This is a genomic window from Pseudomonas sp. NFACC41-3, from assembly GCF_900109505.1.
GTDB classification, from domain to species: domain Bacteria; phylum Pseudomonadota; class Gammaproteobacteria; order Pseudomonadales; family Pseudomonadaceae; genus Aquipseudomonas; species Aquipseudomonas chlororaphis.
Window position 1 is genome coordinate 453,269 of the sequence record NZ_FOAE01000002.1, and the last position, 56,143, is coordinate 509,411.

Below are 56,143 nucleotides of genomic sequence, written 5' to 3' on the forward strand. Positions count from 1 at the left end.
TGGTTGGCGATCTCCACGCTGTCCTGGCTATGGCGCTGGCTGTTGCTCATGGTGCTGACCGACTCGCGGGCGCCGACCTGCAGCTCCTCGATCATGGTCTGCACCTGTTGCGCCGATTCCTGGGTGCGGTGGGCCAGGTTGCGCACCTCGTCGGCAACCACGGCGAAGCCGCGCCCGGCCTCGCCTGCCCGCGCCGCCTCGATGGCCGCGTTGAGGGCCAGCAGGTTGGTCTGCTGGGAGATGCTGGTGATGACTTCGAGGATCTGCCCGATGTTCACGGTCTTGCTGTTGAGGGTTTCGATGTTGCTGCTGGAGGCGCTGATCATGTCCGACAGCTGGTTCATCGCCAGGATGCTGCGGTCCACCACTTGCTGGCCGTCCTCGGCCAGGCTGCGCGCGTCGCTGGCCTGCTGCGAAGCCTGGGCGGCGTTGCGGGCGATTTCCTGGGCGGCGGCGCCGAGCTGATTGATCGCCGCGGCCACGCTGTTGGTGCGGCTGGCCTGCTCGTCGGAGTTGAGCATCGACGAATTGGAGGCGCTGACCACGCGCAGGGCGACTTCGTTGACGTGCTCGGTGGCCGACGAGACTTCGCGGATCGAACCGTGGATGCGCTCCACGAAGCGGTTGAACGCGGTGCCGAGGATGCCGAATTCATCTTGGTTCTGGATGGTCAGGCGGCGAGTCAGGTCGCCTTCGCCGTCGGCGATGTCCTGCATGGCGCGGGTCATGACATGCAGGGGTTGCATCAGCACTCGGATCAGCATGCCGAGCAGGGCGATAATGATGGCCACGGCGATGACGGTGGCGATGATGGCCGAAGCGCGGAACTCGCTGAGCATCGAGAACGCCTTGTCCTTGTCCACGGACAGGCCGATGTACCAGTTCACCGACGGCAGGCCCTTGATCGGGGTGAAGGTGACGATGCGGGTCTTGCCCTCGACTTCGATTTCGCTGAAATCGCCACTGATGCGTGGCGTGTTCTGCGGGTAGGCCTCGCTCAGGCTCTTCATCACCAGCGCCTTGTCCGGGTGCACCAGGATCTTGCCGTCGGCGCTGACCAGGAAGGCATAACCCATGCCGTCGAAATCCAGGGCGTTGAGGGTTTCGATCAGGGTTTGCAGGCTCAAGTCGCCGCCCACCACGCCGATGCTTTGCCCGCCGTTACGCGAGGCGGTGGCGACGGAAATGATCAACTGGCCGGTGGCTGCATCTATATAGGGTTCGGTGAGGGTCGAGCCGCTGCTGCTTTCGGCACCCTTGTACCAGGGGCGAACGCGCGGATCGAAGCCGTCGGGCATCTTCGCGTCCGGGCGGATGGTGAAGCTGCCGCTGGCATCGCCCAGGTAGGAGGCCATGAAGGTCGAGGTCAGGGCCTTCTGTTCGAGCAGGCTGGCCACCTTGGTCGATTGCGGGTCGATCGCCAGGTTTTGCGCCAGGTTTTCGATCAGCAGGATGCGCCCGGTGAGCCAGGTCTGGATGTTGCTGGCGGTCACATCGCCCATTTCATGCAGGTAATTGTCCAGGTCTTCGCGGATCGCATTGCGCTGTAAATAGTCGTTGTACAGCGTGAAGGAAGCGAAGGCGGCAATAACGATGAGGGCGGCGGCAAGCAGGATTTTATGGCTGAAGCGCAGGTTTTTGTTCATGGCTTGTGGTGTCCGCTAGGTCTTAATGTCACGAGCGTGCTCTTATAAAAGCGCGCAAAATGGGCGGGGTTGAAAGTAAGTTGATATTTCCACCTCTCCTTGGGGAATTATCTGAACTATTTTTCAGTCTTTTCTGATCTATCGGCCGGTCAAGGCTAAAGATTAACCATGGGTGACAAAATGCCGGATTCATCGCAACTCGTTATCGGTGCCGACCTCGCGGGGCAACCGATTGCCCAGGCCATGCGCCTGGCAAATCGTCACGGGCTGGTGGCAGGCGCTACCGGGACAGGGAAAACCGTCACCTTGCAGCGACTGGCGGAAGCGTTCAGCGATGCCGGTGTCGCGGTGTTCGCCGCGGACATCAAGGGTGACCTGTGTGGCTTGGGCGCCGCGGGCAATCCCCAGGGCAAGGTCGCCGAACGTATTGCCGGGATGCCGTGGCTGAACCACAAGCCCCAGGCTTATCCGGTCACGTTGTGGGACATTCACGGGCAGTCCGGGCACCCGCTGCGCACTACCCTGAGTGAAATGGGCCCGCTGCTGCTGGGCAGCCTGCTGGAGCTGACCGACAGCCAGCAATCGGCGTTGTACGCGGCATTCAAGGTGGCCGACCGCGAAGGGTTGTTGCTGCTCGACCTGAAAGACCTCAAGGCGTTGCTCAACCACCTCAAGGACAACCCGCAGTTGCTGGGGGATGACGCGGCGCTGATGACCACCGGCTCCAGCCAGGCCTTGTTGCGGCGCCTGGCGACTCTGGAACAGCAGGGCGCCGAGGCCCTGTTCGGCGAGCCGGCCCTGCAACTGGAAGACATCCTGCAACCGGCCAGTGACGGGCGCGGGCGGATCCACCTGCTCGACGCCAGCCGCTTGGTGCACGAGGCGCCCAAGGTCTATGCGACCTTCCTGTTGTGGCTGCTGGCCGAGCTGTTCGAGCAACTGCCGGAGCGCGGCGATGCGGAAAAGCCTCTGCTGGCGCTGTTTTTCGACGAGGCCCACCTGCTGTTCGCCGGCACGCCCAAGGCGTTGCAGGACCGGCTGGAACAGGTGGTGCGGCTGATTCGCTCCAAGGGCGTGGGCGTGTACTTCGTCACCCAGTCGCCCGGCGACTTGCCGGACGACGTGCTGGCGCAACTGGGGCTGCGCGTCCAGCACGGCTTGCGGGCCTTCACCGCCAAGGAACAGAAGTCCTTGCGCGCCGTGGCGGACGGCTTCCGGCCGAACCCGGCGTTCGATGCGCTGTCGGTGTTGACCGAGCTGGGGATTGGCGAGGCGCTGGTTGGTACCCTGCAGGAAAAAGGCACGCCGGAGATGGTCCAGCGAGTGCTGGTGGCGCCGCCGCAATCGCGCATCGGGCCGCTGACCGAGGCCGAACGTACCGCGCTGATCAACAGTTCGCCGTTGGTCGGCCGCTATGACAAACCGGTCGACCGCGAGTCGGCCTATGAAGTGCTGATGGGGCGCAAGGGCCTGGCGCCGGAGGCCGAGGCTGCGCCGGGCAAACCGGCCGCCGAGGAACCGAGCTTTACCGATCGGGCCGGCGAGTTCCTCGGTACTGCCGCCGGTCAGGCCCTGAAGTCCGCCATGCGTCAGGCCGCCAATCAGCTGGGACGGCAACTGGTGCGCGGGCTGATGGGGTCTCTGCTGGGTGGCAGCAAGCGCCGCTGATCGGCGGCTGGTCGGTCACGCCCGTGGTTTGGCGTGGCTGGCCAGGCGCTCCAGGGCGGCGCGCAGGTTGGGATCGGTGATGCCGTCGGCGGTGGCTTGAATGGTCTCGGCGGCATTGCTCGACAGGTCCATGGTGTGGCCGGCCGCGCCTCGTTGCACGGTGGGAGGCTGCACTTTGAACAGAATCCGCGTCAGATTGTTGAACTCATTGAACTCCAAAAGCTGACGTTGCAGGCGTTTTTGCTGATAACGCAGGCGCGTCGCCCAGTGGCCGTCGGTGACGATCAGCAGCAGGCTGCCTTCGCGCCAGGAGGCGACATGGCAGTGTTCGCGCGCGGCCGGTTGCAGCTGGCTTTCCAGCAGGCGCTGCAGATGCGCCAGGCGCTGGGCGTGGCCGAGTATGGCTTTGAGAGGCTTGGCTTCGCGAAGGAGTACGGCGGGTGCTCTGGCCGTAAGAGGGCGAAATGCCATGATCAGACACCTGAAGTTACAGAGCCGCCATGGTAGCAGAAAGCGCTGGCCGGACCTCGCTCATCGCTGCGGCGAGGCTTTATCCATTAAATCAATGGTTAACTTCGTACTCGTCCGGGTTGAAACTGGCGCAAAAGGCCTTATTGTAAGCAAGCCCCGTCACAGCGCTGTACCAGCATCGTGGAATAACGCCACTTTCCTCACCATCGTTTCCGGGTAGAATACTCGTTCGCATGCGGCCATGAGGGCTGCACGGGCGACTCACGGGGCCGCCCTCCATCCCTATGTGTGGAAGATCCTGCCGATATGTTTGCGCCTTTGTTAAAGAAACTTTTTGGAAGCAAGAACGAGCGTGAAGTCAAACGCATGCTCAAGACGGTACAGATCGTCAATGCCTTCGAAGAGCAAATGGTGGCCCTTTCGGACGATCAGTTGCGCGCCAAGACCGAAGAGTTCAAGGCCCGCATAGCCAAAGGTGAAACCCTCGACAAACTGCTTCCCGAAGCCTTTGCGGTCGCCCGCGAAGCCGGCAAGCGGGTCATGGGTATGCGCCACTTCGACGTACAGTTGATCGGCGGCATGACCTTGCATGAAGGCAAGATCGCCGAAATGCGTACCGGTGAAGGCAAGACCCTGGTGGCAACACTGGGCGTTTACCTCAACGCGCTGTCCGGCAAGGGCGTGCACGTGGTCACGGTGAACGACTATCTGGCCCGCCGCGACGCCAACTGGATGCGCCCGCTGTATGAATTCCTCGGCCTGACGGTCGGCGTGGTCACGCCGTTCCAGCCGCCGGAAGAGAAGCGCGCCGCCTACGCCGCCGACATCACCTACGGCACCAACAACGAATTCGGTTTCGACTACCTGCGCGACAACATGGCTTTCAGCATGGAAGACAAGTTCCAGCGTGAGCTCAATTTTGCCGTGATCGACGAAGTCGACTCGATCCTGATCGACGAGGCCCGTACCCCGCTGATCATCTCCGGCCAGGCCGAAGACAGCTCCAAGCTCTACACCGAGATCAACAAGCTGATCCCGCGCCTTGAGCAGCACATCGAGGAAGTGGAAGGCGAGGTCACCAAGGCCGGTCACTTCACCGTCGACGAGAAGACCCGTCAGGTCGAACTCAACGAAGCCGGTCACCAGTTCATCGAAGAGATGCTGACCCAGGTCGGCCTGCTGGCGGAAGGCGAGAGCCTGTACTCGGCGCACAACCTGGGCCTGCTGACCCACGTCTATGCCGGTCTGCGCGCGCACAAACTGTTCAACCGCAACGTCGAATACATCGTCCAGGATGGCCAGGTGGTCCTGGTGGACGAACACACCGGTCGTACCATGCCGGGTCGCCGTCTGTCCGAGGGCCTGCACCAGGCCATCGAAGCCAAGGAAAACCTCAACATCCAGGCCGAAAGCCAGACCCTGGCGTCGACCACCTTCCAGAACTACTTCCGTCTGTACACCAAGCTGTCCGGCATGACCGGTACCGCGGACACCGAAGCGTTCGAGTTCCATCAGATCTACGGCCTGCAGGTGATGGTGATTCCACCGAACAAGCCGCTGGCTCGTAAAGACTACAACGACCTGGTGTTCCTGACTGCGGACGAGAAATATGCCGCGATCATCAACGACATCAAGGAATGCATGACCCAGGGCCGTCCGGTTCTGGTGGGTACCGCGACCATCGAAACTTCCGAGCACATGTCCAACCTGCTCCAGAAGGAAGGCATCGAGCACAAGGTCCTGAACGCCAAGTTCCACGAAAAAGAAGCGGAAATCATTGCCCAGGCCGGTCGTCCGGGCGCCCTGACCATCGCCACCAACATGGCCGGTCGTGGTACCGACATCCTGTTGGGCGGTAACTGGGAAGTCGAAGTCGCCTCCCTGGAAAACCCGACCCCCGAGCAGATTGCCCAGATCAAGGCCGACTGGCAGAAGCGCCACCAGCAAGTGCTGGAGTCCGGCGGCCTGCAGGTGATCGCGTCCGAGCGTCACGAATCGCGCCGTATCGACAACCAGCTGCGTGGTCGCGCCGGTCGTCAGGGCGACGCCGGTTCCAGCCGTTTCTACCTGTCCCTGGAAGACAGCCTGATGCGCATCTTCGCCTCCGATCGGGTGAAGAACTTCATGAAGGCTCTGGGCATGCAGTCCGGCGAAGCGATCGAGCACCGCATGGTGACCAACGCGATCGAAAAGGCCCAGCGCAAGGTAGAAGGCCGCAACTTCGACATTCGCAAGCAACTGCTCGAGTTCGACGACGTCAACAACGAACAGCGTAAAGTGATCTATCACATGCGTAACACGTTGCTGGCCGCGGACAACATCGGCGAGACCATCTCCGACTTCCGTCAGGACGTGCTCAACGCCACCGTCAGCGCGCACATCCCTCCACAATCGCTGCCTGAGCAGTGGGACGTGGCCGGTCTGGAAGCTGCGCTGCAAAGCGACTTCGGTGTGAGCCTGCCGATCCAGCAATGGCTCGACGAAGACGATCACCTGTACGAAGAAACCCTGCGCGAGAAACTGCTCAACGAGCTGGTGGCGGCGTACAACGAGAAAGAAGACCAGGCCGGTGCCGAAGCACTGCGCACCTTCGAGAAACAAATCGTTCTGCGCGTACTGGACGACCTGTGGAAAGACCACCTGTCGACCATGGACCACCTGCGTCACGGTATTCACCTGCGTGGTTATGCGCAGAAGAACCCGAAACAGGAATACAAGCGCGAGTCCTTCACCCTGTTCTCCGAGCTGCTGGATTCCATCAAGCGCGACTCGATCCGTGTGCTGTCGCACGTTCAGGTTCGCCGCGAGGATCCGGTCGAGGAAGAGGCGCGCCTGCGTCAGGAAGCCGAGGCACTGGCTCAGCGCATGCAGTTCGAGCATGCCGAAGCCCCGGGGCTGGAACAGCCGGAAGCGCTGGAAGAGGGCGTCGATGTCGACGTGGCCCTGGCTTCGGCTCCGGTACGCAACGAGCAGAAACTGGGCCGCAACGAACTGTGCTACTGCGGTTCGGGCAAGAAGTACAAACACTGTCACGGCCAGATCAACTAAGATTTTCGCCAGACACTGAAATACCCGCGCCGCGACCGGCATCAGCCGTCGCGGCGTTTTTCCATTCGCCGCACTGCCTTTTGCGATGGCGGTGCACACATCAGGTTAAAGAGGAGCGCATTCATGGCTGTTGGTCTTGGTCCTTTGCCAACGTTGCACCCGGTTGCCGGTTTTGAACTTGGTATCGCTTCGGCGGGCATCAAGCGCCCGGGGCGCAAGGATGTTGTGGTCATGCGCTGTGCCGAGGGCTCTACGGTGGCCGGTGTGTTCACCTTGAACGCGTTCTGCGCCGCTCCGGTGATCCTGGCCAAGCAGCGCGTGCAGGGCCCTGTGCGTTACCTGCTGACCAACACCGGTAACGCCAACGCCGGCACCGGTGAGCCAGGCCTGACCGCCGCGACCCGTACTTGCGCCAAGCTGGCCGAGCTGGCTGGCGTCGATGCCAGCGCCGTACTGCCGTACTCCACCGGGGTCATCGGCGAGCCGCTGCCGGTCGAGAAGATCGAAGGCGCGCTGCAAGCCGCACTGGATGACCTGTCCGTGGACAACTGGGCCGCCGCCGCCACGGGCATCATGACCACCGACACCCTGCCCAAGGGTGCCAGCCGCCAGTTCCAGCACGACGGCGTGACCATCACCGTCACTGGCATCAGCAAGGGCGCAGGCATGATTCGTCCGAACATGGCGACCATGCTCGGCTACATTGCCACCGACGCCAAAGTCTCCCGTGATGTGCTGCAGAACCTGCTGCTGGACGGCGCCAACAAGTCGTTCAACCGCATCACCATCGACGGCGATACCTCCACCAACGACTGCTGTATGCTGATCGCCACCGGCCAGGCAGCCCTGCCGGAAATCACCGAAGCCAGCGGCCCGCTGTTCGCCGCGCTGAAACAGGCAGTGTTCGACGTGTGCATGGAAGTGGCCCAGGCCATCGTGCGTGACGGTGAAGGCGCGACCAAGTTCGTGACGGTCGAAGTCAACGGCGGCGGCAATCACCAGGAGTGCCTGGATGTCGGCTACACCGTGGCCCACTCGCCGCTGATCAAGACTGCGCTGTTCGCTTCCGACCCGAACTGGGGGCGTATCCTGGCCGCTGTCGGTCGTGCCGGCGTGCCGGACCTGGATGTGAGCAAGATCGACGTTTTCCTCGGTGAGGTGTGTATCGCCAGCCGTGGCGCGCGTGCCGCCAGCTACACCGAAGCCCAGGGCGCGGCGGTGATGCAGCAGGAAGAAATCACCATCCGCATCGAGCTGGGACGCGGTGATTGCAGCGAAACCATCTGGACCACCGACCTGTCCCACGAGTACGTGAAAATCAACGCGGAATACCGTACCTGATACACCGCTACTCGCTTCTACATGGACGCGACGCATCACGTGTAGGAGCGAGTCTGCTCGCGATGGAGGCCCCTGGCCTCCATCTCCTCTGAAAGGTGCCCGACATGAATCTTCACCTGATCATCGGCGACAAACTCTATTCCTCCTGGTCGCTGCGCGCTGCCCTGGCGCTTGAGTTGGCCGGCGCGACTTACACCGAAGAACTGATCAAGCTGAACCAGCCCGATACCCGCGAGCTGATTCTCAAGCATTCGCCAACCGGAAAAGTCCCGTTGCTGAAGACCGAGCACGGCACCATTGCCGACTCCCTGGCGATTGCCGAATACCTGGTCGAGCGTTTTCCCGAAGCCGAGCTCTGGCCGCGGGATGTGGCCGCCCGTGCCCAGGCCCGCTCAGCCTGCGCGCAGATGCACAGCGGTTTCTTCGGCCTGCGCGGCAATCTGCCGTTCGACCTGAGCCGCGATGCCGCGCTTTCACCCATGCCGCCCGAGGCCCAGGCTGATATTGAGCGGATGCTGGCGTTATGGGTCGAATGTCGCGCGGCCGCGACCGAGCCAGGGCCTTTCCTGTTTGGCCGGGCCAGCCTGGCGGACGCCTTTTTTGCGCCAATCGCCGTGCGCCTGCGTACCTATCGGGTGGCGCTGCCGGCTGTCGATGCCGCCTATGTTGAAACGATCTATCAATGGCCAGCCTTCAAGGCCTGGCAGAAAGCCGGTTTAGAGGAAGCAGTACGGTGAAACGAGTACATGTGGCGGCGGCCGTTATCCGTGATGCCGACGGCAGGATCCTGATTGCCCGACGTGCCGATACCCAGCATCAGGGCGGCCTCTGGGAGTTTCCCGGCGGCAAGGTCGAAGCGGACGAAGCGGTGGAAGCGGCGTTGACCCGTGAGCTGCAGGAGGAACTGGGCATTCTGGTGTCCCAGGCGCGGCCGTTGATCAAAGTGCAGCACGATTACCCGGACAAGCAGGTGTTGCTGGATGTCTGGGAAGTGTGCGCCTTTACCGGCGAACCCCATGGCGCCGAGGGCCAGCCTTTGGCCTGGGTCACGGCCCGTGAGCTGGAGAACTACGAGTTCCCGGCGGCCAACCAGCCGATCGTGGCGGCGGCGCGCTTGCCGAGCGACTACCTGATCACCCCGGAAGGCCTGGAAACACCGGCGCTGTTACGGGGCATGCAGAAGGCCATTGCCGGTGGCAGCAAGTTGATCCAGCTACGCGCGCCCAACGGCTACGACCCGCAATACCGCGACCTGGCGGTGGATGCGGTCGGCCTGTGTGCGGGCAAGGCGCAATTGATGCTCAAGGGGCCGTTCGAATGGCTGGGGGATTTCCCCTCGGCGGGCTGGCATATCACTGCGGCGCAGCTGCGCAAATACGCCAGCGCCGGACGTCCCTTTGGCAAGGAGCGCTGGCTGGCGGCGTCTTGCCATGACGCTGAAGAGTTGTCCTTGGCGCAGCAGATGGATGTGGACTTCGTGACGCTGTCGCCGGTCCAGCCAACCCAGACCCACCCTGAGGCGCAGCCACTGGGTTGGGAGCAGGCCGCCCGACTGATCAGCGGTTTCAACAAGCCGGTGTACCTGCTGGGCGGCGTCGGTCCGGATCAGCGCGAGCAGGCCTGGCAGGCCGGTGCGCAAGGGGTGGCGGGGATTCGCGCGTTCTGGCCCTGAGGCCATTCACTCGCCAGTTCGCTCCTGCATAAGTTGCAGGAGCGGGCTTGCTCGCGAGCGGCGGAGAAAAACGCCCGCTATTCGGGTTTGGCCGCTGCCTGCCAGAGAATCTCGGCAATCCCCTGGCGCTTGGTAATCAGGCGCGCCGCCACGAACAGCAGGTCGGACAGGCGATTGATGTAGGCCAGGCCGACCCCCTCCAGCGGTTCCACGGCATTCAGGTGCTGGCAGCGTCGCTCGGCACTGCGCGCCAGGCTGCGACAGACATGGGCTTGGGCAATCAAGGCCGAACCGCCCGGCAGAATGAAGTTCTCCAGCGGCCCCAACTCTTCGTTCCAGATATCGATGGCCGCTTCCAGGCGTTCGACTTCCGCGGTATTGAGTGCCTGATACACCGGCATGGCCAACTCGCCGCCCAGGTCGAAGAGGCGGTGCTGGCAAGGCGCCAGGACGTCGATCAGCTCTTGCAAGCCGGGATGTTCTAGACGCTGTTCCGCCAGCCCGGCCAAGAGCAGCCCCAGCTGGCTATTCAGCGTATCGACTTCGCCGATGGCCTCGACCCGCGGATGGTCCTTGGGAACCCGGCGCCCGTCACCCAGCCCGGTTTCGCCTTTGTCGCCGGTGCGGGTGTAAATCTTCGACAAGCGAAAGCCCATGCTTACCTCTCCAGTGGGGGATGTTCCAGTGGTGGCGGCTGACTGCCCGCCAATGGCAAACGCAAGGTGAAGCAAGTGCCCTGGCCCTGCGTCGACTGCACTTCCATCTGGCCTTTGTGGTTGTTGGTGATGATGAAGTAAGACACCGAAAGCCCAAGGCCGGTGCCCTGGCCGATTTCCTTGGTGGTGAAGAACGGTTCGAAGGTGCGTTTGCGCACGTTTTCGCTCATGCCGATGCCGTTGTCCTCGACCTGGATTTCCGCCCAGGGCGGGTTCAGCCGGGTGCGCAGGATGATGCGCCCGGGTTCGCTGTCGTCTACCCGCTGGTGAATGGCCTGGGCGGCGTTTTTCAGCAGGTTGAGCAGGACCTGCTCCAGTTCGTTGGCGGTGCCGGGCACCGGCCCCAGTTGCGGGTCGAACTGGCGGATGATGGCCTGGCCCTTGAAGTCGAAGCCTATGGCCAGGTCGAAGTCGTTGCCGGCAATCTCCACGGCCTGGTCGATCAATGCCGGCAGGTCGCAGGGCGCCATCTGCCGGTTGCTGCGCCGGCTGAAACTGAGCATATGGGTCACGATCTTCGCCGCCCGGGCGCCAGCCTGCTGAATGCCATCGAGCAGTTGCGGCACTTCGCGGCTCTGCAGGTAACGGTTGACGGTTTCCAGCTCGATGCCGATCTGCTCGGCATGTTCCTGATTCTTCGGCAGCTCGGGGGACAGGCGCCGACGAATGTTCTGCACGTTGTGCAGGATGGCCCCCAGCGGGTTGTTGATTTCGTGAGCCATGCCGGCGGCCAGGCCACCCACGGAGAGCATTTTTTCCGACTGCACCATCATTTCTTCCAGGGACAGGCGCTGGGTGATGTCGTCGATCCGGATCACCACGCCGCGCCCGGCACCGCCCATCAGCGGGTAGAAGGTCAGGGCGTAATGCCGGGCTTCGTCGTCCTTGACCCAGGTGACCCGCTCGACCTTGGTGACCGTATGTTGCTCCACGGTTTCCTTGAGTTGCGGCAGGAACGGCTTGAGCGGTTCGAAGGCGAGGAAGATCGGCTGATTCAGCGCTTCGTCCAGGCGGGTACCGGAGAGGGCGCTGGCCTCCTGGTTCCATTGGGTGACATAGAGCTGCTCGTCCAGGGCGATCAGGGCCGAGGGCATCGAGTCGATGATGCTGTTGAGGTAGTTCTGAAAGCCGGTGAGTTTCTTTTCGATCTTGCTGCGCACCTGGACTTCCAGCTCCAGCTTGCGGTTGGTGTGACGGGTTTCCTCGGCCAGCCCCTGGGCCTGGTCATAGGCCGCCTGGGAGTCGTCGCGGGCCCGCTTGAGTTGCTGTTCTCGCGCTTCGATGCGCGACAGCATGGTGTTGAAGGCCTCGGCCAGGCTGCCGATTTCATCGTGGTTGCCACGGGCGGCGCGCAGGGAATAGTTTTCCTCGCGTGTCACCTGCCGGGACAGTTCTTCCAGCTGATGGATGGGTTGGGTGATCAGCCGTTTGATCTGTCGGGCAATGATCAGCCACAGCAGCACGCTGAAGATCAGGATGCCCAGGCTCGCGGTCAGGGTGCCGGTGTAGAAGGCCATCGGCAGCTCACTGCTGGCCACCAGCAACAGGTGGCCGGGGGGCTGGCCGGCGCGGGGCAGGGTGATGATCTGGTTGCTGCGAAATTCGGTCAGTTGCCAGGCTTCGATATGCCGATAGCGTTCCGGCAGGTTCAGGCGTTCGCCATGTTGCAACTGGGCCAGGCGCGTGCCCTTGCCGTCATAGATCGCTGCGGCGCGCAGGGGAGAGTAGCTGTTGAGTTCGTTGAGCAGCTTCTCGGCATTTTGTGGCGAGTCCAGCGCCTGTGCGGCCAGGGTCGGGTTGGATACCAGTCGGCCGATGGTCTGCAAGGCTTGCGGCGCCATGCTTTCCTGAGAGATCCAGTAGGCGGCGCTGATAAAGGTCAGGTTGGCGACCAGCAGTACGGTAATCAGCAGGACGAGCAAGGCGGCCAGCAGTTTTTGGCCGACCGGCAGGTTTTCAAGGCGCTGGCGCAATGGCATCGGGGACGTCGCTAGAGAGGAACACGTGGGCAGCGTAGCCGCTGCTCAGTCGCTGGGCAATCCGCGCTGTTGCAGGTGTTCCACCAATAGCCGGCGCAGGCGGCTGAGGTTGGGCAGGTGCAACTGGTGCCTGGCGGCAACGTCGCAGGCATGCCCCAATAAATAGCTGATTTCGGTCCTGCGCCGACTGGCAACGTCCTGGTACATGGAGGAGTAGTTGGCGGCGGTCGCCTGGATCACCCGCTCCACTTCCTGCTGCAGGTTCTCGGCCGCGGCGGGCTGGCCGCAACGTTCCAGCAGTTCGCGCAGCTCGACGCACAGCATCGCCACTTCGCAATGGTGCTGCAGCAGGCCGCCGTTGCGGCAGTCGTGCAGGACCGTCAGGGGGTTGATCGCGCAGTTGAGCGCCAGCTTGCGCCAGAGGCGGGTCAGGATATCCGCGCTCCATTCATGGGGGATGCCGCTGGCGCTCAGGTCGTCGAGCCAGAAGGGCGCGGTAGGGTGGCTGGCGTCCCCCAGCCAGGTGTAGCCATGGCCGGCGAACACCACGCGCCAGTCGCCATCGCGAAAGGCGCCTTCGGTACTCGAGGCATAAATGCAGCGGGCCTGCGGCACCTGGGCGGCCACGGCGTCCTGGCTGCCCAGGCCGTTCTGCAGCAGGACCAGTTCGGCATCCGGCGTCAGGCGCGAGACCAGCTGGCTGACGGCTTGTTGCGCGTCATAGGCCTTGCAGGCCACCAGCAGGCGAGTGATGGGCTCAGGCCTGTCGACCGTCTCGCCGGGAATGGCATGAAAACTGGCCTGCCCTTGTTCCACCAGCGTCAGCCCACCCGCGGCCTGGTAGGCCTGCAGGCGGGACTGATCGCGCAGGATCAGGCGTACCGGCAAGCCGGCCCGGGCCAGGCGTGTCGCCCACAGGGTGCCGAGGCTGCCCGCGCCCAGAATGTGCCAGGTAGTCGACATTAGCGTGGTGCTCGGTTTGGCAGGCGCATGCGAGGCTCGCAGTGAAGGAGGGGAAAGACCCGTTATAATGAGCCCGGATTTTAACCGCAAACCGGGCGTGCTCCATCTTTATCGAGCTGCGCCCCTTTTTTATTGGAGAAATGACATGCCGTCGTTCGACGTGGTATCCGAACTGGACAAACACGAAGTCACCAACGCAGTGGAAAACGCCGTCAAGGAGCTGGACCGCCGCTATGACTTGAAGGGCAAGGGCAGCTTCGAGTTCAAGGAAAAGGAACTCACCGTCAACCTGACCGCTGAAGCCGAATTCCAGCTGGAAGCGATGATCGAGATCCTCAAGCTGGCCCTGGTCAAGCGCAAGATCGATGTGCAGTGCCTTGAGGTCAAGGACGCTTACGCTTCGGGCAAGGTGATGAAGCAGGAAGCCACCCTCAAGGAAGGCATCGACAAAGAGCTGGCGAAAAAAATCGTTGCCCACATCAAGGACGCCAAGCTGAAGGTCCAGGCTGCGATCCAGGGCGAGCAGGTACGGGTGACCGGCAAGAAGCGCGACGATCTGCAGGAAGCCATCGCCGCCCTGCGGGCGAAAGAGTTCGGCATGCCGCTGCAGTTCAACAACTTCCGCGACTGATGGGTTTTTTCGGGAACCTCGCGAGTTTATTGGCGTCCGAGGCCCGAGTAGTGGGCAGAAACGATTAAGCCTTTATAAAGAAAGCTACTCGTTCTGCCCTTGTTTTTTGTGTGCCCGGCAGCCGGGAATCAGGAGAGATAGATGGATTTGAATGCTGAAGTGGACAACCTGGTCAAGGCTTCCCAAGCCTGGATTCCGATGATCATGGAATACGGCAGTCGGGTACTGCTGGCCGTCATCACGCTGGCCATCGGCTGGTGGCTGATCAACAGTCTGACGCAAAAAGTCGGCAAGCTGCTGGCGCTGCGTAATGCCGACCAGGCCCTGCAGGGTTTTATCAGCAGCCTGGCGAACGTCATTCTCAAGGTGCTGCTGGTTGTCAGCGTGGCCTCGATGATCGGTGTCGAAACCACTTCGTTCGTTGCCGCGATCGGTGCGGCGGGCCTGGCCATCGGCCTGGCCTTGCAAGGCAGCCTGGCCAACTTCGCCGGTGGCGTGCTGATCCTGCTGTTCCGTCCTTTCCGCATCGGCGACGTGATCGAAGCCCAAGGCATCAGCGGCACGGTCGACAGCATCCAGATCTTCCATACGGTGCTGCGTACCGGTGACAACAAGACCGTCATCGTGCCTAACGGCAACCTGTCCAACGGCATCATCACCAACCACAACCGCCAGCTGACCCGCAAAGTGATCTTCGATGTCGGCGTGAACTACGAGGCTGACCTGCAAAAGGCCCGTGAGGTCCTGCTGGACCTGGCCAAGGACGAGCGCGTGCTGGCCGATCCGGAGCCGGTGGCGGTGGTTTCCATGCTGGGTGACAGCGCCATTACCCTTTCCTTGCGAGTCTGGGTGAAGACCGCGGACTACTGGGACGTAATGTTCCGCTTCAACGAGTTGTCCCGTGATCGCTTGAAGGAAGCGGGTATTGATATCCCCTTTCCACAGCGCGTGATTCGTGTGGTTCAGGAAGCGGCTGTTTGAGTCAGTAACGAGGATAGGGATTAAAAGTCTGATCGAGTGGTCAGGCTTTTAACGCGGTACTCGCTGGAGAATGTTTGAAACATGGTTGTAACAATAGACTGTCGATAACCGAAGATTCAGCGAGTTGCCAGCCCCAATAAAAAGGCCCATCGAATGATGGGCCTTTTTTATTACTCGCTAAGTAACCGCTATTACAAGATCGACAGTGGGTAGTCGACGATCAGGCGGAACTCGGAGATATCGCCTTCGGCCTGATCTGCGTTAGCAGTGTGCCAGGCTTGACGAGCGCGGAACGACAGGTCTTTGGCTGGGCCAGTCTGGATGACGTATTTGGCTTCCAGGTTGGTTTCGTGGTGTTTGCCATCTTCACCGTAACCGTAGTTGCGGTATGGGCTGTCAATGTCCATCTTGGTGCCGTCGATGTCCCAGCCTTTTACGTAGCGGGCCATGAAGCTCAGGCCTGGAACGCCGTATTCAGCCATCTTCAGGTCATAACGAGCCTGTACCGATTTCTCGCCTGGGCCGTTGAAGTCGGAGTACTGGATGGAGTTGGCCAGGAAGATCGAGTCGCCGCCGCGGTTGTTGTCACCCACACCGATATAGTCGAACGGAGTGTCACCGTTGACCTTCTGGAAGCCCAGGGTAAGGGTGTGCGCCTTCAGGAACGAGTAGGCCGCTGCCAGCGAGTAGGTGGTATTGCTGATATCACCAGCTTTGGCTTTGCCAGTATCGGTAGTGCGGTAGATGTTACCGTCCAGGTTGATCGACTGGTCGCCGCCCAGTGGAATGGTGTAGTTCAGGTTGGCGTAGTACTGGTTCCAGACGTCTTCCAGTTTGCCGCCATAGAGGGAAGCACTCAGTTCAGGAGTGATCGCATACTTGCCGCCGATATAATCCATGCTGTTGGAGGTGACAGCAAGTGCGTCAGAACTGGCGTAAGTAGCATGCAACTCACCGTCGCGGTTCATTTCGTCCTGGCTGGAAGCCGAGTAGAAATGACCAGCCTCGAGATCGAGACCTTCGAGTTCGCTGCTCTGCAGTTGGATACCGCTCGCAGTTTGAGGCAGCAGACGAGAGCCGCCTACGGCGAACACTGGGCTGGTGGAAGGCTGCATGTCGCCGATTTTCAGCTCGGTCTTGGAGATGCGGAACTTCGCTGCCGCACCGGCTTTACCGAAACTGTCGTGGTTATGACCTTCACTGTCGGTGCTCAGGTTGCCCGAACCGGAATAACGGTCTTCACCGTCCAGTTTGATACCCAGGTAACCGAAAGCGTCAACGCCTACCCCAACAGTGCCTTGGGTATAGCCAGACTTGAAGACGCCATGGAAACCTTGGGTCCAGTCTTTGTCGTCACGGTTGTGGAAGCCGGTCTTGTTACGGTTGTAGTAGTAGTTGCGAAGCAGCAGGTCGAGCTTGCTGTCTTCAACGAAACCTTTAGCGTCGGCCTGGTTGCCAACAAAAGGTTCGGCCATAGCCACTTGCGTACCGGCTGCAGCTACTGCCAGTGCGATCATGCTCCACTTCATCACGCGCATCGTGATTTGCTCCTTTGGTTTTTAGAAGAGTACTGCCGTCCCACCTGTTTTATTATCTGGGCGGCTCTTTCTTTTTGTGTCGGCGCAAACTTATATCACGCCGACAATGTTGGCGATACTTGCGTATCAGTCCTTTCAGCTTCTTTACGACCCTGTCGCAAAATGCTCGATCAATGTCGCAAATCCGCAGTCCGCATATATCCGGACTGACAACTTCAGCGCTGTTTTCGAAGGCTTGAACCTGGAACAAAAAGAACTTTGGTCAAGCAGTCAAATCTCCATGGGGCAGCCTTGCCACTATTGTTATTAGTCATAGGGGAAGCCTTTTTCCGATGGCTCCTCCTGGGACAATGTGGGGGTGAATGCAACAAGCGTGCACAAAACGCAAAGGCACCGAGTTTTTTTCGGTGATAGCCTTTCTGGCTGTAAAAACCGCATAAATCAGTGGTTTTAAGGTCGTTTTGTTTGGGCTTGACGTTCCCTGTCCTCCTGGTGTTGATCCCTGAAAAAAACGCATGACATTCCAAAACGTTACCGGTTCACCCTGCTGAGTGAGTAGATGGCGGATGGTTAACGCACTGAGCGTAGACGCACTGTGAGGTTTTGGTGCAAAAGTTTCTTGATGCAGCTCAATCATCATCCGGCGTCGGGCACTGGAAGAATGCGCAGGGAAGGGCCTCTTTCGCGGTTTTCTCCTTGTTTTTTATGAGCTTCGTTCTGTCATGGTGCAGCCCGCTGGAAAATGTTCCAGTCCGGGGCGCTCTGACGCGTGGCATCGAGGATGAGTGTTGAGGCGGGATCTGCGCAGCAGAGCGATGAACGCAAGAGCTTTCGCAGGTATGCTGCCGTTCTGTCGCTTGGCGGGCAGCCGGTCATGGCGTTCGCTAAGCTGAAACTTGATGAGCTGAGCGGGAGTACGCGCGGTGTTCGCTTTAGATCCACGACTTCAACAAGACACACTGCCCATTGGGGATTTCTCCCTTTGTCGGCTGCTGTTGTCCAACGATTCCAATTACCCGTGGTTCATCCTGGTACCGCGCCGGGAAGATATCAGTGAGTTGTTTCAATTGGATGACGCGGACCAGCAGCAACTATGGCGAGAAACCACGGCGCTGGCGGAGTTGCTTAAAGACTCGTTCGATGCGGACAAGTTGAATGTGGCGACTCTGGGTAATGTCGTCAGCCAGTTGCACATGCACGTTATCGTTCGCAAGCGCGACGATGCGGCCTGGCCTGCTCCGGTATGGGGCAAGCTGCCTGCCAAGCCCTACGACGCCGAACAGGTGGCTGCGATTCGTGAGCGGTTACGACTGGTCCTGACCGATGATTTCAAGTTTCTGGAGGGCTGAGTCATGAACCTGGAAGAGCGGGTAACCGATCTGGAAAGCCGATTGGCTTTTCAGGATGACACCATTCAAGCCCTGAACGACGTGCTGGTAGGGCAGCAGCGGGTGGTCGAACGTCTGCAATTGCAAATGGCCGCCTTGCTCAAACGACAAGAGGAAATGGTGGGGCAGTTCGAATCATTCGAAGAAGAGGCTCCGCCGCCACATTACTGAGCATCGGACGACCGGACGTTCAGGCAATAAAAAACCGCGAGCAACATGGCTGCGTCGCGGTTTTTTTTGGGCGTGAATCAGCGCCGCGGCAATGCCGCAATCACGTCTTCGGCTTGCAGGCCCTTGTCACGATTCATGACGGAGAACTCCACGCGCTGGCCTTCCACCAGGACGCGGTGACCTTCGCCACGGATGGCGCGGAAGTGCACGAAGATATCATCGCCGGAGTCGCGAGAGATGAAGCCGAAACCCTTCGAAGTGTTGAACCACTTGACGGTGCCGGTATCGCGATTGCTCATGTCGTAGGTTTGCGACGTATTGGTCGAGGGGGACGATTTATAGAAGCTGACGGCCAGGTGCAGAAGAACGGCGATCGCCGCGGTCAGCAGGCTGAACAGCACAGCCGGTTGACCTGCGATAACCGGCATTGGTGCCAGCAGGGTCAAGGTCTGCAAGACCACCGCCAGCACCAGGAGCGCGCTGACCAGGTTTTGCAGTTGGTGACGCGGGCCTTTGTTCCAGTAGGGGATAACCGGAGCCAGTGTCAGGTTGAGCAGGCCGAAAAAGGCCAGGTAAAGAGCATCGGGTTGTTGCAGGAAGGGAACGGCTTCGGATCGCAGGCTAGGGATAAAGGACAGCAGCAAGGCTGCTGCGCCCGTTAGCAGGTGGACGATTTTCAACATTTTAATGAACTCACGTTAAGACGGATCACAAGGAAGAGCTGAGCGTGCACGGTTCGCTTCTGAACAATGGGAGGCGGTGAGCACGTGCGCGGGATCAGCCTATGCGCTGAGGCCGAGAAATAGGCAACAACGACACGGCCTCTATTTAACAGCAAAGCCCAGGCCTTCTCAAATCAGGCGCTGTGGCCGGGAGGAGGGAGAAAACCCTGGTTGTCCTGAGGGAATACCGGACTATCGGGCAAAGCCTTGTTCTAGAGAGCCAGCGCCCAAAAAAGTGGAACGGCGGCTTTCCAGGCGGGTCACAACCGGCGTGGACCTTCTTGCAGGTACTGGCCGCCCGCTTGGTGGGCAATTTGTCGCAGTGCCTCGGGCAATCCCGGGCTGCGGGTGCAGGGCAGTCTTGCTAGAGTGGTCCGGTACCTGACCTGTTGAATTCAATGTACTAACGGAGATAGACATGGCAATCGATATCGGTATCAGCGCAGAAGATCGCAAATCCATCGTGGAGGGGCTCTCTCGCCTGCTTTCAGATACTTATGTGCTTTATCTGAAGACTCATAATTTCCACTGGAACGTCACGGGGCCGCAGTTCCGCACGCTGCATCTGATGTTCGAGGAGCAGTACAACGAACTGGCGCTGGCGGTGGACCTGATTGCCGAGCGTATCCGCGCCTTGGGGTTCCCGGCGCCAGGTGCCTATTCCATCTACGCGCGTCTTTCTTCGATCAAGGAAGAAGAGGGTGTGCCAAGCGCCGATGAGATGATCAAACAGCTGGTGGCGGGGCAGGAAGCTGTGACTCGCACTGCCCGTGGCATTTTCCCGATCATCGACAAGGTCAGCGACGAACCCACCGCAGACTTGCTGACCCAGCGGATGCAGGTGCATGAGAAAACCGCGTGGATGCTGCGCTCGCTGTTGAGTGAGCAATAGTCCCGCAGACCGAATGGCGCCGTTATCGGCGCCATTTGCCTTTATGGGGCGTGACTTGTCGTCCGATCATGGCTGTTCGTCCTCAGGCCCGATGAGTGGGGTATGGCAGCGGAGCGCTGGCTTTGTTTCGGCGGGCGGTGGTCTATCGGCGCCGTCATACGGCTGCACAGGGCCGATTTAATGGATATAATCCCGCCCTTTGCTATATAACCCGGGCCTCGGCACGGGTTAAGCCTGACGTTAAGTACGCCGAGACGCTCTCATGCCCATGTACGACTACCAATGTGCTTCCTGTGGTCATCAGCTGGAAGCCATTCAAAAGATCAGCGCGCCTGCGTTGGTCGATTGCCCTGCCTGCCAGGCGCCCGAGCTGAAAAAAATGCTGTCCATGCCAGGTTTCCGCCTCAGCGGTTCGGGCTGGTATGAGACCGACTTCAAAACCGGCGCCAAGAAGAACCTGGCCGGTGGCGACAAAGCTGATTAAGTTGAACGACACGCGCGAGCTCTTGCATTATCCGGTACCCCGAGGTGCGCAAGGCCTCCCATCGAATTTCGAATTACGAGAAGTGAAACCACTACCATGATGCGCAGCCATTATTGCGGCCAACTGAACGAAAGCCTGGAAGGTCAGGAAGTTACCCTTTGCGGATGGGTCCACCGTCGTCGCGACCATGGCGGGGTGATCTTCCTCGATATCCGTGATCGTGAAGGTCTGGCCCAGGTAGTGTTCGACCCGGACCGCGCTGAAACCTTCGCCGCCGCCGACCGCGTGCGCAGCGAATACGTGGTCAAGATCACCGGCAAGGTGCGCCTGCGTCCGGCCGGTGCCGGCAACGCCAACATGGCTTCGGGCATGATCGAAGTCCTGGGCTACGAGCTGGAAGTGCTGAACGAAGCGGAAACCCCGCCGTTCCCGCTCAACGAATACTCCGACGTGGGCGAAGAAACCCGCCTGCGCTATCGCTTCATCGACCTGCGCCGTCCGGAAATGGCCGAGAAGCTGCGTCTGCGCTCGCGCATGACCACCAGCATCCGTCGCTACCTGGACGAGAACGGTTTCCTCGATGTCGAAACCCCGATCCTGACCCGTGCCACCCCTGAAGGCGCGCGTGACTATCTGGTGCCGAGCCGTACCCACGCCGGCAGCTTCTTCGCCCTGCCGCAGTCGCCCCAGCTGTTCAAGCAGCTGCTGATGGTCGCCGGCTTCGACCGCTACTACCAGATTGCCAAATGCTTCCGCGACGAAGACCTGCGTGCCGACCGTCAGCCTGAGTTCACTCAGATCGACATCGAAACCAGCTTCCTCGATGAAAAAGACATCATGGGCCTGACCGAAGGCATGATCCGCAACCTGTTCAAGGAAGTGCTGGATCTGGAATTCGGCGAATTCCCCCACATGACCTTTGAAGAAGCCATGCGTCGCTACGGTTCCGACAAGCCGGACCTGCGTAACCCGCTGGAACTGGTGGACGTTGCCGACCAGCTCAAGGAAGTGGAATTCAAGGTGTTCAGCGGTCCGGCCAACGATCCGAAATGCCGTATCGCCGCGTTGCGCGTTCCTGGCGGGGCGAGCATGCCGCGCAAGCAGATCGACGATTACACCAAGTTCGTCGGCATCTACGGTGCCAAGGGCCTGGCGTACATCAAGGTCAACGAACGCGCCAATGGCGTTGACGGTCTGCAGTCGCCAATCGTCAAGAACATCCCGGAAGCCAACCTGAATGTGATCCTCGATCGCGTGGGTGCGGTCGACGGCGACATCGTGTTCTTCGGCGCCGACAAGGCCAAGATCGTCAGCGAGGCCCTGGGCGCGCTGCGGATCAAGCTCGGTCACGACCTGAACCTGCTGACCTGCGAATGGGCGCCGATGTGGGTTGTCGATTTCCCGATGTTCGAAGAGAACGACGACGGCAGCTTCACCGCCTTGCACCACCCGTTCACCGCGCCGAAATGCTCGCCGGAAGAACTGGAAGCCAACCCGGCGACCGCGCTGTCCCGTGCCTACGACATGGTGCTCAACGGCACCGAGCTGGGTGGCGGTTCGATCCGTATCCACCGCAAGGAAATGCAACAGGCGGTCTTCCGTCTGCTGGGCATCGATGAAGCGGAACAGGAAGAGAAGTTCGGCTTCCTGCTGGACGCCCTGAAGTACGGCGCGCCGCCGCACGGTGGCCTGGCGTTCGGCCTGGATCGCCTGGTGATGCTGATGACCGGCGCCCAGTCGATCCGTGAAGTGATCGCCTTCCCGAAAACCCAGAGCGCCGCTTGCGTGATGACCCAGGCTCCTGGCCTGGTCGACGCCAAGGCGCTGCGCGAACTGCACATCCGTTTGCGCGAACAGCCAAAGGCTGAGTAAGGCCGACCTGAAGGCGCATCTTCGGATGCGCCTTTTTCTATTGGGTCGAGATATTTGTTGCCCGCCCGCTGTTACAGGCGTTGCGGGCAATGTTTCAAAGAGAATTTGGAGCGCGTTATGGCAGGTCATTCCAAGTGGGCGAACATCAAGCACCGCAAAGAGCGTCAGGATGCCAAGAGAGGCAAGATCTTCACCAAGTGGATCCGTGAGCTGACGGTCGCCGCTCGTCAGGGCGGTGGCGAGCCGGGTTCCAACCCGCGTCTGCGCCTGGCCCTGGACAAGGCCCTGGGCGCCAACATGAGCCGCGACATCATCGATCGCGCCATCGCCCGTGGTGCGGGTGCGACCGAGGCCGACAATGTCGAAGAGCTGACCTATGAGGGTTATGGCCCGGGCGGCGTGGCGGTGATGGTCGAATGCATGACCGACAACCGCAACCGTACCGCCGCGGCCGTGCGCCATGCGTTCAGTAAATGTGGCGGCAATCTTGGTACTGACGGTTCGGTGGCGTATCTGTTCGAACGTAAGGGGCAGATCAGCTTCGCGCCGGGCGTCGATGAGGACGCACTGACCGATGCGGCGCTGGAAGCCGACGCTGATGACGTGGTCGTTCACGAAGATGGCTCGATCGATGTGTTTACCTCGTTCACTGGCTTCTATGCGGTACGCAACGCGCTCGAAGAGGCCGGTTTCAAGGGCGATGACGCGGAAATCGTCATGCAGCCGACCACCAGTGCCGAGCTGGATCTGGAAGGCGCCGAGAAGATCCTCAAGCTGATCGACATGCTCGAAGATCTGGACGATGTGCAGAACGTCTACTCCAACGCGGATATTCCCCAGTCGGTTGCCGAGCAACTCGGCTGATAGCGCGATAAAAGATCGCAGCCTTCGGCGGTTTCCCCCCTTTACACACAGGGTTACGCTGTACCTGTAGGGGAGCTGTCGAAGGCTGCGATTTTTTGTTTTTCCGGCTTCTCCCGGCGTTACCTTAGGCAACCGAACTTTCTCTTTGCAGGCGTTATGACTCTTATTCTTGGTATCGACCCGGGTTCGCGCATCACCGGTTACGGCGTGGTACGTGATACCGGGCGTGGCTGCGTGTACGTGGCCTCGGGCTGTATTCGCACGGGCGCCGGCGAGCTGCATGAGCGGCTGCAAATCGTCTATCGCGGGGTTCGCGAGGTCATTCAGACCTACGGTCCGGTGACCATGGGCATTGAAAAGGTGTTCATGGCGCGTAATGCCGATTCGGCCTTGAAACTGGGTCAGGCCCGTGGCGCGGCGATCGTAGCGGGAGCCGAGGAGAGCCTGGAAATCGCCGAATACACCGCCACTCAGGTCAAGCAGGCCGTGGCGGGCACCGGTGGGGCCAACAAGGAACAGGTGCAAATGATGGTCATGCACTTGCTCAAATTGACCAGCAAGCCGCAGATCGACGCCTCGGACGCCCTGGCGATTGCCATCTGTCATGCCCACACCCGTTCCAGTCTGCTGCCCCACGGCCTGGGTACCGCACGCAGTCGTGGCGGTCGCCTGCGTCTCTGATAGCATCTGCGCAAACATTTGATGAGTGGAGTGTCCCGCGCCTGTCTGCCCGGCCCGGATCTTCGCTCTATGACTCGCCGGCCCCTGTTCTGGCCTGAGCTAAGGATCTGAAACGTGATTGGACGCTTGCGCGGCACCTTGGCTGAAAAACAGCCGCCGTACCTGATTCTCGATGTAAACGGCCTGGGTTACGAGGTGGAAGTCCCCATGACCACCCTCTACCGCCTGCCGTCGGTCGGTGAACCGCTCACCCTGCACACCCATTTGGTCGTGCGTGAAGATGCCCAGTTACTCTATGGCTTTGCCAGCAAGCGCGAGCGGGACTTCTTTCGCGAACTGATTCGCCTCAATGGCGTGGGGCCGAAACTGGCGCTGGCGCTGATGTCCAGCCTGGAGGTCGACGAGCTGGTGCGTTGCGTGCAAGCGCAGGACACCTCGGCGCTGACCAAGGTGCCGGGGGTCGGTAAAAAGACCGCGGAGCGCCTGCTGGTCGAACTCAAGGACCGCTTCAAGGCCTGGGAAACCGTACCGAGCATGTTTGCCCTGGTGCCGAACCAGCCGGATGCACCGATGCCGGTGGCCAGTGCCGAGACCGATGCGGTCAGCGCCCTGATCTCCCTGGGCTACAAGCCGCAGGAAGCCAGCAAGGCCGTTTCCGCGATCAAGGAAAAAGGCCTGAGCAGTGAAGACATGATTCGCCGCGCCCTGAAGGGAATGATTTAAGTGATAGAAGCAGATCGTCTGATCGCCGCCACGGGCCCCCGTGAGCGCGAGGAAGTCCAGGACCGTGCGATTCGCCCCGTCAGCCTGGCCGAATACATCGGCCAGCCGACGGTGCGCGAGCAAATGGAGCTGTTCATCCAGGCTGCCCGCGGGCGCAGCGAGTCGCTGGACCACACCCTGATCTTCGGCCCGCCGGGCCTGGGTAAGACCACGCTGGCCAACATCATCGCCCAGGAAATGGGGGTGTCGATCAAGAGCACCTCGGGGCCGGTGCTGGAGCGCCCTGGCGACCTGGCGGCGTTGCTGACCAATCTCGAACCGCACGACGTGCTGTTTATCGATGAAATCCATCGCTTGTCGCCGATTGTCGAGGAAGTGCTGTACCCGGCCATGGAAGATTTCCAGCTGGACATCATGATCGGCGAAGGGCCGGCGGCCCGTTCGATCAAGCTCGACTTGCCGCCGTTCACCCTGGTGGGGGCGACGACCCGCGCGGGCATGCTGACCAACCCGCTGCGCGATCGCTTCGGTATCGTCCAGCGCCTGGAGTTCTACAGCACCGCGGACCTGGCGACCATTGTCGGGCGCTCCGCCGGCATTCTCGGCTTGCCGCTGGACCCGGATGGCGCCTTTGAAATCGCCCGGCGCGCCCGCGGGACGCCGCGTATCGCCAACCGTTTGTTGCGCCGGGTAAGGGACTTTGCCGAGGTTCGCGCCAAGGGCCACATCACCAAGCCCATCGCCGACCTGGCGCTGAACCTGCTGGATGTCGACGAACGTGGCTTCGACCACCAGGACCGGCGCCTGCTGCTGACCATGATCGAGAAGTTCGACGGCGGGCCGGTGGGGGTCGACAGCCTGGCGGCCGCCATCAGCGAGGAGCGGCATACCATCGAGGATGTGCTCGAGCCCTATCTGATCCAGCAAGGCTATATCATGCGTACGCCGCGGGGGCGTGTGGTGACCCGGCATGCCTATCTGCATTTCGGTCTAAACATCCCGTCACGATTGGGGGAGATGCCTGTGGTAGACGAATTCCTCGATGCCGTGGACGATTAATAACCGCTTGGGCAGCGATTTATTCGCAGCTTGTGCGGTCCTAGGGGGCTGGCATTGTCGTTATTTCGCCAGAAAGCCGTTCGAGAATGAAAAACAGTTGCCCGGCCGGATTGGCAACCTGAGGAGTAAGCACTAGAGTATGCGCGCGCAAAACGGGCTTGAGTCGTTCGCACATCGTTGTCGCGTTTATTACGAAGACACCGATGCCGGCGGCATCGTGTATTACGTTAATTACCTTAAGTTTATGGAACGGGCTCGAACCGAGCGGCTACGAGATCTGGGCTTTGCCCAATCGCAGCTGGCAGGGGAGAACCTGTTGTTCGTCGTGCATTCCAGCGAAGCGCGCTACCACGCGCCGGCGCGACTGGACGACGAGCTTCTGGTAAGTGCAGAAGTCATCGAATTGAACCGGGCCAGCCTGCGCTTCAAACAGCAGGTCAGGCGAGCCACGGATAATGCACTGCTCTGCGAAGGGCAGTTTCTGGTGGCCTGTGTGCGCACCGACAATTTGAAACCCCGGGCCATTCCCGAAGCTCTACGTGCGGCCTTTGCCGACGTGAGCGGCGCGGGTACACACTCAGAGCAGGAGATAAAGCGTGGAAGCTAACGTCGTCGACCATTCCTCCATGTGGAGCCTGGTCAGCAATGCCAGCATCGTTGTGCAGTTGGTAATGCTGACCCTGGTAGCCGCATCGGTGACCTCATGGATCATGATCTTTCAGCGCAGCAACCTGCTGCGTGCCGGTCGACGCGCCCTGGAGAGCTTCGAAGAGCGCTTCTGGTCGGGTATCGACCTGTCCAAGCTGTACCGTCAGGCGGGCAGCAACCCGGACCCTGATTCGGGCGTGGAGCAGATCTTCCGTGCCGGCTTCAAGGAATTCTCGCGCCTGCGCCAGCAATCGGGCGTTGATCCCGAGGCGGTCATGGAAGGTGTCGCGCGTGCCATGCGTGTCGCCATCTCCCGCGAAGAAGAGAAGCTCGAGCAGAGCCTGCCATTCCTCGCCACCGTCGGCTCGGTCAGCCCTTACATCGGTCTGTTCGGTACCGTCTGGGGGATCATGAACTCCTTCCGCGGCCTGGCCAGCGCCCAACAGGCGACCCTGGCGACCGTTGCACCGGGTATCGCCGAAGCCCTGATCGCCACCGCGATCGGCCTGTTTGCCGCGATCCCGGCCGTTATCGCCTACAACCGCTTTGCGGCCCGTGGCGAAACCCTGATCAGCCGTTACTACACCTTCGCCGACGAGTTCCAGGCGATCCTGCACCGTAAAGTGCACACCAGCGAAGAGTGAGCAGGTAAATCCCCATGGCCCGAGTTCGCCACAAACGCAAGCCGGTTGCCGAGATGAACGTGGTGCCCTACATCGACGTGATGTTGGTACTGCTGGTTATCTTCATGGTGACCGCGCCGATGCTCAATCAGGGCGTGAAAGTCGATCTGCCCAAGGTTTCCAGCGAAGCCTTGCCGCAGGACAACAACACCCAGGTCCTGACCATTTCGATCAAGGCTGACAAGACCTACTACTGGAACCTTGGCAGCGAAGTCGACACCGACAAGCAGATGGACAAGGCCATGACCTTGCCGCAGATGACCGACGCCGTGACCAAGATCATTCGCGCCGGCAATGAAGGCGGCAAGCATACCCAGGTGTTCATTCGCGGCGACAAGTCCGTCGACTACGGCGCCGTCATGGGTGCCATGGGCGGACTGCAGAAGGCCGGCGTCGGTAACGTTGGCTTGATTACCGAGGCGCCCTGATGCAGCAACAGCGAGAGCCGTCCGCCTCGGAAAGCTACTTCTGGCCTAGCGTGTGGGCAATTGCCCTGCACGTTCTGGTGTTCGGCATGCTGTTCGTCAGTTTTGCCATGACGCCGGAGTTGCCGCCGTCCAAGCCGATCGTCCAGGCGACCCTGTATCAGCTGAAATCGAAAAGTCAGGCGACCACCCAGACCAATCAGAAGATTGCGGGTGAGGCGAAGAAATCCGCCGCGCGCCAGACCGAAGTCGAGCAGATGGAGCAGAAAAAGGTCGAGCAGGAAGCGGTCAAGGCTGCGGAACAAAAGAAAGAAGAGGCTGCTCAAAAAGCCGAGGAAGCGAAAAAGGCCGACGAAGCCAAGAAAGCGGATGAGGCGAAGAAGGCTGATGAAGCCAAGAAAGCCGACGACGCGAAGAAGGCTGCGGAAGCGAAAAAGGCTGAAGAGAAACAATTGGCTGATATAGCCAAAAAGAAAGCCGAAGAAGAAGCCAAGAAAGCCGCCGAAGAAGAGGCCAAGAAAAAGGCCGCTGAAGAGGCGAAGAAAAAGATAGTCGAAGACGCGAAGAAGAAAGCCGCGGAAGACGCCAAGAAGAAAGCTGAAGCAGACGAGGCGAAGAAGAAGGTCGCCGAGGACGCGAAGAAGAAAGCCGCCGCCGACGCAGCCAAGAAAAAGGCCCAGGAAGCAGCGCGTAAATCCGCCGAAGATAAAAAGGCCCAGGCCCTGGCTGATTTGCTTTCCGACACGCCGCAGCGTCAGCAGGCCTTGGCGGACGAGCAGGGCGACGAAGTCGCGGGCAGTTTCGACGATCTGATTCGTGCTCGTGCGGCGGAAGGCTGGGCTCGTCCTCCTTCGGCGCGCAACAACATGACTGTCGTGCTGCAAATCGGCATGTTGCCGGATGGTACGGTGACTTCCGTGTCGGTGGCCAAGTCCAGCGGCGATGGTCCGTTCGATGCCTCGGCGGTAGCTGCGGTCAAGAACATTGGACGTTTGACAGAAATGCAGGGAATGAAGCCGAGCGATTTCGCTCCGTATCGTTCATTCAAGATGACATTCACACCTGAGGATCTAGCCTTGTGAGAAACCTTCTTCGAGGATTGCTTGTCGTTATTTGCTGTATGGCAGGGATAGCGACAGCGGATGAAAAGAACATTCTGGTCACCAGTGGCAGTGACCGGGCCACGCCAATCGCCGTAGTGCCATTCGGTTGGCAAGGGGGCAGCGTGCTGCCCGACGACATGGCGGAAATCATCGGCAACGACCTGCGCAACTCGGGTTACTACTCGCCGATTCCAAAGCAGAACATGATCAGCCTGCCGACCCAGGCCAGCGAAGTCATCTACCGTGACTGGAAGGCCCTGGGCGCCCAGTACATCATGGTCGGCAGCATTGTCCCGGCGGGCGGTCGCCTGCAGGTGCAATACGCCCTGTTCAACGTCGCCACCGAACAGCAAGTGCTGACCGGCAGCGTCTCGGGCAGCGTCGACCAGTTGCGCGACATGGCTCACTACATCTCCGACCAGTCGTTCGAAAAACTCACCGGTATCAAGGGCGCCTTCTCGACCCGCATGCTGTACGTCACGGCAGAGCGTTTCTCCGAGAAGAACACGCGCTACACCCTGCAACGCTCCGACTATGACGGCGCGCGCGCGGTGACCCTGCTGCAATCCCGTGAGCCGATCCTGTCGCCGCGCTTCGCTCCGGATGGTAAGCGCATTGCCTATGTGTCGTTCGAACAGAAGCGTCCGCGCATCTTCGTTCAGCACATCGACACTGGCCGTCGCGAGCAGATCACCAACTTCGAAGGCCTGAACGGCGCGCCTGCCTGGTCGCCGGACGGCCAGCGCCTGGCGTTCGTGCTGTCCAAGGACGGCAACCCGGACATCTATGTGATGAACCTGGGTTCGCGTCAGATCTCGCGTGTGACCGCGGGGCCTGGCATCAACACCGAACCGTTCTGGGGCAAGGATGGTTCGACCATCTACTTCACCTCGGACCGTGGCGGCAAGCCACAGATCTACAAGACCAGTGCCGGCGGTGGCGGTGCGGAACGGGTGACTTTCGTGGGCAACTACAACGCCAACCCGAAACTGTCCGCGGATGAAAAAACCCTGGTCATGATTCACCGGCAGGACGGTTTCACAAACTTCAAGGTAGCTGCTCAGGATTTGCAGCGTGGCAACGTAAAAATCCTTACCGACAGCACACTTGATGAGTCGCCTACTGTTGCGCCCAACGGCACCATGGTAATCTACGCCACCCGCCAGCAGGGCCGGGGAGTCTTGATGCTCGTGTCCATTAATGGACGCGTGAGGCTCCCGCTTCCTACCGCACAAGGCGAAGTCAGAGAACCGTCCTGGTCCCCTTACCTGAACTGACGCGGCGCTTTACGTTTTACTTAACACACTGGGGTTCATTAGGAGTTTCACGATGGAAATGCTGAAGTTTGGTAAGTTTGCTGCGCTGGCTCTGGCCATGGCTGTAGCTGTAGGTTGCTCCTCCAAAGGCGGCGACAACGCTGGTGAAGGCGCTGTTGATCCAAACGCTGGTTACGGCGCTAACACCGGTGCAGTTGACGGCTCCCTGAGCGAAGAAGCTGCTCTGCGCGCAATCACCACCTTCTACTTCGAATACGACAGCTCGGACCTGAAGCCAGAAGCCATGCGCGCTCTGGACGTTCACGCCAAAGACCTGAAAGCAAACGGCGCGCGCGTTGTTCTGGAAGGCAACACCGACGAACGTGGTACTCGTGAGTACAACATGGCTCTGGGCGAGCGTCGTGCGAAAGCCGTTCAGCGCTACCTGGTGCTGCAAGGCGTTTCCCCAGCTCAGCTGGAACTGGTTTCCTACGGCGAAGAGCGTCCAGTTGCTACCGGCAACGACGAGCAGTCCTGGGCTCAAAACCGTCGCGTCGAACTGCGTAAGTAATTCGTCATGCGAACGTGCCGTCGTGCTCTAACTGTCTTGGCTCTCAGCCTCGCACCGCTTTCGGTGTGGGCTGCGGTTCCTGTGGTCGATAACAACTCGGGCTATAACAATAGCGGAGGCAGTTATCCGCCAGCGGGTTATGGCACGAACGGCGCCTATGCCGGGGGAGGGGTTTCGACCCCTGTCTCGGCACAGGGCGAGCTGTTCCAGCAACTGCAGCAAATGCAGGATCAAATCGCACGGCAACAAGGTGTGATTGAAGTACTGCAAAACGATATTGCGCGTATGAAGCAGGAAAGCCTGGAGCGTTACCAGGATCTTGATCGGCGCATTGGAGCGGGCGGTGCACCTGCCGCGACTCCTGATAATTCTTCTGCCGGTGGTGATGCCAGTGCCGCCGGTGCAGCTGCCGGGGCTGCCTCGCAAGCTCCAGCGGCAAGCAGTGAACCGGGCGATCCGGCGAAGGAAAAGCTGTATTACGAAGCAGCCTTCGACCTGATCAAGGCCAAGGATTTCGACAAGGCCAGTCAGGCTTTCGCCGCGTTCCTGCGTAAATACCCAAACAGCCAATATGCGGGTAATGCCCAGTACTGGTTGGGCGAAGTGAACCTGGCCAAAGGCGACCTGCAAGGTGCCGGCCAGGCATTCGCCAAGGTCTCCCAGCTGTATCCGAAGCATGCCAAGGTGCCGGACTCGCTGTATAAGCTGGCTGACGTAGAGCGCCGCCTGGGCCACACTGACAAGGTCAAGGGCATTCTGCAGCAGGTGGTGGCCCAATATCCGGGTACTTCCGCCGCCCAGCTGGCTCAGCGCGATCTGCAACGCATGTAATCGAGTTTGAGCTGTTTTGAAGAAACCCGCGCTTGCCGCGGGTTTTTTCGTTAGAATCCATGCCCTTTTTATGAAACACGCTTCCTGGGATTACCGTGTTTGCGGGATTCCTCGAGGTGCCTGACGGAGGCGGACAGCCTGTTTAGCTGTTACGCCCGTGGCGACTATGCAAGACACATTGAGAATTACCGAAGTTTTCTACTCGTTGCAGGGTGAAACTCGGACTGCCGGCCTGCCCACGGTATTTGTGCGCCTGACCGGTTGTCCGCTGCGTTGCCAATACTGCGACAGTGCCTACGCCTTCAGCGGTGGCAGCATCCGCACCCTCGAGAGCATTCTCGAGCAGGTCGCCGGTTTCCGCCCGCGTTACGTCTGTGTGACCGGCGGCGAGCCTCTGGCCCAGCCTAATGCCATTCCCTTGCTCAAGCAGCTGTGTGACGCCGGTTACGAAGTCTCGCTGGAAACCAGCGGAGCCCTGGATATTTCCGCGGTCGATCCGCGGGTCAGTCGAGTGCTCGACCTGAAGACACCGGGGTCGCAGGAAGCTCAGCGCAATCGTTACGAAAACATCGAACTGCTGACGCCGAACGACCAGGTCAAGTTTGTCATCTGTTCCCGCGAGGACTATGACTGGGCGGTTGCCAAGCTGATCCAGTATGGTCTGGAGCGGCGGGCGGGCGAGGTGCTGTTCTCGCCGAGCCATCACGACCTCAATGCGCGCGATCTGGCCGACTGGATCGTTGCGGACAACCTGCCGGTGCGCCTGCAATTGCAGCTGCATAAATACCTTTGGAATGACGAGCCGGGGCGCTGATATGACTGAACAAGCACAGAGCCAAGTTGCCACTGAAAAGCGTGCAGTAATCCTGCTGTCCGGCGGTCTGGACTCGGCCACCGTGGTGGCCATGGCCCGCGCCGAAGGGTATCGCTGCTACACCATGAGCTTCGATTATGGCCAGCGTCATCGCGCCGAGTTGCAGGCGGCTGAACGTGTCGCTCGCGACCTGGGTGTGGTCGAGCACAAGGTGATCGGCCTCAACCTCAACGGTATCGGCGGCTCCGCGCTGACCGACAGCTCCATCGATGTGCCCGAGGCCCCGAGCGAAGGGATCCCCGTCACCTACGTGCCGGCGCGTAACACCGTGTTCCTGTCCCTGGCACTGGGCTGGGCGGAAGTGCTGGGCGCGCGGGACATCTTCATTGGTGTCAACGCCGTGGACTATTCGGGGTATCCGGATTGCCGTCCAGAATTCGTCGAGGCCTTCGAGCGCATGGCCAACCTGGCGACCAAGGCCGGGGTAGAGGGACAGGGGTTCCGTATCCAGGCACCGCTGCAGAACCTGAGCAAGGCCGATATCGTCAAGGCGGGCGTCAAGCTCGGGGTTGATTACGGCCTGACCGTGTCCTGCTACCAGGCCGATGATCAAGGGCGTGCCTGCGGCAAGTGCGATAGCTGCCGTCTGCGCGCGGAAGGGTTTGCCGCGGCCGGTGTCAGCGACCCAACACCTTATTTTTGATTTTTTTCATATTGGGTGTTGAATTCTTTTTATAAATCAGTATTATACGCGCCACCACACAGCGGGTCGTTAGCTCAGTTGGTAGAGCAGTTGGCTTTTAACCAATTGGTCGTAGGTTCGAATCCCACACGACCCACCATTTTCTAGCAGTATTTAAAATCCGAAAGGCCCACGAAAGTGAGGATTTTCGGGTTTTTTTTTGCCTGCGAAAAAGTGTGGGCCGGGTCTGGAGGCAGTGTGGAGCTACCAGGCTATAGCCATGCAGCTGTCTGGGTCGAACCCTGGATTCGAGCCGGTGTGATGTCAGGAGCGAGCCTGGACCATGGCCGGCACGAATCGATACTGCGCTGGACCAAATCCTCAATCTCGTCGCTAAAGATCGCCCGTCGTGAGGGCTGGCGGTGGGCGATGGATCGACAGCTCGGGCGCCCTACAGAGGAGTCAGGACATTCATCACGGTGTCCAGGGCCACGCGGGTGTCGTCCAGTTGCACCAGCGAGGCATGCCGGGCGCCGAGGGCGTCACGGTTCTTGATGGCGGTCAGGATCGCCTTGTGCCGGGGCAGGCTGAGGCGCTGGATATCGGGGCGGCGGTTGGTGATGCTGATGGACTCGCGCAGCGGCAGCGACAGCATGTTGCACATGTAGGCGAGCAAGTCGTTGCGGGTGGCATCGGCGATCGCCCGGTGAAAGTCCAGGTCGGCCTGCAAGAGCTCCTCGTGGGTCTTGGCCGTCTCCATGGACTGGTAGGCTTTCTCGATCACCGCGATATCCGGGTCGGTCGCGGTGGTGGCGGCCATGGCGGCGATTTCCGGCTCGAGGATGCGGCGCACGCCCGCCAGGGTATTGAAGAACTCGCTGTGAGGCGTCGACTGCATCAACCAGGACAGCACGTCCGGGTCCAGCAAGTGCCATTTCGCCCGTGGCCGTACCACCGCGCCGACCCGTGGCTTGGAGTACACCAGCCCCTTGGCGCTGAGCACCCGGGTAGCTTCGCGCAGCACCGAGCGGCTGACCTGGTATTCCTCACACAGCGTTGCCTCCAAGGGCAATCTATCTTCCGGCTTGAAGCGTCCGGAGACGATGTGCATGCCCAGATCCTGAACGATCCGGGCATGCATGCTCTTGCGGGGTTTGGAAGGCTGGTGATCCATAACAGGGAGGCTGCTCTGAAGAAATTGGCTGCATCATAGCATCGCTCCCGTATCTATCAGGCGCTCCTGCATACCTGAACCGGTGGGCGACGGGACCGCATCAGCCCCCTCAGTGGGAATGCCGCGGGATCTCGGCGCCCCGGCAACCCACCAGGAAATCGAAGTCGCAGCCCTGGTCCGCCTGTAGCACGTGGTCGATATACAGCTGGCGATAACCGCCGACAATCAGTGACGGCGGCGTTTGCAGGTCGCTCATGCGCGCCGTCAGTTCGGCCTCCGGGATGTCCAGGTGCAGGCGGCCGCTGGCACAGTCCAGCTCGATCCAGTCGCCTTCCTTCACCGCGGCCAGGGGACCGCCGGCCGCCGCTTCCGGCGCCACATGCAGGACCACGGTGCCATACGCGGTGCCGCTCATGCGCGCGTCGGAAATCCGCACCATGTCGGTCACGCCCTGGGCCAGCAGCTTGGCCGGCAGGCCCATGTTGCCGACCTCCGCCATGCCGGGGTAGCCCTTGGGGCCGCAGTTCTTCATCACCAGGATCGAGTCGGCGTCGACCTCCAGCTCCGGGTCGTTGATCCGTGCCTTGTACATGTCGAAGTTCTCGAACACCACCGCGCGGCCGCGATGCTGCATCAGTTCGGCGCTGGCCGCGGAAGGCTTGAGCACCGCGCCGAGGGGCGCCAGGTTGCCACGCAGCACGCAGATGCCGCCGTCGGCGCGGATCGGGTTGTCGAGACGGCGGATCACTTCGTCCTGGCCGTAGATCGGCGCGTCCTTGGTATTTTCGCCAATAGACTTGCCGTTGACCGTCAACGCATCCGGGTGAGGAATCAGACTGGCCTCGCCGAGGCGGCGCAACACCGCCGGCAGGCCGCCGGCATAGTAGAACTCTTCCATCAAAAAGCGTCCGGACGGTTGCAGGTTGACGATGGTCGGCGTGCTGCGACCGATGCGGGTCCAGTCATCCAGGTCGAGTTCGACGCCGATGCGCCCGGCGATGGCTTTCAGGTGAATCACCGCGTTGGTCGATCCGCCGATGGCAGCGTTGACCCGGATGGCGTTCTCGAACGCCTCTTTGGTGAGGATCTTCGACAGCCGCAAGTCTTCGCGAACCATCTCCACCGCACGCATGCCGGACATATGCGCCAGCACATAACGGCGTGCATCGACCGCCGGAATCGCCGCGTTATGGGGCAGGGAGGTGCCCAGGGCCTCGGCCATGCAGGCCATGGTCGAGGCGGTGCCCATGGTGTTGCAGGTACCCGCCGAGCGCGACATGCCGCCTTCGGCCGCAAGGAAGTCATCGAGGGTGATGGTGCCGGCCTTGACCTGTTCGCTGAGCTGCCACACCACGGTCCCCGAACCTATGTCCTGGCCCTTGTGCTTGCCATTGAGCATCGGTCCGCCGGTGACGACGATGGCCGGCACGTCGCAACTGGCCGCGCCCATCAGCAGTGCCGGGGTGGTCTTGTCGCAGCCGGTCAGCAGCACCACGCCATCGATCGGGTTGCCGCGGATGGCCTCCTCGACATCCATGCTGGCCAGGTTGCGGGTGAGCATGGCGGTCGGGCGCAGGTTCGACTCGCCGTTGGAGAACACCGGGAACTCCACCGGAAAGCCGCCGGCCTCGATCACCCCACGCTTCACATGCTCGGCAATCTGGCGGAAGTGCGCGTTGCACGGGGTCAGCTCCGACCAGGTGTTGCAGATCCCGATGATGGGCTTGCCATGGAACTGGTGGTCGGCGATGCCCTGATTCTTCATCCAGCTGCGGTACATGAAACCGTTCTTGTCGGCGGTGCCGAACCAGTGGGCGGAGCGCAGGTTGGGTTTCTTATCAGACATGGTCAGGTTCTCTTATTGTAAGACTATATTGTTCTGGTCTGGTCATAACATAAGCGCAAAATCGTGGGTTTGGAAGTATTGTTGGCTAAATAGTAATACTATATAGTCGTTTGCAACTGAGGTATGGCCCTGGCGGTTTTCCGCGAGAGGCGTCCCCCGAGCTTCTATAAAAACAACAATCGGAGACCGAGCTCATGAGCCAGGAATTGCGGCTTATTCGGCGCATCACGCTGAAACTGATTCCCTTCCTGATCCTGCTGTACCTGATCGCCTACGTGGACCGTTCCGCCGTCGGCTTCGCCAAGTTGCACATGGGCGCCGATATCGGCATCGGCGACGCGGCCTATGGGTTGGGTGCCGGGCTGTTCTTCATCGGCTACTTCCTCCTGGAAATCCCCAGCAACCTGATGCTCGACCGCTTCGGCGCACGGCGCTGGTTCGCGCGGATCATGATCACCTGGGGCGCCATCACCATCGGCATGGCGTTTGTCCAGGGCCCCTACAGCTTCTATCTGATGCGCTTTCTGCTCGGCGCGGCGGAAGCCGGGTTCTTCCCCGGTGTTCTCTACTACATCACCCAATGGTTCCCGGTGCGCCATCGCGGCAAGATCCTCGGGCTGTTCATCCTGTCCCAACCCATCGCGATGATGATCACCGGACCGGTGTCCGGCGGCCTGCTCGGCATGGACGGCATCCTCGGCCTGCACGGCTGGCAGTGGCTGTTCATCGTCATCGGCATGCCGGCGATCCTGCTGACCTGGCCGGTGCTGCGCTACCTGCCCGACGGTCCGCAACAGGTCAAATGGATGGACCCGGCCGAGAAGGCCTGGCTCACCGGTGAGCTGCACAAGGACTTGCAGGCATACGGCCAGACCCGCCACGGCAATCCACTGCACGCCCTCAAGGACACGCGGGTGTTGCTGCTGGCGCTGTTCTATCTGCCGGTGACCTTGAGCATCTATGGCCTGGGCCTGTGGTTGCCGACGTTGATCAAGCAGTTCGGCGGCAGCGACCTGACCACCGGCTTCGTCTCGTCGGTGCCGTATTTCTTCGGGATCATCGGCTTGCTGGTGGTGCCGCGCAGTTCCGACCGCCTCAACGATCGCTACGGCCACCTGGCGGTGCTCTATGTGCTGGGGGCGATCGGCCTGTTCCTCAGCGCCTGGCTGTCGGCGCCGCTGCTGCAACTGGCGGCCTTGTGCCTGGTGGCCTTCGCCCTGTTTTCCTGCACCGCGGTGTTCTGGACCTTGCCCGGGCGTTTTTTTGCCGGCGCCAGCGCGGCGGCGGGGATCGCCCTGATCAACTCGGTGGGTAACCTGGGCGGCTACATCGGTCCGTTCGTGATCGGTGCGCTCAAGCAGTACACCGGCAGCCTGGCGTCGGGGTTGTACTTCCTGTCCGGCGTGATGCTGTTCGGCTTGCTGCTGACGGGCATGGTCTATCGGTTGCTGGAGCGCAGGCACGTGCTGCCGGTCGAGCAGTTCGCCGCCAGTGCCCGCGGCGCCACTCGTACTTAATGGCCTAGAGGAGAAAGTTCATGCGTTTAGTGCAGTTCGAATTGAATAACGGCGAGCGTCGGGTCGGTGTGGTCGAGGACGCTCTGGTCCGTGAAGTGCAATCGGTGAACACGGTGCGCGAGCTGGCGCTGGTCGCCATCGAGGCCGGTGTCGGCCTGCGCGAGCAGGTGCAGAGCCTCGGCCTGGGCATCAGCCACGATTACGCCGAGCTGCTGGCGAGCCTGAGGGTCCTGCCGCCATTGGATCACCCGGACCCGGCGCACATGCTGGTCAGCGGCACCGGGCTGACTCACCTGGGCAGCGCCGCGGCGCGGGACAAGATGCACCAGCAGGGAGCTGACGACACGGCGCTGACCGACACCATGCGCATCTTCAAGTGGGGCGTGGAGGGCGGCAAGCCCGCAGCCGGTCAGGCCGGCGTGCAACCGGAATGGTTCTACAAGGGCGACGGCAGCATCGTCGTGCGCCCGGGCCAGGCCTTCAGCCTGCCGGCCTTTGCCGAAGACGCCGGCGAAGAGCCGGAAATCGGCGGCCTGTATGTCATCGGCCATGACGGCAAGCCTTATCGCCTGGGGTTCGCGGTGGGCAACGAGTTCTCCGATCACGTGATGGAACGCAAGAACTATCTCTACCTGGCCCATTCCAAATTGCGCAGTTGCAGCTATGGTCCTGAACTGCGGGTCGGCGAGCTGCCCCGGCACCTGGCGGGCACCAGTCGCATCCTGCGCAATGGGCAGGTGCTGTGGCAAAACGAGTTTCTCAGTGGCGAAGCCAATATGTGCCACAGCCTGGAGAACCTTGAGTACCACCATTTCAAATACAGCCAGTTCCTGCGGCCGGGGGATGTGCACATCCACTTCTTCGGCACCGCGACCCTGTCGTTCGCCGACGGAATCCGCACGCAGCCGGGGGACGTATTCGAAATCAGCCAGGCGGAGTTCGGCGCCCCCTTGATCAACGGTATCGCCGGCGTCGACGCGGTACTGGCACCCGGTTGCGTCGGCGCTCTTTAAGCCGCCGCTCGTTGAGCAGACGCCCTTTGAACGAACAACAGGAGACAGGCATGCCCCAGGTTCTTGGTCACAACTACATCGGCGGCCAGCGCAGCGCCGCCGGCACCGTCATTCTTCACAGCATCGATGCCAGCACCGGCGAAGCCTTGCCCCACGGGTTCTACCAGGCCACGGCGGAGGAAGTCGACGCCGCCGCCAACGCTGCCGCGGCGGCCTACCCGGCCTACCGCGCCCTGAGTGCGCAGCGGCGCGCGCAATTCCTGGAGGCGGTGGCGGATGAGCTGGACGCGCTGGACGATGAGTTCATCGCCCTGGTCTGCCGGGAAACCGCGTTGCCCACCGCGCGGATCCAGGGCGAGCGCAAGCGCACCAGTGGCCAGATGCGGCTGTTCGCCGAGGTGCTGCGGCGCGGCGATTTCTACGGCGCGCGTATCGATCGGGCACTGCCCGAGCGCCAGCCGCTGCCGCGTCCGGACCTGCGCCAGTACCGCATCGGCCTGGGGCCGGTGGCGGTGTTTGGCGCGAGCAACTTTCCCCTGGCGTTTTCCACCGCCGGCGGTGACACCGCCGCGGCGCTGGCAGCCGGTTGCCCGGTGGTGTTCAAGGCCCACAGCGGGCACATGGCGACCGCCGAGCGGGTCGCCGATGCGATCGTCCGGGCGGCCCAGGCCAGCGGGATGCCCGCCGGTGTGTTCAACATGATCTTTGGCGGTGGGGTCGGCGAAGCGCTGGTCAAGCATCCGGCGATCCAGGCGGTCGGTTTCACCGGCTCGCTCAAGGGCGGCCGGGCGCTGTGCGACATGGCGGCGGCACGCCCGCAGCCGATCCCGGTGTTCGCCGAGATGTCGAGCATCAACCCGGTGATCGTGTTGCCCCAGGCGCTGCAAGCGCGGGCGCAAACGATCGCCCGCGACCTGACCGCCTCGGTGGTGCAGGGCTGCGGCCAGTTCTGTACCAACCCTGGCCTGGTGATCGGCATCCGCTCGCCGCAGTTCGCCGCCTTCACCGAGCAGGTGGCCCGGCTGATCGGCGATCAACCGGCACAGACCATGCTCAACGCCGGCACCCTGGGCAGCTACGGCAAAGGTCTGCAAAAGCTGCTGGCGCACCCGGGTATCGAGCACCTGGCCGGCGCTCCACAAGCCGGCAACCAGGCGCGGCCACAGCTGTTCAAGGCGGATGCCCGCCTGCTGGTCGAGGGCGATGAAGTGCTGCAGGAAGAAGTGTTCGGCCCGACCACCGTGTTCGTCGAAGTGGCTGATCAGGCACAGCTCAATGCCGCCTTGCACGGCCTGCGCGGGCAACTGACGGCGACCCTCATTGGCGAGCCGGCGGATTTTGTGCAGTTTGGCGAGTTGACGGCGTTGCTGGAACAGAAGGTTGGCCGCATCCTGCTCAACGGTTACCCGACCGGTGTCGAGGTCTGTGACGCGATGGTGCACGGCGGGCCTTATCCGGCCACCTCCGATGCCCGTGGCACGTCGGTGGGGACCCTGGCCATCGAGCGTTTCCTGCGTCCGGTGTGTTTCCAGAACTACCCCGACAACCTGCTGCCGGATGCGTTGAAGAATGCCAACCCATTGCGCATCCAGCGCCTGGTGGATGGACGGCCCTCACGCGACAGCCTGTAACACGAACCCATTAGTGCCTACCTGAAAACAAACACAATGCAGGAGGTTTCATGTCGTGGACCGCAGTGACCACACACCGTGCGCGGCTGGGCGAAGGCCCGTTCTGGGACGCGCCCGGCCAGGCCCTGTATTGGGTCGATATCGCCGGCCGGCAGGCCTTGTGCCTGCGGGGCGGGCAGCTGCGGGCCTGGCACCTGCCGGAACCGGTGTCGGCCTTCATCCCCTGTGAGCGCGGCGATGCGCTGGTGACCTTGAGCAGTGGCGTATACCGCCTCGACCTGGACTCCGCGCCCGCCGCGCCGCGCCTGAGCCTGCTCTGCGTGGCCGATCCGCAACCGGGCAACCGGGCCAACGAGGCGCGCTGCGATGCCCAGGGCAGGCTCTGGCTGGGCACCATGCAGAACAATATCGGCGAGCGGGGCGAAGACCTGCCGGTGCGGCGGCGTTTCGGTGGCCTGTTCCGCATCGATGCCCAGGCGCGGGTCACGCCTCTGCTAAAGGGCCTGGGGATTCCCAATACCTTGCTGTGGAGCGAGGACGCCAGCCGCCTGTATTTCGCCGACAGCCTGGACGGCACGCTGTATCAGTACCCGATCGCCAGCGATGGCCGGTTGGGCCCCGCACAGGCGTGGTTCGGGCCACACCCGCGCGGCGTCCCGGACGGTTCGGCGATGGACGCCGAGGGTTATGTCTGGAATGCCCGCTGGGACGGCGGCTGCCTGCTCAGGCTGGCGCCCGACGGCGAGGTCGACCGGGTGCTCGAACTGCCCGTCAGCCGCCCCACCAGTTGCGTGTTCGGCGGCGCGGACCTCAAGACCCTGTACATCACCAGCGCGGCCAGCCCGCTCGACCATCCCCTGGACGGCGCGGTGCTGGCCGTGCGGGTCGATACCCCCGGGAATCTCTGTCATCGCTTTGCCGGATAACGTTCAGGCTTTACCTGTGTGCAACGAACTCTGAAAAACAACAACAAGGAGTCACCTTTATGAAGCGTCGTCGTGGGATCCGTTACCTGTGTTGTGCCGCCCTGGCCATGTCGGCCGCCAGCCTGAGCTGCCTGTCGCTTGCCGCCGAGCCGGTGAAGATCGGTTTCCTGGTCAAGCAGGCGGAGGAACCCTGGTTCCAGACCGAATGGGCCTTTGCCGAAAAGGCCGGCAAGGACAAGGGCTTCACCGTGATCAAAATCGCCGTGCCGGACGGCGAGAAAACCCTGTCGGCGATCGACAGCCTCGCCGCCAACGGCGCCAAGGGCTTCGTGATCTGCCCGCCGGACGTGTCCCTTGGTCCGGCGATCATGGCCAAGGCCAGGCTCAACGACTTGAAAGTGATTGCCGTCGACGATCGTTTTGTCGATGCCAAGGGCCAGTTCATGGAAGACGTGCCCTACCTGGGCATGGCCGCGTTCGAGGTCGGGCAGAAGCAGGGCGCCGCCATGGCCGGCGAAGCGAAGAAGCGCGGCTGGGACTGGAAGGACACCTACGCGGTGATCACCACCTACAACGAACTCGACACCGGTAAAAAACGCACCGACGGCTCGGTCAAGTCGCTGGAGGAAGCCGGCCTGCCCAAGGACCACATCCTCTTCGCGCCGCTCAAGACCCTCGACGTGCCGGGCAGCATGGACGCCACCAACTCGGCGCTGGTCAAGCTGCCCAGCGGGGCGAAGAACCTGATCATCGGCGGGATGAACGACAACAGCGTGCTGGGCGGCGTGCGCGCCACCGAAAGCGCCGGGTTCGCCGCGGCCAATGTGATCGGCATCGGCATCAATGGCACCGACGCCATCGGCGAATTGAAGAAACCCGACAGCGGCTTCTTCGGCTCGATGCTGCCCAGCCCGCACATGGAGGGCTACAACACCGCGAGCATGATGTTCGAGTGGGTCACCACCGGCAAGGAGCCGCCCAAGTACACCGCGATGGACGACGTGACGCTGATCACCCGGGACAACTTCAAGCAAGAACTGGAAAAGATCGGCCTGTGGAACTGAAGGCCGTCGACTTTCCCCGGCGGCCCGTTCGCACGGGCCGCCTGACTTGATGAGGTGGTTATGCACGCGCAACTGAATAAACGACAACACAGTGCCGGCGCCAGTTTGTGTTTCAACGGCATCGGCAAGACCTTCCCCGGGGTCAAGGCGCTGGACGGCATCAGTTTCACCGCCCAGCCGGGGCAGGTGCACGCCCTGATGGGCGAGAACGGCGCAGGCAAGTCGACCTTGCTGAAGATCCTTGGCGGCGCCTACACGCCCAGCAGCGGCAGTGTGCAGATCGGCGAGCGGACCATGACGTTCAAGTGCGCGGCCGACAGCATTGCCTGCGGGGTGGCGGTGATCCACCAGGAGCTGCACCTGGTGCCCGCCATGAGCGTGGCCGAGAACCTGTTCCTCGGCCATCTGCCGGCCAGCCTCGGGGTGATCGACCGCCGTGCGCTGCGCCAGCATGCACTGGAATGCCTCAAGGGGCTGGCCGATGAAATCGATCCCGACCAGAAGGTCGGCCGCCTGTCCCTGGGCCAGCGCCAACTGGTGGAAATCGCCAAGGCGTTGTCCCGTGGTGCCCACGTGATTGCCTTCGACGAACCCACCAGCAGCCTGTCGGCCCGGGAAATCGAGCGCTTGATGGCGATCATCGGGCGCCTGCGGGACGAAGGCAAAGTGGTGCTGTACGTATCCCATCGCATGGAGGAGGTGTTCCGTATCTGCGATGCGGTGACGGTGTTCAAGGACGGCCGCTACGTGCGCACCTTCGAGGACATGAGCGCACTGACCCACGACCAGCTGGTTACCTGCATGGTCGGTCGCGATATCCAGGACATCTACGATTACCGCCCGCGGCCGCGCGGCGCGGTGGCGCTCAAGGTCGACGGCCTGCTGGGGCCGGGCCTGCGTGCGCCAGTGAGTTTCCAGGCGCACCAGGGCGAGGTGCTCGGCCTGTTCGGCCTGGTCGGTGCGGGGCGTACTGAACTGTTGCGCCTGCTCGGCGGCCTCGAGCGGGCCAGCGCCGGAAGCCTGGCGCTGTGTGGCGAGGCATTGCGCCTGCGCTCGCCGCGCGATGCCATCGCCGCCGGGGTGCTGCTGTGTCCCGAGGACCGCAAGAAGGAGGGCATCATTCCGCTTTCCAGCGTCGCCGAGAACATCAACATCAGTGCGCGCGGCGCCCATTCGGCCTTTGGCTGGCTGTTGCGCGGCGGCTGGGAGAAGGGCAACGCCGACAAACAGATCAAGGCGTTGAAGGTCAAGACGCCCAACGCGGCGCAGAAAATCGTCTACCTGTCCGGCGGCAATCAGCAGAAGGCCATCCTCGGCCGCTGGCTGTCGATGCCGATGAAAGTCCTGCTGCTCGACGAACCCACGCGCGGCATCGATATCGGCGCCAAGGCCGAGATCTACCAGATCATCCATGACCTGGCGGCCAGGGGCATCGCGGTGATCGTGGTGTCCAGCGACCTGATGGAAGTGATGGGTATCTCCGACCGCATCCTGGTGCTCTGCGAAGGCGCGTTGCGCGGCGAGAAGAGCCGTGAACAGGCCAATGAATCCAACCTGCTGCAACTGGCTTTGCCGCGCCAACGCGCCGACGGCCTGGAGAACTGAAGAGGTGAACATGACAACTCAAGACAACGCGCTGCCGACGGCGCGCAAACCCCTGGACCTGCGTGGCCTGCTCGATAACTGGGCGATGCTGTTGGCGGCGGTGGGGATCTTCGTGCTCTGCACTCTGCTCATCGATAACTTCCTGTCGCCGCTGAACATGCGCGGCCTGGGCCTGGCCATTTCCACCACCGGCATCGCCGCCTGCACCATGCTCTATTGCCTGGCGTCCGGGCATTTCGACCTGTCGGTCGGTTCGGTGATCGCCTGTGCCGGGGTCGTCGCGGCGGTGGTGATGCGCGACACCGACAGCATGCTCCTTGGCGTGGGCGCCGCGCTGCTGATGGGGCTGCTGGTCGGGCTGATCAACGGCATCGTGATTGCCAAGCTGCGGGTCAATGCGCTGATCACCACTTTGGCGACCATGCAGATTGTCCGGGGCCTGGCCTACATCTTCGCCAACGGCAAGGCGGTCGGCGTGTCCCAGGAGTCGTTCTTCGTCTTCGGCAATGGCCAGTTGTTCGGGGTGCCGGTGCCGATCCTGATCACCATCGGCTGCTTCCTGTTCTTCGGCTGGCTGCTCAACTACACCACCTACGGGCGCAACACCATGGCCATCGGCGGCAACCAGGAAGCCGCGCTGCTGGCCGGGGTCAATGTCGACCGGACCAAGATCGTGATCTTCGCCGTGCACGGGGTGATCGGCGCGCTGGCCGGGGTGATCCTGGCCTCGCGCATGACCTCCGGCCAGCCGATGATCGGCCAGGGCTTCGAGCTGACGGTGATTTCCGCCTGCGTGCTCGGCGGCGTGTCGTTGAGCGGCGGGATCGGCATGATCCGCCATGTGATTGCCGGGGTGCTGATCCTGGCGATCATCGAAAACGCGATGAACCTGAAAAACATCGACACCTTCTACCAGTACGTGATCCGCGGTTCGATCCTGCTGCTGGCGGTGGTCATCGACCGTATGAAACAACGCTGATTACGGGGGCTGCGGCAAGGGATGCCGGCGGCGCGATACGCGTCGCCGGCCGGCCCGTCCCCTTGCCGAATCTGTAGGCAAGAGGCGGGCGGCACTGGCGTTTCAGTCGGCGGAGAACTTCAGCACGGTGTCCTGGCTGTAGACCTGGCCGGGGTTGAGCCGGGTGCTGGGGAAGTCCGGCTGGTTGGGCGAGTCGGGGAAGTGCTGGGTTTCCAGGGTGAACGCGCCCCAGTGGTTGTAGGTCTTGTCCGCCTTGCCCTTGAGCGTGCCGTCGAGAAAATTGCTGGTATAGAACTGCACCCCGGGTTCGCTGGTGTAGAGCTGCAAGCGGCGACCGGATTGCGGGTCGCGCACTTCGGCGGCGAGCTGGCCGACGTCGCCCTTGGCGTCAAGCACCCAGTTGAAGTCGAAGCCGCCCTGTTTCGGCTCGGCGAACTTGAGCTGCGGATGATCGTCCTTGATGCGCTGGCCGATGGCGGTCGGTTGCCGGAAGTCCATCGGCGTGCCGGCGACCGGGGCCAGTTCGCCGGTCGGGATCAGCCTGGCGTTGACCGGCGTGTAGTGGCTGGCGTGCAGGGTGGCGAGCTGGGCGAGCACATCGCCGTTGCCGGCGCCGGCGAGGTTGAAGTAGCTGTGGTTGGTGAGGTTCAGCACCGTGGGTTTGTCGGTGGAGGCGCTGTATTCGATGCGCAGCTCGTTGTTGTCGTTGAGGCTGTAGGTGACCTCGACTTGCAGGTTGCCGGGGAAGCCCATTTCGCCGTCTTTGGACAGGTAGCTCAAGGTCACCCCGACGGCGTCCTTGCGCTTGATCGGCCGGGCTTTCCAGACGCGCTTGTCGAAGCCCTGGGCGCCGCCATGCAGCGAGTTCGGGCCGTCGTTGAGCGGCACCTGGTAACGCTGGCCGTCCAGCTCGAACGCACCTCCAGCCAGGCGATTGCCGTAGCGGCCGATGGTGGCGCCGAAGAACGCGGTACCGCGCTGATAGCCCTGGACGTCATCGAAGCCCAGGACCACGTCGTCGAAGGTGCCGTTTTTATCCGGCACCTTCAACGATTGCAGGACAGCGCCGTAGGTGATGACCGTGGCTTGCAGGCCATGGCTGTTGCGCAACACGTATTGCTCGACGGCGGTGCCGTCGAGGGTCTTGCCAAAGGCCTTGTGTTCGCTGGACAGGCCCGCGGCCTGGGCGCCGAAACTGGCGAGCAGCAGCGACAGGCCGAGGCTGGAAAGCCGGTGGGGAGAGTGCGGCATGGTTGAACTTCCTTTTGTTGTTTTGAGTGGAATAGTTCTACTAATTTGCATTATTTTGTCGATGTAGCGGCAAATTTATCGCTTAATTCGGCATTCTTACAATATAAAATAAGACTATTTAAGGGTCGAATCGAAATGAACACTGCTCGGGAACTGTCATGATGAACACTGAAAAAGGGGCTGGCATGCAGGCTGTGTACGCGGATCTCGAGGGCAAGACCGTATTGATTTCCGGCGGAGCTTCCGGAATTGGCGAAGCCCTGGTTTGCGCCTTCGCACAGCAGGGCGCCAGGGTCGCGTTCGTGGACATGGCGCAAAGCCAGGGCGAGGCGTTGTCGGCCCGGCTATCGGCGCAGGGCCATCGCGTGGAGTTCGCGCATTGCGACATCACCGACGAGGTCGCTTACCAGGCCGCGATCGGGCGCTTTGCACAGACGCTGGGACCCATCACGGTGCTGGTGAACAATGCCGCCAATGACGTGCGGCACAGTCTGGAAGAAGTCGACGCGCAGGCATTCGACAAGCTCATTTCGGTCAATCTCAAGCACGCTTTTTTTGCCAGCCAGGCGGTGGTGCCGATGATGAAGGCCGCCGGCGCCGGCAGTGTGATCAACCTGGGTTCCATCGGCTGGATGATGGCCTCCAGCGGCTATCCCGTGTACGCCGCCAGCAAGGCGGCCACCCACGGCATGACCCGGGCCCTGGCGCGGGAGTTGGGACCCTGGCGGATCCGGGTCAACACCCTGGTGCCCGGCTGGGTGATGACCGAAAAACAACTGGCGATGTGGGTCGACGATGCCGCCCGCGAGCTGATCAGCCGCAGCCAATGCCTGCCGGGCAGCGTGGAGCCCGGGCATATCGCCCAGATGGCGCTGTTCCTGGCGTCCGATGCGTCCGCCATGTGCTCGGCGCAAAACTTCATCGTCGATGGCGGCTGGGTATAGCGCCCGGCGAACGACGCCGTGGCCCCGCCAGGATGGCGGGGCGGGGTGTCGGCGAGCGGATGCTCAAGCGGAAGGCGGCTGGACAGTGTCTAAGGCGCAGCGCAGACAGATAGACAGGCAACCGCCCACGGCTGCCGGGGCCCAAGGCGCCATGCCGGCTGGGCTGAGCGGCATGCCTGGCCTGTTCATCGACCTTCGATACGCAGCGGCAGGCTGTCGATCACCTGAGACAGCGTTTGCTCCAGTTCCGCCTCTTCTTTTTTTACCCGTTCCGGGATTCTTCGGCGTTGTCGGTATTCGCTGGGGCTGGCGCCCGCGAATTGCTTGAAGGCGCGGGCAAAGTAGGACGGGTCCTTGAAGCCGACTTCATAGCCGATGCTGGTGATGGGCATCTGGCTGTTGTCGAGCAGATTCTTGGCGCAATCCATGCGTTTGCTCAGGATGTAGTCCATGAATCCCAGGCCATGGACCTCCTTGAACAGCCGGCTGAAGCGAAACGTGGTCATGCCGCAACGCTTGGCCAGCTCTTTCTGGTCGATGCTTTCACGAAAATTCTGCTCGATGTACAGCAGCACATCGCTGAGTGCCTGATGTTTCTGGTGCTCTACGGTCAGTCGGATGCTGTCCGGCAGGGACGGGCCATGTTCGATCTGCAGCGTCTTGTTGTCGGGGCCGCTGCTGTGGCGCAGTTCGTAGAGCTGCTTCAGCGCATGCAGGAAGCGCCGGATCTCGGCACTCGAGAGAGGGAGCACCATGTATTCCCAGACACGCGAGCGCATGGCCCAGACGGCGAGTTCTTCGGAGTGCTGCACCGTGAACATGGCGATGGGAATGGAGGGAATCTTGTGTTTGATCTCCAGTAACAGATTGAGCCCTGGCATGTCCGGGCGGTCATAGTGCATGCAGATCATGTCCGGTAGAGGATGGGTGTCCTTTTCGGGCAGGGACGCATCTTTCGACACCTGGCAATCGCAGGCTGGACGAAACAGCGCGATCAGTTCTTCAGAGGATCGGTCACGCGTGAGGTCGAACCATAAAAGAGAGGGTTTTTGGGCCGACTCAGGTCTCATTTCCTTATTCCTTCCTGGTGTCTCACTGTCACTTCCTGGGCTGTCAGTATCGCCACTGGGCTTTGCGGGCAAAGGATCAAGTTCTGATAACGCTTCATAAATTTTCTTGATTACCTTCTATGTCTGACAGCGAGATAAGAGTCACAGGCAGCTCCTTGCTGTTGCGATCGCCTTTTCTTGCACCACCGGCCATGGCTGAATCAATTTAGTTTTATATGAGAACAGTTCCTTTTCTGAAAAAAACTCCCTCTGCCAGGTTTAGTTTCATTGGTGTTCTTTGCTGTCTTGCCAAGCATTGCAAAAAAGTCCTAGAAACCGACAATAAACTCCTAACTCTTTCTGTTAGCCCCTGACTAGGATTCAGTCAGGCGGCACAAATACTGATCGCCTTAAAGCAACTTTTCTTATATATGAGGTGAACAAAATGAATCTGCAAACAATCAAAACCTCGGTGCTGGCATTCATCAAGGACGAAGAGGGTCTGACCATCGTGGAATACGCCGTGGCCGGTGGTCTGATTACGCTGGGCGCCGTTGCCGCGTTCGTGACCCTGGGCGGCAACGTGGCCACCGCCATCACCAGTCTGGGTTGCGCTGTTCAGGGCGTGGTGTGCTAACGACAGCCGTTGTGCCGAGTCTTCAGTCCTGGGCGGGAACTGCTTGTTGCTCGTACGCGGCCAGACTTTTTGGGTCTGGCTGCGAAGAGCGGTTTCCCTCGGGCTGAGGCCGTACCTGTGGTGCATGTGTGTTTCCGCCGTTGTTCTGTCTGCGCTCGCCTGGACAGGATGGAGCCTTCTCAATCGGTATGTGCAGTCAGCGCACAGTAGATGACGGATGGCTCCAGTCCTGGTCTCGAGCGAGTTCAAATTGTCAAAGTGACCTTTGGCCGAGCACGGCTCCATCGCTCTGCCGCAGCCTGCAAATTCTCTTTCCAGCTTCAGGAGTATCGTCGCTGTATTGCTCGCGTGAAGATCAAATCCTGATATGGAAGCCTCGGTTTACTTCGTTTCGCACTATGGTTGGGGTGCAGCGAATATGGCCGGGGCTTTTGTCTTTGTCGGCCAGTGCTCAGGCCGGTCTTGCATCGAGGGCGAGACTGTTTCAAGGCGACTCTTCAATTATTCCTTCCTTAGATAAAACATCTGTTTCTTGTGTTGTTCCTGGTGCTTTTTTGCATCTTTCAACAACAGCAATAAAGTCCTAACGATCAGCAAAAAACTCCTAACCCTTCCAATGCTTCCCTGACTAATGTTCAACCAGGCAGTACGACAGTGCTGCTCTTAAACAAAAACACTTGAGTGAGGTGGGAAAATGAATCTGCAATCGATCAAGACTTCGATCATCAAGTTCGCCAAAGACGAAGACGGCCTGACCATTGTGGAATATGCAGTGGCCGGCGGCCTGATCACTTTGGGCGCTGTTGCTGCATTTATCACCTTGGGCGGCAACGTGGCCACGGCCATCACCAGCCTGGGATGTGCTGTTCAGGGTGTCGTCTGCTAATACGCCAACTTCCACCGAGGGCTGCAGTCATGGGCAAAGAGCAATTATTCGTTGTTGCATTGATGCTGGGACTGCTGGGGATTGCGGTGGTGAGCGACCTTCGTCGCCACCGTATTCCCAACCTCTTGGTGCTGGTGGGGCTGGGGCTGGGGATTGCCGGCCAGGTCTATTCCTCAGGCGTCATCGGGTTTGGTTATGGACTGCTGGGCATGTTGATCGGTTTTGCCGTTTTTCTTCCCCTGTACGCCTTTGGCGGGATGGCAGCCGGCGACGTCAAGCTCATGGCCATGGTTGGCACTTTTCTCACGCCGCAGCACGCCCTCTGGGCTGCGTTTTTCAGCCTGATCGCCGGCGGCGCGTGCGGGGTATTGATTGTGTTGGTACGTGGTCAAGTTCAACAGACCATGGGGCGCTACTGGCAGATGATGAGAGCCAGGGCCTATTTTTCGCCGGCGGACGATGAAGTGGCCGGCAAACCATTTCCCTATTCGGTTGCGATCCTGCTCGGCACATTGGCCAGCTTTTACCTCTGGTTGCCCCTTGGCCAGTAGCTCAGGAGAACGTTATGTACGCCATCAGTAACAGCCGTCCGACCGGCAATGACCGGGAAGCAGTGCAGCGACTGGCTCCACAGCCACGCACGATCCTCGAGACCGGGCTGGCCGACAATTTCCTCGGAGACCTGGTCTGCAAGCATTTGCACGATGCGGGTGTACTGGACATGCCTCGACTGGTAGAGCGCCTGGCGCTGACGGGGGCGGTGGTTGAAGAAGTCCTGACCTTCCTGCGTCAGGATCACCGGGTCGAGATCCTTGGCCAAGCCGGTGGCCAGGGCTTGCGCTACGGGCTGACCGAGCGCGGCCGCAATGCTGCCCGCGATGCCTTGTCGCGCAGTGGTTATATCGGCGCGGCGCCCTTTCCGGTGAGCGCCTATCGCTCGCTGCTCAAGGTACAGACCATTCACCATGGCCGTATCAGCGCCCGGGACATGCAGGCTTCCTTCGGCTCCATGGTGCTGGCGCAGAACATGCTCGATCAGTTGGGCGTGGCCCTGAATTCCGGGCGCGCCATCATGATTTACGGGCCGGCGGGGACGGGCAAGACCTATGTCAGCAGTCGCTTGATCCGGCTGTTTTCCGAGTCCGTCTGGGTGCCCCATGCGATTGCGATCAACGATGCGGTGATCGAGATCTACGACCCCCAGGTACACCGGCGCCTGGATGTCGGCGATCCGCAGAACAGCCTGATGCTCAATGAGGGGATCGACCGCCGGCTCCTGTGCTGTGAACGGCCGATCGTCATCACCGGCGGCGAGCTGACCATGGAACAGCTGGATATCCGCTACGACCCCTTCACTCGCCAGTACCAGGCACCGTTGCAGCTCAAGGCCAGCAATGGCCTGTTCGTCATCGACGACATGGGGCGCCAGCGCATGGCGCCCGCGGAATTGCTCAATCGCTGGATCGTACCGATGGAGGAGAAACGCGACTTCCTCAACCTCGGCGGCGGGCGGCACTGCGAGCTGCCGTTCGACCTGATCCTGGTGTTTTCCACCAACCTGAACCCGTTGGAACTGGCCGACGAGGCGTTCCTGCGGCGGATTGGCTACAAGCTGCAGTTCGGCTACCTCAAGCCCGAGGAGTACGAACGTATCTGGATTCAAGAGACAGAGCGCCTGAACATCCAATACGACCCGCTGCTGTTGCGCTACGTCCTGGATGAACTCTATGGCGCTGAAAACATGCCGCTGGTGCCTTGTCACCCACGGGATCTCTTGAGCATGGCGCTCGATCGCCAGCGTTATGTGGGCGCCAGCGGACCCCTGTCAACCCTGGAACTGGAGTGGGCATGGCACAGCTACTTCGTCCAGCTCGACTTTCTTTGAGTAAGGAGATTTCGACATGAGTTCTCGTACTTTCACTCTGGTGACCCTGTCCGTGGTTCTGGGCCTGGGCGCGGCATGGATGGCCAACACCTGGCTCAATGCACGGCTCAACGCCACCCCCGACGATAACCAGCAGAACGTGGTGGTGGCGACCGTGGAAATCGCTTTCGGGCAAATGGTCGAGCCACAGCAGGTCGCGCTGGTCCGTATGCCCAAGGAAACGGTGCCCGAGGATGCTTTCGACGCGACCGAGAAGGTGGTGGGCAAGATCGCCACCTTCTCCATGCTGCGCGGCGACATCCTGCGCGGTGCGCGTCTGGCCGAACACCTGGGCGGCAGCACCCTGGCGTCGCTGATCGAGCCCACCAAGCGTGCGATCTCGGTCCGGGTGGACGACGTGGTCGGCGTGGGTGGCTTCCTGTTGCCGGGTAACCGGGTCGATGTGCTGGCTACCCGGCAGACCGGCAATACCGGCGATGCCGAATCCAAGACCATCCTGGAAGACCTGCGGGTGCTGGCGGTGGACCAGACGGCCAGTACCGACAAGACCCAACCGGTGGTCGTGCGCGCCGTGACCCTGGAAATGACCCCCCAGCAGGCCGAGGAACTGGTCAAGGGGATGGCGGCCGGCAAGCTGCAACTGGCCCTGCGCAATCCGCTGGACAACCAGAAGCAACCGGCGATGGTCGAGCCGGTCGCCATGATCCAGGAAGTGCCTGCCCCGCCAGTGGTTCGGCCGATTGTCCGGCGTCGTCCCAGCGGCGATAGCGGGATCACGGTGATCCGCGGGATCGAGGTCAACGTTGTGAAGTCCCAGCTGTAAATGATCGGGTACGACATAGACGAACAATGAGGGCTTGATGATGAGTGCGCGTATCCAACAGCCATTGAGTGCATTTCCACGGCAGCAGCGCGGCGCAATGCTTGTACTGGTGGTGATTGCCCTGGCCGCGATGCTGCTAATGGGGGCCCTGGCGTTGGATGGCGGCCATATGCTGGTGAACAAGTCCCGCCTGCAAAATGCAGTGGATGCCGCGGCGCTGAGCGGTGCCAAGACCCTCAGTACGGTAATGGGTACTATGGGAGCCGCCAGCCTGGCGCAGAGCGCTGCGCTCAATACCCTGACCCTGAATGCCAATGCCAGCGGCAATCAGGAGCTGGCCACCGCCATCGCCAACAATGTCGGCGGCTTTGCCACGGTGGAGTTGGCGTCCACTGTCTATGGGCCTTTCTCTTTCCCGGGGCCGGCCAATGCGAGTTACGTGCGGGTGACGGTCACCAACTATTCCCTGGCCGGATTCTTCTGGGGCGTCTTTCAGACCCTGGGCAATGGCGTCGGTAACAAGTTTGTGAGCGCGGTCGCTACCGCCGGACCCAGCCCCGCCAGCCCTTGCGACCTCACGCCGCTGATGGTGTGCGGCGACCCGACGAAAAACAACCCGTCCACCGGGATGTTCTGGGGGTTCCAGTTCGGCGATCCGCAGGTATTGAAAACCGCCGCAGGCAACAGCTCGCCGATTGGCCCCGGCAACTTCCAATTGCTCGATTTCGGCTCCGGCGGCAGCACGGTCAGGCAGGGCTTGGCTGGCGGTATCAGCCAGTGCAACAGCGTCGGTTCGAATGTCCAGACCAAGCCGGGGAATACCGTGGGGCCAGCCTCGCAGGGCCTCAATACACGCTTCAACGAGTATTCCGGCGGTCTCAAGGCGGCGGACTATCCACCGGACCTGGTGATCACCACCAACCCCAAGTCGTTCACTTACGACGATGCGCTCGCACAGATTCAGTACAACAATCAGGCGGTTACCTCCAGCAGCGGCAATTTGTCCGCGGCTGGCAGCGCCTTGTACGACTACAACGACTGGGTGCAGGACTCCGCCAACTGCGTTGCCGGTGGCGGTGGTGGCTGCCAGAGCGGTGGGTCGTTCGAACGGCGGATCATCAAGATCGTGATCGGTGACTGTTCGGGCAAGAACGATGGGTCGTCCTCGATACCGGTGTTGGGTTTCGGCTGCTACTTCGTCCTGCAACCGGCGTCGCAAAAGGGCAATGAGTCGCAGATATTCGGTCAGTTCGAGAGTGTGTGCGAAGGCGACAACGTGCCGGGTCCCAACCCGGCCAATACCACCGGGCCGCAGATTATCCAGCTGTACAAGACCTATATCGACAACAGCCAGACGCCAAGTACCGATTCTTAGGAGGCTTTATGGGACGCAGAGGATTCAGGTCGCCGCGCAACCAGGGCGGCTTGGCGATGGTGGAGCTGGTATTGACGTTGCCGCTGCTGCTGTTGCTGATGCTGACCTTCGCCGAGTTCGGCCGCATGTTGTTCCAGTACAACAGCCTGATGCAGGCCAGTCGCGATGCCGGGCGTTATGTCGCTGACAAGGCGTGGAACTCCACCCTCGGCAAGCTCGACCTGAGCGGCACGCTGCAGACCCAGGCCAAGAACGTCGCTGTCTATGGCGTGCCCGCCAACCCCAATGGCTACCCGGCGGTGGTGTCGGGGCTGACGCCGGCGAATGTCACGGTCAGCGCGGTGGGGGCCGAGCATGTCCAGGTCAGCATTACCTACACCTATGTGCCGGTGATCGGCAGTGCCTTGCCCGTCTTGTATGGCAGCAACGTGCCGCTGGGCCTGGCCTTGACTTCCACTGTCGTCATGAGGGCTTTGTGATGAACGTCAAAGGTATGCGTGGGCTGTACACCGTCGAGTTCGCGATCACCAGCCTGGTGCTGTTCACCGTGCTGTTCGGTGTGCTGGAAATGGGCCGGCTGTATTTCACGGTCAATGCCCTGAATGAAACCGTGCGCCGCGGCGCCCGTCTGGCGGCGGTATGCGACATCAACGATCCGGTGATTCTGCGTCGGGCGATGTTCAACGCTTCCACCGACGGCGGCCCGAGCAGCCTGCTCAATAACCTGACGGCCGCCAACCTGAACCTGGTTTATCTGGACACCAACGGCGCAGTCGTCACCAGCCCCAACGATCTGAGCGGCACCGGCGGCTTTGTCGCCATTCGTTATGTCCAGCTACAGGTATCCAATTTCAGTTTCAATCTGCTGATTCCTGGGTTCAACGGGGTGTTTGTCTTACCGGTATTCAGGTCGACCGTGCCACGTGAAAGCCTCGGTCGGCAGCCCCAGGCAGCAGTCACACCGGAGATCACACCATGTTGAGTACCCGAGAAGCGCCCGTTGTCGCTGCTACTGAAAAGCAAGGCAAGCGCCTGCTGATCAGTGGGCGCGACGCGACCACCTTGAATCATCTGAAAGCGTTGAGCCAAGGGCTGCCGAACCTGCAGGTAACCACTCGCCTGGTGAGCAACGGTCATACCGATCCGCTGTATGGGCTGGAGCAGATGCCCGACTTCCTGCTGTTGCGCGTCAGCCACCTGTGGCGCGAAGAGCTGGCGGCCTTGTTGCAGCATCCGCTCAAGGAGCGCCCACCGCTATTGGTCTGCGGCCCGCTGGATGAGCGCGAGGGCATGCGCCTGGCGATGCAGGCCGGCGCCCGGGACTTTCTTCCCGAGCCGGTAGCGGCAGAAGAGTTGCAGGCGGCCATCGGCCGTATGCTCATGGAGGCCAATGCGGAGCAGGGGACCGGTGGCAAGCTGATTGCGGTGATGAACGCCAAAGGCGGTTCGGGAGCCTCGATGCTGGCTTGCAACCTGGCGCATCAGCTCTCCACCCGCGGTGGCAGGACCCTGCTGCTGGACCTGGACCTGCAGTTCGGCAGCGTGGCGCATTGCCTGGATGTGGTGCCTACCCACAGCCATGTGGATGTGCTGAAGCAGGTCGAGTCCCTGGACAGCATCGCCTTGCGTGGCTATTGCAACCACTTCAGCCCGACCCTGCATGTGCTGGGCGGGCGTACCGGGGAGCTGTGCCTGACGCAGGATGTGCACCTGGACCAGCTGGAAAAACTGTTGCGCCTGGCCCGTGGGACCTACGACTGGGTTGTGGTGGATCTGCCACGACAGATCGATCACCTCACCGGCGTCACGCTCGAACAGGCCGATCGCATCTACGTCGTGTTGCAGCAGAGCCTGAGCCACCTGAAGGACGGCACCCGCCTGACCCGCATCCTGCGCGACGACCTGAATGTGCAGAGCAACCGGATACAGGTGGTGGTCAACCGCTACAACAAGGCCTCGCCGGTGAGCCTCAAGGATATTGCCGATGCCCTGCGCTGTACGACCCTGCAAGCCGTGCCCAATGACTATGCGGTGGTCAGCGAGAGTCAGAACACCGGTGTGCCGCTCGAGCTGCATGCGCCACGTTCCGGGGTGACCCTGGCCCTGCGTGAGGTGACCCAGAACCTGATCGGAATCGAGGTCGCCGAGAAGAGTTTGTTCAAACGTACCTTCAATCGTCTGTTCGGAGGCTAGGCCATGCTCAGCGACTTTCGTAATCGCCTGCGTCAGCAACCCGGTAGACAGGCACCGGCAGAAACCCAGGACGCGTCCCTCGACGGCAAAGAGTGCGCCAGCGTGCTCATGGCCTGGGAGGCCAGTGTGCCGGACCTGATCTATGAAACCAGGACCAAGCTCGGCCCGATAGAGATCGAATGGCGGGAAAAGATCTACCAGCAATTGCTCAAGGTCATGGACCTGTCGCTCCTCGATTCCCTGGAGCCGGCCGAGGCCGGGCGGCAGATCCGCGACATCTGCCAGCGCCTGCTCGACGAGCATTCGGCGCCGGTCAATTCCAGCAGCCGTCAGTTGATCCTCAAGCAGATCGCCGACGAGGTGCTTGGCCTCGGACCTTTGGAGCCGCTGCTGAACGATGCGAGTGTGTCCGACATCCTGGTCAACGGTCATGCCTCGGTATACGTCGAGCGCTTCGGCAAGCTGCAAAGAACGGATGTGCGTTTTCGCGACGACCAGCACCTGCTGAATATCATCGATCGCATCGTTTCCAGCCTGGGGCGGCGCATCGATGAGTCCTCGCCGCTGGTGGACGCTCGCCTGAAGGACGGTTCGCGGGTCAACGCCATCATTCCACCGCTGGCCATCGACGGGCCGAGCATGTCGATCCGCCGCTTCGCCGTGGATTTGCTCAACACCGAGAGCCTGGTGCAGATGGGTACCCTGACCCCGGGCATCGCCCTGATGCTCAAGGCCATCGTCCGCGGCCGGCTGAATGTCCTGATCTCCGGAGGCACCGGCAGTGGCAAGACCACCATGCTCAACGTGTTGTCCAGTTTCATT

54 protein-coding genes and 1 tRNA gene (2 of these 55 cut by a window edge) are annotated in these 56,143 nt (G+C 61.3%); 44 read left to right on the forward strand and 11 right to left on the reverse strand.

What is annotated here, in order from left to right:
• A protein-coding gene (locus BMY68_RS11455) for a methyl-accepting chemotaxis protein (RefSeq protein WP_009045301.1) crosses the window boundary here: on the reverse strand, positions 1-1,646 show its 5' portion. Its footprint begins 244 nt before the window's first position; 1,646 of the gene's 1,890 nt are visible here — the first part of the coding sequence; it begins with the start codon at positions 1,644-1,646; its stop codon lies off the left edge, out of view.
• 180 nt (positions 1,647-1,826) lie between these two features.
• Between BMY68_RS11455 and BMY68_RS11460 the strand changes: the two genes are divergently transcribed.
• Complete coding sequence (locus tag BMY68_RS11460; RefSeq protein ID WP_009045300.1) at positions 1,827-3,314, forward strand: helicase HerA-like domain-containing protein; 1,488 nt, start codon at positions 1,827-1,829, stop codon at positions 3,312-3,314.
• A 15-nt stretch (positions 3,315-3,329) separates the two neighbouring features.
• Here the strand turns inward: BMY68_RS11460 and BMY68_RS11465 are convergent, their stop codons facing one another.
• A complete protein-coding gene (locus BMY68_RS11465) occupies positions 3,330-3,785 on the reverse strand; it encodes a DUF721 domain-containing protein (RefSeq protein ID WP_007931160.1) in 456 nt (151 codons plus the stop codon).
• Between the two features lie 306 nt (positions 3,786-4,091).
• On the opposite strand from BMY68_RS11465, the gene secA reads away from it, so the two are divergent.
• The 4 genes from secA to BMY68_RS11485 all read left to right on the forward strand — a co-directional run bounded on the left by secA (position 4,092) and on the right by BMY68_RS11485 (position 9,846).
• The gene (gene secA, locus BMY68_RS11470; protein WP_009045299.1) at positions 4,092-6,833 is read left to right on the forward strand and encodes a preprotein translocase subunit SecA; all 2,742 of its coding nucleotides are present in this window, start codon (positions 4,092-4,094) and stop codon (positions 6,831-6,833) included.
• A 123-nt stretch (positions 6,834-6,956) separates the two neighbouring features.
• Positions 6,957-8,174 (forward strand): bifunctional glutamate N-acetyltransferase/amino-acid acetyltransferase ArgJ, encoded by a 1,218-nt coding sequence (gene argJ, locus BMY68_RS11475; RefSeq protein WP_085532095.1) that lies wholly within the window; start codon positions 6,957-6,959, stop codon positions 8,172-8,174.
• 104 nt (positions 8,175-8,278) lie between these two features.
• The gene (locus BMY68_RS11480) at positions 8,279-8,911 is read left to right on the forward strand and encodes a glutathione S-transferase (protein ID WP_085532093.1); all 633 of its coding nucleotides are present in this window, start codon (positions 8,279-8,281) and stop codon (positions 8,909-8,911) included.
• The gene (locus BMY68_RS11485; protein WP_009045296.1) at positions 8,908-9,846 is read left to right on the forward strand and encodes a Nudix family hydrolase; all 939 of its coding nucleotides are present in this window, start codon (positions 8,908-8,910) and stop codon (positions 9,844-9,846) included. The genes BMY68_RS11480 and BMY68_RS11485 overlap by 4 nt, the downstream gene beginning before the upstream one ends.
• A 77-nt stretch (positions 9,847-9,923) precedes the next feature.
• Here the strand turns inward: BMY68_RS11485 and BMY68_RS11490 are convergent, their stop codons facing one another.
• From BMY68_RS11490 to BMY68_RS11500, 3 genes are read right to left on the reverse strand one after another with little or no spacing between them, the layout of a single operon-like run.
• Positions 9,924-10,502 (reverse strand): cob(I)yrinic acid a,c-diamide adenosyltransferase, encoded by a 579-nt coding sequence (locus tag BMY68_RS11490; protein ID WP_085532091.1) that lies wholly within the window; start codon positions 10,500-10,502, stop codon positions 9,924-9,926.
• A 2-nt stretch (positions 10,503-10,504) separates the two neighbouring features.
• Complete coding sequence (locus BMY68_RS11495; protein WP_053262397.1) at positions 10,505-12,541, reverse strand: sensor histidine kinase; 2,037 nt, start codon at positions 12,539-12,541, stop codon at positions 10,505-10,507.
• A 45-nt stretch (positions 12,542-12,586) separates the two neighbouring features.
• Positions 12,587-13,504, reverse strand: a complete 918-nt coding sequence (locus BMY68_RS11500) for a putative 2-dehydropantoate 2-reductase (protein ID WP_085532089.1) — start codon at positions 13,502-13,504, stop codon at positions 12,587-12,589.
• Between the two features lie 145 nt (positions 13,505-13,649).
• Between BMY68_RS11500 and BMY68_RS11505 the strand changes: the two genes are divergently transcribed.
• The gene (locus tag BMY68_RS11505) at positions 13,650-14,135 is read left to right on the forward strand and encodes a YajQ family cyclic di-GMP-binding protein (RefSeq protein WP_007931144.1); all 486 of its coding nucleotides are present in this window, start codon (positions 13,650-13,652) and stop codon (positions 14,133-14,135) included.
• A 141-nt stretch (positions 14,136-14,276) separates the two neighbouring features.
• Positions 14,277-15,116, forward strand: a complete 840-nt coding sequence (locus BMY68_RS11510; protein WP_009045294.1) for a mechanosensitive ion channel family protein — start codon at positions 14,277-14,279, stop codon at positions 15,114-15,116.
• Positions 15,117-15,307: 191 nt separating this feature from the next.
• On the opposite strand, the gene BMY68_RS11515 is transcribed toward BMY68_RS11510, so the two are convergent.
• The gene (locus tag BMY68_RS11515) at positions 15,308-16,654 is read right to left on the reverse strand and encodes an OprD family porin (RefSeq protein WP_085532087.1); all 1,347 of its coding nucleotides are present in this window, start codon (positions 16,652-16,654) and stop codon (positions 15,308-15,310) included.
• A 923-nt stretch (positions 16,655-17,577) separates the two neighbouring features.
• Here BMY68_RS11515 and BMY68_RS11520 point away from each other — a divergent pair.
• Positions 17,578-18,003, forward strand: a complete 426-nt coding sequence (locus tag BMY68_RS11520) for an HIT domain-containing protein (protein ID WP_085532085.1) — start codon at positions 17,578-17,580, stop codon at positions 18,001-18,003.
• A 3-nt stretch (positions 18,004-18,006) separates the two neighbouring features.
• Complete coding sequence (locus BMY68_RS11525) at positions 18,007-18,213, forward strand: SlyX family protein (RefSeq protein ID WP_007931136.1); 207 nt, start codon at positions 18,007-18,009, stop codon at positions 18,211-18,213.
• A 77-nt stretch (positions 18,214-18,290) separates the two neighbouring features.
• On the opposite strand, the gene BMY68_RS30280 is transcribed toward BMY68_RS11525, so the two are convergent.
• Positions 18,291-18,896, reverse strand: a complete 606-nt coding sequence (locus BMY68_RS30280; protein WP_009045290.1) for a cold-shock protein — start codon at positions 18,894-18,896, stop codon at positions 18,291-18,293.
• A 457-nt stretch (positions 18,897-19,353) separates the two neighbouring features.
• Here BMY68_RS30280 and BMY68_RS11535 point away from each other — a divergent pair, with 457 nt between their 5' ends.
• The 17 genes from BMY68_RS11535 (at position 19,354) to BMY68_RS11615 (ending at position 32,683) form a co-directional block, all read left to right on the forward strand.
• On the forward strand, positions 19,354-19,827 hold the full coding sequence (locus BMY68_RS11535) for a Dps family protein (protein WP_009045289.1): 474 nt from the start codon (positions 19,354-19,356) through the stop codon (positions 19,825-19,827).
• Between the two features lie 262 nt (positions 19,828-20,089).
• Positions 20,090-20,311, forward strand: coding sequence for an FmdB family zinc ribbon protein (locus BMY68_RS11540; protein ID WP_007931131.1), 222 nt, complete (start codon positions 20,090-20,092; stop codon positions 20,309-20,311).
• A gap of 96 nt (positions 20,312-20,407) precedes the next feature.
• Positions 20,408-22,183: an aspartate--tRNA ligase gene (gene aspS, locus BMY68_RS11545; RefSeq protein WP_009045288.1), complete on the forward strand. Its 1,776-nt coding sequence runs from the start codon at positions 20,408-20,410 to the stop codon at positions 22,181-22,183.
• A gap of 117 nt (positions 22,184-22,300) precedes the next feature.
• Positions 22,301-23,047, forward strand: coding sequence for a YebC/PmpR family DNA-binding transcriptional regulator (locus BMY68_RS11550; RefSeq protein ID WP_007931120.1), 747 nt, complete (start codon positions 22,301-22,303; stop codon positions 23,045-23,047).
• 156 nt (positions 23,048-23,203) lie between these two features.
• Positions 23,204-23,728, forward strand: a complete 525-nt coding sequence (ruvC, locus tag BMY68_RS11555) for a crossover junction endodeoxyribonuclease RuvC (RefSeq protein ID WP_007931118.1) — start codon at positions 23,204-23,206, stop codon at positions 23,726-23,728.
• A 114-nt stretch (positions 23,729-23,842) separates the two neighbouring features.
• Positions 23,843-24,451, forward strand: coding sequence for a Holliday junction branch migration protein RuvA (ruvA, locus tag BMY68_RS11560; protein WP_007931117.1), 609 nt, complete (start codon positions 23,843-23,845; stop codon positions 24,449-24,451).
• Positions 24,452-25,510 (forward strand): Holliday junction branch migration DNA helicase RuvB, encoded by a 1,059-nt coding sequence (gene ruvB / locus BMY68_RS11565; protein WP_062824837.1) that lies wholly within the window; start codon positions 24,452-24,454, stop codon positions 25,508-25,510.
• Between the two features lie 139 nt (positions 25,511-25,649).
• Complete coding sequence (gene ybgC, locus BMY68_RS11570) at positions 25,650-26,117, forward strand: tol-pal system-associated acyl-CoA thioesterase (protein ID WP_025805902.1); 468 nt, start codon at positions 25,650-25,652, stop codon at positions 26,115-26,117.
• Positions 26,107-26,802 (forward strand): protein TolQ, encoded by a 696-nt coding sequence (tolQ, locus tag BMY68_RS11575; RefSeq protein WP_007931111.1) that lies wholly within the window; start codon positions 26,107-26,109, stop codon positions 26,800-26,802. The genes ybgC and tolQ overlap by 11 nt, the downstream gene beginning before the upstream one ends.
• Before the next feature lie 14 nt (positions 26,803-26,816).
• Positions 26,817-27,269 (forward strand): protein TolR, encoded by a 453-nt coding sequence (gene tolR, locus BMY68_RS11580; protein WP_007931110.1) that lies wholly within the window; start codon positions 26,817-26,819, stop codon positions 27,267-27,269.
• On the forward strand, positions 27,269-28,348 hold the full coding sequence (tolA, locus tag BMY68_RS11585) for a cell envelope integrity protein TolA (RefSeq protein WP_007931108.1): 1,080 nt from the start codon (positions 27,269-27,271) through the stop codon (positions 28,346-28,348). The genes tolR and tolA overlap by 1 nt, the downstream gene beginning before the upstream one ends.
• A gap of 38 nt (positions 28,349-28,386) precedes the next feature.
• Positions 28,387-29,646: a Tol-Pal system beta propeller repeat protein TolB gene (gene tolB / locus BMY68_RS11590; RefSeq protein ID WP_007931107.1), complete on the forward strand. Its 1,260-nt coding sequence runs from the start codon at positions 28,387-28,389 to the stop codon at positions 29,644-29,646.
• A 52-nt stretch (positions 29,647-29,698) separates the two neighbouring features.
• Positions 29,699-30,196: a peptidoglycan-associated lipoprotein Pal gene (gene pal, locus BMY68_RS11595; protein WP_003178634.1), complete on the forward strand. Its 498-nt coding sequence runs from the start codon at positions 29,699-29,701 to the stop codon at positions 30,194-30,196.
• Positions 30,197-30,202: 6 nt separating this feature from the next.
• The gene (gene ybgF, locus BMY68_RS11600; RefSeq protein ID WP_007931106.1) at positions 30,203-31,027 is read left to right on the forward strand and encodes a tol-pal system protein YbgF; all 825 of its coding nucleotides are present in this window, start codon (positions 30,203-30,205) and stop codon (positions 31,025-31,027) included.
• Positions 31,028-31,193: 166 nt separating this feature from the next.
• Positions 31,194-31,841, forward strand: coding sequence for a 7-carboxy-7-deazaguanine synthase QueE (gene queE / locus BMY68_RS11605; protein ID WP_085532083.1), 648 nt, complete (start codon positions 31,194-31,196; stop codon positions 31,839-31,841).
• Between the two features lies 1 nt (position 31,842).
• Entirely contained in the window at positions 31,843-32,544 is a 702-nt protein-coding gene (gene queC, locus BMY68_RS11610; RefSeq protein ID WP_009045283.1) for a 7-cyano-7-deazaguanine synthase QueC, read from the forward strand.
• 63 nt (positions 32,545-32,607) lie between these two features.
• A tRNA-Lys gene (locus BMY68_RS11615) sits at positions 32,608-32,683 on the forward strand.
• Between the two features lie 291 nt (positions 32,684-32,974).
• Here the strand turns inward: BMY68_RS11615 and BMY68_RS11620 are convergent.
• Together BMY68_RS11620 and BMY68_RS11625 are read right to left on the reverse strand one after the other, a co-directional pair.
• Positions 32,975-33,697 (reverse strand): FadR/GntR family transcriptional regulator, encoded by a 723-nt coding sequence (locus BMY68_RS11620; protein ID WP_009050459.1) that lies wholly within the window; start codon positions 33,695-33,697, stop codon positions 32,975-32,977.
• Positions 33,698-33,806: 109 nt separating this feature from the next.
• Positions 33,807-35,543, reverse strand: a complete 1,737-nt coding sequence (locus BMY68_RS11625) for an IlvD/Edd family dehydratase (protein ID WP_085532081.1) — start codon at positions 35,541-35,543, stop codon at positions 33,807-33,809.
• Positions 35,544-35,737: 194 nt separating this feature from the next.
• On the opposite strand from BMY68_RS11625, the gene BMY68_RS11630 reads away from it, so the two are divergent.
• Genes BMY68_RS11630 through araH form a run of 7 tightly spaced genes read left to right on the forward strand, consistent with a single transcriptional unit; the run spans position 35,738 to position 44,278 of the window.
• Positions 35,738-37,060: an MFS transporter gene (locus BMY68_RS11630; RefSeq protein WP_085532080.1), complete on the forward strand. Its 1,323-nt coding sequence runs from the start codon at positions 35,738-35,740 to the stop codon at positions 37,058-37,060.
• Positions 37,061-37,080: 20 nt separating this feature from the next.
• Positions 37,081-38,073 carry an AraD1 family protein gene (gene araD1 / locus BMY68_RS11635; RefSeq protein WP_085532078.1) on the forward strand — a complete coding sequence of 331 codons (993 nt, stop codon included), beginning with the start codon at positions 37,081-37,083 and terminating at the stop codon, positions 38,071-38,073.
• Positions 38,074-38,123: 50 nt separating this feature from the next.
• The gene (locus tag BMY68_RS11640; RefSeq protein ID WP_085532076.1) at positions 38,124-39,704 is read left to right on the forward strand and encodes an aldehyde dehydrogenase (NADP(+)); all 1,581 of its coding nucleotides are present in this window, start codon (positions 38,124-38,126) and stop codon (positions 39,702-39,704) included.
• A 50-nt stretch (positions 39,705-39,754) separates the two neighbouring features.
• Positions 39,755-40,630, forward strand: coding sequence for an SMP-30/gluconolactonase/LRE family protein (locus tag BMY68_RS11645; protein WP_085532074.1), 876 nt, complete (start codon positions 39,755-39,757; stop codon positions 40,628-40,630).
• A gap of 59 nt (positions 40,631-40,689) precedes the next feature.
• A complete protein-coding gene (locus BMY68_RS11650; protein ID WP_009045276.1) occupies positions 40,690-41,694 on the forward strand; it encodes a substrate-binding domain-containing protein in 1,005 nt (334 codons plus the stop codon).
• A 60-nt stretch (positions 41,695-41,754) separates the two neighbouring features.
• Positions 41,755-43,299, forward strand: coding sequence for an L-arabinose ABC transporter ATP-binding protein AraG (gene araG / locus BMY68_RS11655; protein WP_085532072.1), 1,545 nt, complete (start codon positions 41,755-41,757; stop codon positions 43,297-43,299).
• Positions 43,300-43,309: 10 nt separating this feature from the next.
• Positions 43,310-44,278 carry an L-arabinose ABC transporter permease AraH gene (gene araH, locus BMY68_RS11660; RefSeq protein ID WP_085532070.1) on the forward strand — a complete coding sequence of 323 codons (969 nt, stop codon included), beginning with the start codon at positions 43,310-43,312 and terminating at the stop codon, positions 44,276-44,278.
• 102 nt (positions 44,279-44,380) lie between these two features.
• On the opposite strand, the gene BMY68_RS11665 is transcribed toward araH, so the two are convergent.
• Complete coding sequence (locus BMY68_RS11665) at positions 44,381-45,529, reverse strand: aldose epimerase family protein (RefSeq protein ID WP_009045273.1); 1,149 nt, start codon at positions 45,527-45,529, stop codon at positions 44,381-44,383.
• A 161-nt stretch (positions 45,530-45,690) separates the two neighbouring features.
• Here BMY68_RS11665 and BMY68_RS11670 point away from each other — a divergent pair, with 161 nt between their 5' ends.
• Positions 45,691-46,473 carry an SDR family NAD(P)-dependent oxidoreductase gene (locus BMY68_RS11670; protein WP_085532523.1) on the forward strand — a complete coding sequence of 261 codons (783 nt, stop codon included), beginning with the start codon at positions 45,691-45,693 and terminating at the stop codon, positions 46,471-46,473.
• Positions 46,474-46,658: 185 nt separating this feature from the next.
• Here the strand turns inward: BMY68_RS11670 and BMY68_RS11675 are convergent, their stop codons facing one another.
• Complete coding sequence (locus BMY68_RS11675) at positions 46,659-47,543, reverse strand: helix-turn-helix domain-containing protein (RefSeq protein ID WP_009045271.1); 885 nt, start codon at positions 47,541-47,543, stop codon at positions 46,659-46,661.
• 424 nt (positions 47,544-47,967) lie between these two features.
• Here BMY68_RS11675 and BMY68_RS11680 point away from each other — a divergent pair, with 424 nt between their 5' ends.
• The 10 genes from BMY68_RS11680 to BMY68_RS11725 all read left to right on the forward strand — a co-directional run.
• Positions 47,968-48,159, forward strand: coding sequence for a Flp family type IVb pilin (locus BMY68_RS11680; protein ID WP_009045270.1), 192 nt, complete (start codon positions 47,968-47,970; stop codon positions 48,157-48,159).
• A gap of 694 nt (positions 48,160-48,853) precedes the next feature.
• Positions 48,854-49,045: a Flp family type IVb pilin gene (locus tag BMY68_RS11685; protein WP_009045269.1), complete on the forward strand. Its 192-nt coding sequence runs from the start codon at positions 48,854-48,856 to the stop codon at positions 49,043-49,045.
• 29 nt (positions 49,046-49,074) lie between these two features.
• Complete coding sequence (locus BMY68_RS11690) at positions 49,075-49,596, forward strand: A24 family peptidase (protein WP_009045268.1); 522 nt, start codon at positions 49,075-49,077, stop codon at positions 49,594-49,596.
• 14 nt (positions 49,597-49,610) lie between these two features.
• Complete coding sequence (locus tag BMY68_RS11695) at positions 49,611-50,930, forward strand: ATPase AAA (RefSeq protein WP_009045267.1); 1,320 nt, start codon at positions 49,611-49,613, stop codon at positions 50,928-50,930.
• A 16-nt stretch (positions 50,931-50,946) separates the two neighbouring features.
• The gene (gene cpaB / locus BMY68_RS11700; protein WP_009045266.1) at positions 50,947-51,753 is read left to right on the forward strand and encodes a Flp pilus assembly protein CpaB; all 807 of its coding nucleotides are present in this window, start codon (positions 50,947-50,949) and stop codon (positions 51,751-51,753) included.
• A gap of 37 nt (positions 51,754-51,790) precedes the next feature.
• The gene (locus tag BMY68_RS11705) at positions 51,791-53,128 is read left to right on the forward strand and encodes a TadE/TadG family type IV pilus assembly protein (RefSeq protein WP_085532068.1); all 1,338 of its coding nucleotides are present in this window, start codon (positions 51,791-51,793) and stop codon (positions 53,126-53,128) included.
• An 8-nt stretch (positions 53,129-53,136) separates the two neighbouring features.
• On the forward strand, positions 53,137-53,607 hold the full coding sequence (locus BMY68_RS11710; protein ID WP_009045264.1) for a TadE/TadG family type IV pilus assembly protein: 471 nt from the start codon (positions 53,137-53,139) through the stop codon (positions 53,605-53,607).
• The gene (locus tag BMY68_RS11715) at positions 53,607-54,110 is read left to right on the forward strand and encodes a TadE/TadG family type IV pilus assembly protein (protein WP_085532066.1); all 504 of its coding nucleotides are present in this window, start codon (positions 53,607-53,609) and stop codon (positions 54,108-54,110) included. Before BMY68_RS11710 ends, BMY68_RS11715 begins: the two co-directional genes overlap by 1 nt.
• Positions 54,104-55,321, forward strand: a complete 1,218-nt coding sequence (locus BMY68_RS11720) for an AAA family ATPase (protein WP_009045262.1) — start codon at positions 54,104-54,106, stop codon at positions 55,319-55,321. The genes BMY68_RS11715 and BMY68_RS11720 overlap by 7 nt, the downstream gene beginning before the upstream one ends.
• Before the next feature lie 3 nt (positions 55,322-55,324).
• Positions 55,325-56,143: the 5' portion of a TadA family conjugal transfer-associated ATPase gene (locus tag BMY68_RS11725; protein ID WP_009045261.1), read on the forward strand. It continues 615 nt past the right edge of the window; only the first 819 of its 1,434 coding nucleotides appear in the window; the start codon lies at positions 55,325-55,327; its stop codon lies off the right edge, out of view.

What these genes read in the sequence shown, in the direction of transcription:
- BMY68_RS11705 (WP_085532068.1), top strand. Translation starts at nt 51,791, where the DNA reads ATGATGAGTGCGCGTATCCAACAGCCATTGAGTGCATTTCCACGGCAG.
- BMY68_RS11650 (WP_009045276.1), top strand. Translation starts at nt 40,690, where the DNA reads ATGAAGCGTCGTCGTGGGATCCGTTACCTGTGTTGTGCCGCCCTGGCC.
- cpaB (WP_009045266.1), top strand. Translation starts at nt 50,947, where the DNA reads ATGAGTTCTCGTACTTTCACTCTGGTGACCCTGTCCGTGGTTCTGGGC.
- BMY68_RS11540 (WP_007931131.1), top strand. Translation starts at nt 20,090, where the DNA reads ATGCCCATGTACGACTACCAATGTGCTTCCTGTGGTCATCAGCTGGAA.
- BMY68_RS11710 (WP_009045264.1), top strand. Translation starts at nt 53,137, where the DNA reads ATGGGACGCAGAGGATTCAGGTCGCCGCGCAACCAGGGCGGCTTGGCG.
- BMY68_RS11695 (WP_009045267.1), top strand. Translation starts at nt 49,611, where the DNA reads ATGTACGCCATCAGTAACAGCCGTCCGACCGGCAATGACCGGGAAGCA.
- queE (WP_085532083.1), top strand. Translation starts at nt 31,194, where the DNA reads ATGCAAGACACATTGAGAATTACCGAAGTTTTCTACTCGTTGCAGGGT.
- aspS (WP_009045288.1), top strand. Translation starts at nt 20,408, where the DNA reads ATGATGCGCAGCCATTATTGCGGCCAACTGAACGAAAGCCTGGAAGGT.
- araD1 (WP_085532078.1), top strand. Translation starts at nt 37,081, where the DNA reads ATGCGTTTAGTGCAGTTCGAATTGAATAACGGCGAGCGTCGGGTCGGT.
- BMY68_RS11685 (WP_009045269.1), top strand. Translation starts at nt 48,854, where the DNA reads ATGAATCTGCAATCGATCAAGACTTCGATCATCAAGTTCGCCAAAGAC.
- queC (WP_009045283.1), top strand. Translation starts at nt 31,843, where the DNA reads ATGACTGAACAAGCACAGAGCCAAGTTGCCACTGAAAAGCGTGCAGTA.
- BMY68_RS11640 (WP_085532076.1), top strand. Translation starts at nt 38,124, where the DNA reads ATGCCCCAGGTTCTTGGTCACAACTACATCGGCGGCCAGCGCAGCGCC.
- BMY68_RS11525 (WP_007931136.1), top strand. Translation starts at nt 18,007, where the DNA reads ATGAACCTGGAAGAGCGGGTAACCGATCTGGAAAGCCGATTGGCTTTT.
- BMY68_RS11510 (WP_009045294.1), top strand. Translation starts at nt 14,277, where the DNA reads ATGGATTTGAATGCTGAAGTGGACAACCTGGTCAAGGCTTCCCAAGCC.
- BMY68_RS11505 (WP_007931144.1), top strand. Translation starts at nt 13,650, where the DNA reads ATGCCGTCGTTCGACGTGGTATCCGAACTGGACAAACACGAAGTCACC.
- araH (WP_085532070.1), top strand. Translation starts at nt 43,310, where the DNA reads ATGACAACTCAAGACAACGCGCTGCCGACGGCGCGCAAACCCCTGGAC.
- BMY68_RS11500 (WP_085532089.1), bottom strand. Translation starts at nt 13,504, where the DNA reads ATGTCGACTACCTGGCACATTCTGGGCGCGGGCAGCCTCGGCACCCTG.
- BMY68_RS11550 (WP_007931120.1), top strand. Translation starts at nt 22,301, where the DNA reads ATGGCAGGTCATTCCAAGTGGGCGAACATCAAGCACCGCAAAGAGCGT.
- ybgC (WP_025805902.1), top strand. Translation starts at nt 25,650, where the DNA reads ATGCGCGCGCAAAACGGGCTTGAGTCGTTCGCACATCGTTGTCGCGTT.
- ruvC (WP_007931118.1), top strand. Translation starts at nt 23,204, where the DNA reads ATGACTCTTATTCTTGGTATCGACCCGGGTTCGCGCATCACCGGTTAC.
- BMY68_RS11515 (WP_085532087.1), bottom strand. Translation starts at nt 16,654, where the DNA reads ATGCGCGTGATGAAGTGGAGCATGATCGCACTGGCAGTAGCTGCAGCC.
- argJ (WP_085532095.1), top strand. Translation starts at nt 6,957, where the DNA reads ATGGCTGTTGGTCTTGGTCCTTTGCCAACGTTGCACCCGGTTGCCGGT.
- BMY68_RS11625 (WP_085532081.1), bottom strand. Translation starts at nt 35,543, where the DNA reads ATGTCTGATAAGAAACCCAACCTGCGCTCCGCCCACTGGTTCGGCACC.
- tolR (WP_007931110.1), top strand. Translation starts at nt 26,817, where the DNA reads ATGGCCCGAGTTCGCCACAAACGCAAGCCGGTTGCCGAGATGAACGTG.
- araG (WP_085532072.1), top strand. Translation starts at nt 41,755, where the DNA reads ATGCACGCGCAACTGAATAAACGACAACACAGTGCCGGCGCCAGTTTG.
- BMY68_RS11490 (WP_085532091.1), bottom strand. Translation starts at nt 10,502, where the DNA reads ATGGGCTTTCGCTTGTCGAAGATTTACACCCGCACCGGCGACAAAGGC.
- BMY68_RS11715 (WP_085532066.1), top strand. Translation starts at nt 53,607, where the DNA reads ATGAACGTCAAAGGTATGCGTGGGCTGTACACCGTCGAGTTCGCGATC.
- tolB (WP_007931107.1), top strand. Translation starts at nt 28,387, where the DNA reads ATGGCAGGGATAGCGACAGCGGATGAAAAGAACATTCTGGTCACCAGT.
- BMY68_RS11535 (WP_009045289.1), top strand. Translation starts at nt 19,354, where the DNA reads ATGGCAATCGATATCGGTATCAGCGCAGAAGATCGCAAATCCATCGTG.
- BMY68_RS11665 (WP_009045273.1), bottom strand. Translation starts at nt 45,529, where the DNA reads ATGCCGCACTCTCCCCACCGGCTTTCCAGCCTCGGCCTGTCGCTGCTG.
- ybgF (WP_007931106.1), top strand. Translation starts at nt 30,203, where the DNA reads ATGCGAACGTGCCGTCGTGCTCTAACTGTCTTGGCTCTCAGCCTCGCA.
- BMY68_RS11690 (WP_009045268.1), top strand. Translation starts at nt 49,075, where the DNA reads ATGGGCAAAGAGCAATTATTCGTTGTTGCATTGATGCTGGGACTGCTG.
- BMY68_RS11670 (WP_085532523.1), top strand. Translation starts at nt 45,691, where the DNA reads ATGAACACTGAAAAAGGGGCTGGCATGCAGGCTGTGTACGCGGATCTC.
- BMY68_RS11495 (WP_053262397.1), bottom strand. Translation starts at nt 12,541, where the DNA reads ATGCCATTGCGCCAGCGCCTTGAAAACCTGCCGGTCGGCCAAAAACTG.
- BMY68_RS11620 (WP_009050459.1), bottom strand. Translation starts at nt 33,697, where the DNA reads ATGGATCACCAGCCTTCCAAACCCCGCAAGAGCATGCATGCCCGGATC.
- pal (WP_003178634.1), top strand. Translation starts at nt 29,699, where the DNA reads ATGGAAATGCTGAAGTTTGGTAAGTTTGCTGCGCTGGCTCTGGCCATG.
- BMY68_RS30280 (WP_009045290.1), bottom strand. Translation starts at nt 18,896, where the DNA reads ATGTTGAAAATCGTCCACCTGCTAACGGGCGCAGCAGCCTTGCTGCTG.
- secA (WP_009045299.1), top strand. Translation starts at nt 4,092, where the DNA reads ATGTTTGCGCCTTTGTTAAAGAAACTTTTTGGAAGCAAGAACGAGCGT.
- BMY68_RS11680 (WP_009045270.1), top strand. Translation starts at nt 47,968, where the DNA reads ATGAATCTGCAAACAATCAAAACCTCGGTGCTGGCATTCATCAAGGAC.
- BMY68_RS11675 (WP_009045271.1), bottom strand. Translation starts at nt 47,543, where the DNA reads ATGAGACCTGAGTCGGCCCAAAAACCCTCTCTTTTATGGTTCGACCTC.
- BMY68_RS11465 (WP_007931160.1), bottom strand. Translation starts at nt 3,785, where the DNA reads ATGGCATTTCGCCCTCTTACGGCCAGAGCACCCGCCGTACTCCTTCGC.
- BMY68_RS11630 (WP_085532080.1), top strand. Translation starts at nt 35,738, where the DNA reads ATGAGCCAGGAATTGCGGCTTATTCGGCGCATCACGCTGAAACTGATT.
- BMY68_RS11645 (WP_085532074.1), top strand. Translation starts at nt 39,755, where the DNA reads ATGTCGTGGACCGCAGTGACCACACACCGTGCGCGGCTGGGCGAAGGC.
- BMY68_RS11720 (WP_009045262.1), top strand. Translation starts at nt 54,104, where the DNA reads ATGTTGAGTACCCGAGAAGCGCCCGTTGTCGCTGCTACTGAAAAGCAA.
- BMY68_RS11460 (WP_009045300.1), top strand. Translation starts at nt 1,827, where the DNA reads ATGCCGGATTCATCGCAACTCGTTATCGGTGCCGACCTCGCGGGGCAA.
- BMY68_RS11480 (WP_085532093.1), top strand. Translation starts at nt 8,279, where the DNA reads ATGAATCTTCACCTGATCATCGGCGACAAACTCTATTCCTCCTGGTCG.
- tolA (WP_007931108.1), top strand. Translation starts at nt 27,269, where the DNA reads ATGCAGCAACAGCGAGAGCCGTCCGCCTCGGAAAGCTACTTCTGGCCT.